Annotated in this window: 55 protein-coding genes, 1 tRNA gene and 1 pseudogene (1 of these 57 cut by a window edge); 26 read left to right on the plus strand and 31 right to left on the minus strand. The window is 59.0% G+C overall.

The window, feature by feature from the left end; all coding sequences use genetic code 11:
- Together EK369_RS22015 and msrQ are read right to left on the minus strand one after the other, a co-directional pair.
- Positions 1–207: hypothetical protein (locus tag EK369_RS22015; RefSeq protein ID WP_206198115.1), on the minus strand; the 207-nt coding region annotated here is incomplete at its 3' end.
- Positions 208–343: 136 nt separating this feature from the next.
- Positions 344–943, minus strand: a complete 600-nt coding sequence (gene msrQ, locus EK369_RS18015; protein ID WP_127115663.1) for a protein-methionine-sulfoxide reductase heme-binding subunit MsrQ — start codon at positions 941–943, stop codon at positions 344–346.
- 138 nt (positions 944–1081) lie between these two features.
- On the opposite strand from msrQ, the gene EK369_RS18020 reads away from it, so the two are divergent.
- The gene (locus EK369_RS18020) at positions 1082–1738 is read left to right on the plus strand and encodes a hypothetical protein (protein WP_127115664.1); all 657 of its coding nucleotides are present in this window, start codon (positions 1082–1084) and stop codon (positions 1736–1738) included.
- A gap of 10 nt (positions 1739–1748) precedes the next feature.
- Here EK369_RS18020 and EK369_RS22195 read toward each other — a convergent pair whose 3' ends face one another.
- The 3 genes from EK369_RS22195 to EK369_RS18035 form a co-directional block, all read right to left on the minus strand.
- Positions 1749–1955 carry a GDCCVxC domain-containing (seleno)protein gene (locus EK369_RS22195; protein WP_127115665.1) on the minus strand — a complete coding sequence of 69 codons (207 nt, stop codon included), beginning with the start codon at positions 1953–1955 and terminating at the stop codon, positions 1749–1751.
- Positions 1955–2860 carry a protein-methionine-sulfoxide reductase catalytic subunit MsrP gene (msrP, locus tag EK369_RS18030; RefSeq protein WP_127115666.1) on the minus strand — a complete coding sequence of 302 codons (906 nt, stop codon included), beginning with the start codon at positions 2858–2860 and terminating at the stop codon, positions 1955–1957. Before msrP ends, EK369_RS22195 begins: the two co-directional genes overlap by 1 nt.
- Before the next feature lie 69 nt (positions 2861–2929).
- Positions 2930–4423, minus strand: coding sequence for an FMN-binding glutamate synthase family protein (locus tag EK369_RS18035; protein ID WP_127115767.1), 1494 nt, complete (start codon positions 4421–4423; stop codon positions 2930–2932).
- 127 nt (positions 4424–4550) lie between these two features.
- Between EK369_RS18035 and EK369_RS18040 the strand changes: the two genes are divergently transcribed.
- The 3 genes from EK369_RS18040 to EK369_RS18050 all read left to right on the plus strand — a co-directional run bounded on the left by EK369_RS18040 (position 4551) and on the right by EK369_RS18050 (position 6762).
- The gene (locus EK369_RS18040; protein WP_127115667.1) at positions 4551–4994 is read left to right on the plus strand and encodes a DUF302 domain-containing protein; all 444 of its coding nucleotides are present in this window, start codon (positions 4551–4553) and stop codon (positions 4992–4994) included.
- 192 nt (positions 4995–5186) lie between these two features.
- Positions 5187–5573: a hypothetical protein gene (locus EK369_RS18045; protein ID WP_127115668.1), complete on the plus strand. Its 387-nt coding sequence runs from the start codon at positions 5187–5189 to the stop codon at positions 5571–5573.
- A 79-nt stretch (positions 5574–5652) separates the two neighbouring features.
- A complete protein-coding gene (locus EK369_RS18050; RefSeq protein WP_235871470.1) occupies positions 5653–6762 on the plus strand; it encodes an HlyD family secretion protein in 1110 nt (369 codons plus the stop codon).
- Positions 6763–6789: 27 nt separating this feature from the next.
- Here EK369_RS18050 and EK369_RS18055 read toward each other — a convergent pair whose 3' ends face one another.
- Both EK369_RS18055 and EK369_RS22200 read right to left on the minus strand, forming a co-directional pair.
- A complete protein-coding gene (locus tag EK369_RS18055; protein WP_164727038.1) occupies positions 6790–8691 on the minus strand; it encodes a phytanoyl-CoA dioxygenase family protein in 1902 nt (633 codons plus the stop codon).
- A 196-nt stretch (positions 8692–8887) separates the two neighbouring features.
- Positions 8888–9010: pseudogene (locus EK369_RS22200) on the minus strand (GMC oxidoreductase); the annotation flags it as partial.
- A 225-nt stretch (positions 9011–9235) separates the two neighbouring features.
- Between EK369_RS22200 and EK369_RS18065 the strand changes: the two are divergent.
- The 5 genes from EK369_RS18065 (at position 9236) to EK369_RS18085 (ending at position 16478) form a co-directional block, all read left to right on the plus strand.
- On the plus strand, positions 9236–9667 hold the full coding sequence (locus tag EK369_RS18065) for a MarR family winged helix-turn-helix transcriptional regulator (RefSeq protein ID WP_235871471.1): 432 nt from the start codon (positions 9236–9238) through the stop codon (positions 9665–9667).
- Positions 9668–9752: 85 nt separating this feature from the next.
- Positions 9753–10799: a TAXI family TRAP transporter solute-binding subunit gene (locus tag EK369_RS18070; protein ID WP_235871472.1), complete on the plus strand. Its 1047-nt coding sequence runs from the start codon at positions 9753–9755 to the stop codon at positions 10797–10799.
- Positions 10800–10877: 78 nt separating this feature from the next.
- Positions 10878–13214 carry a TRAP transporter permease gene (locus EK369_RS18075; protein WP_306461223.1) on the plus strand — a complete coding sequence of 779 codons (2337 nt, stop codon included), beginning with the start codon at positions 10878–10880 and terminating at the stop codon, positions 13212–13214.
- Between the two features lie 19 nt (positions 13215–13233).
- Positions 13234–14796 carry a sulfatase family protein gene (locus EK369_RS18080; protein ID WP_127115673.1) on the plus strand — a complete coding sequence of 521 codons (1563 nt, stop codon included), beginning with the start codon at positions 13234–13236 and terminating at the stop codon, positions 14794–14796.
- Between the two features lie 32 nt (positions 14797–14828).
- On the plus strand, positions 14829–16478 hold the full coding sequence (locus EK369_RS18085) for an amidohydrolase (protein ID WP_127115674.1): 1650 nt from the start codon (positions 14829–14831) through the stop codon (positions 16476–16478).
- 67 nt (positions 16479–16545) lie between these two features.
- On the opposite strand, the gene clpB is transcribed toward EK369_RS18085, so the two are convergent.
- Entirely contained in the window at positions 16546–19161 is a 2616-nt protein-coding gene (gene clpB, locus EK369_RS18090) for an ATP-dependent chaperone ClpB (RefSeq protein ID WP_127115675.1), read from the minus strand.
- Positions 19162–19360: 199 nt separating this feature from the next.
- On the opposite strand from clpB, the gene EK369_RS18095 reads away from it, so the two are divergent.
- The 3 genes from EK369_RS18095 to pyrF are packed head-to-tail and all read left to right on the plus strand — an operon-like array spanning position 19361 to position 21149.
- Entirely contained in the window at positions 19361–19639 is a 279-nt protein-coding gene (locus EK369_RS18095; protein WP_127115676.1) for a hypothetical protein, read from the plus strand.
- A gap of 40 nt (positions 19640–19679) precedes the next feature.
- Positions 19680–20411 carry a methyltransferase gene (locus tag EK369_RS18100; protein WP_127115677.1) on the plus strand — a complete coding sequence of 244 codons (732 nt, stop codon included), beginning with the start codon at positions 19680–19682 and terminating at the stop codon, positions 20409–20411.
- 39 nt (positions 20412–20450) lie between these two features.
- Positions 20451–21149 (plus strand): orotidine-5'-phosphate decarboxylase, encoded by a 699-nt coding sequence (gene pyrF, locus EK369_RS18105; RefSeq protein ID WP_127115678.1) that lies wholly within the window; start codon positions 20451–20453, stop codon positions 21147–21149.
- Between the two features lie 95 nt (positions 21150–21244).
- Here pyrF and EK369_RS18110 read toward each other — a convergent pair whose 3' ends face one another.
- Entirely contained in the window at positions 21245–21682 is a 438-nt protein-coding gene (locus EK369_RS18110) for an NUDIX domain-containing protein (protein ID WP_127115679.1), read from the minus strand.
- A 31-nt stretch (positions 21683–21713) separates the two neighbouring features.
- On the opposite strand from EK369_RS18110, the gene EK369_RS18115 reads away from it, so the two are divergent.
- Positions 21714–22967: a DNA polymerase IV gene (locus EK369_RS18115; protein ID WP_127115680.1), complete on the plus strand. Its 1254-nt coding sequence runs from the start codon at positions 21714–21716 to the stop codon at positions 22965–22967.
- Here EK369_RS18115 and EK369_RS18120 read toward each other — a convergent pair.
- Both EK369_RS18120 and EK369_RS18125 read right to left on the minus strand, forming a co-directional pair.
- Positions 22964–23779 (minus strand): alpha/beta fold hydrolase, encoded by an 816-nt coding sequence (locus EK369_RS18120; protein ID WP_127115681.1) that lies wholly within the window; start codon positions 23777–23779, stop codon positions 22964–22966. The two genes, EK369_RS18115 and EK369_RS18120, sit on opposite strands and share 4 nt — an antisense overlap.
- A complete protein-coding gene (locus EK369_RS18125) occupies positions 23780–24640 on the minus strand; it encodes an N-formylglutamate amidohydrolase (protein ID WP_127115682.1) in 861 nt (286 codons plus the stop codon). It lies immediately after the preceding gene.
- A 152-nt stretch (positions 24641–24792) separates the two neighbouring features.
- Here EK369_RS18125 and EK369_RS18130 point away from each other — a divergent pair.
- Together EK369_RS18130 and ykgO are read left to right on the plus strand one after the other, a co-directional pair.
- Positions 24793–24867: transfer RNA gene (locus tag EK369_RS18130), tRNA-Val, on the plus strand.
- A 73-nt stretch (positions 24868–24940) separates the two neighbouring features.
- Positions 24941–25066 (plus strand): type B 50S ribosomal protein L36, encoded by a 126-nt coding sequence (gene ykgO, locus EK369_RS18135; protein WP_008562923.1) that lies wholly within the window; start codon positions 24941–24943, stop codon positions 25064–25066.
- 92 nt (positions 25067–25158) lie between these two features.
- Here the strand turns inward: ykgO and EK369_RS18140 are convergent, their stop codons facing one another.
- Positions 25159–26433 (minus strand): NAD(P)/FAD-dependent oxidoreductase, encoded by a 1275-nt coding sequence (locus EK369_RS18140; protein ID WP_127115683.1) that lies wholly within the window; start codon positions 26431–26433, stop codon positions 25159–25161.
- A gap of 101 nt (positions 26434–26534) precedes the next feature.
- Between EK369_RS18140 and EK369_RS18145 the strand changes: the two genes are divergently transcribed.
- Positions 26535–27074: a hypothetical protein gene (locus tag EK369_RS18145; RefSeq protein ID WP_235871473.1), complete on the plus strand. Its 540-nt coding sequence runs from the start codon at positions 26535–26537 to the stop codon at positions 27072–27074.
- Positions 27075–27143: 69 nt separating this feature from the next.
- Here EK369_RS18145 and EK369_RS18150 read toward each other — a convergent pair whose 3' ends face one another.
- From EK369_RS18150 to EK369_RS18195, 10 genes are all read right to left on the minus strand, one after another.
- Positions 27144–28217, minus strand: a complete 1074-nt coding sequence (locus tag EK369_RS18150) for a PLP-dependent cysteine synthase family protein (RefSeq protein WP_127115685.1) — start codon at positions 28215–28217, stop codon at positions 27144–27146.
- 217 nt (positions 28218–28434) lie between these two features.
- Complete coding sequence (locus EK369_RS18155) at positions 28435–29919, minus strand: peptidoglycan-binding domain-containing protein (RefSeq protein ID WP_127115686.1); 1485 nt, start codon at positions 29917–29919, stop codon at positions 28435–28437.
- Between the two features lie 107 nt (positions 29920–30026).
- Complete coding sequence (locus EK369_RS18160) at positions 30027–31247, minus strand: phenylacetate--CoA ligase family protein (protein WP_127115687.1); 1221 nt, start codon at positions 31245–31247, stop codon at positions 30027–30029.
- A gap of 135 nt (positions 31248–31382) precedes the next feature.
- Positions 31383–32207, minus strand: coding sequence for an ABC transporter ATP-binding protein (locus EK369_RS18165; protein WP_127115688.1), 825 nt, complete (start codon positions 32205–32207; stop codon positions 31383–31385).
- Between the two features lie 71 nt (positions 32208–32278).
- Positions 32279–33559, minus strand: coding sequence for an ABC transporter substrate-binding protein (locus EK369_RS18170; RefSeq protein ID WP_127115689.1), 1281 nt, complete (start codon positions 33557–33559; stop codon positions 32279–32281).
- Positions 33560–33641: 82 nt separating this feature from the next.
- On the minus strand, positions 33642–34718 hold the full coding sequence (locus EK369_RS18175) for a branched-chain amino acid ABC transporter permease (protein WP_127115690.1): 1077 nt from the start codon (positions 34716–34718) through the stop codon (positions 33642–33644).
- Positions 34718–34972 (minus strand): hypothetical protein, encoded by a 255-nt coding sequence (locus EK369_RS18180; protein ID WP_127115691.1) that lies wholly within the window; start codon positions 34970–34972, stop codon positions 34718–34720. Before EK369_RS18180 ends, EK369_RS18175 begins: the two co-directional genes overlap by 1 nt.
- 2 nt (positions 34973–34974) lie before the next feature.
- Positions 34975–35979, minus strand: coding sequence for a branched-chain amino acid ABC transporter permease (locus tag EK369_RS18185; protein WP_127115692.1), 1005 nt, complete (start codon positions 35977–35979; stop codon positions 34975–34977).
- Positions 35980–36020: 41 nt separating this feature from the next.
- Complete coding sequence (locus EK369_RS18190; protein WP_127115693.1) at positions 36021–36836, minus strand: ABC transporter ATP-binding protein; 816 nt, start codon at positions 36834–36836, stop codon at positions 36021–36023.
- Positions 36833–38989 (minus strand): AMP-binding protein, encoded by a 2157-nt coding sequence (locus EK369_RS18195; protein ID WP_235871474.1) that lies wholly within the window; start codon positions 38987–38989, stop codon positions 36833–36835. Before EK369_RS18195 ends, EK369_RS18190 begins: the two co-directional genes overlap by 4 nt.
- A 197-nt stretch (positions 38990–39186) precedes the next feature.
- Here EK369_RS18195 and EK369_RS18200 point away from each other — a divergent pair, with 197 nt between their 5' ends.
- The 4 genes from EK369_RS18200 (at position 39187) to EK369_RS18215 (ending at position 42690) form a co-directional block, all read left to right on the plus strand.
- Entirely contained in the window at positions 39187–41100 is a 1914-nt protein-coding gene (locus tag EK369_RS18200) for a PAS-domain containing protein (protein ID WP_235871475.1), read from the plus strand.
- A 4-nt stretch (positions 41101–41104) separates the two neighbouring features.
- Positions 41105–41809, plus strand: a complete 705-nt coding sequence (locus tag EK369_RS18205) for a response regulator transcription factor (RefSeq protein WP_127115694.1) — start codon at positions 41105–41107, stop codon at positions 41807–41809.
- Positions 41810–41905: 96 nt separating this feature from the next.
- Positions 41906–42304, plus strand: a complete 399-nt coding sequence (locus tag EK369_RS18210) for an MAPEG family protein (protein WP_127115695.1) — start codon at positions 41906–41908, stop codon at positions 42302–42304.
- A gap of 158 nt (positions 42305–42462) precedes the next feature.
- Entirely contained in the window at positions 42463–42690 is a 228-nt protein-coding gene (locus EK369_RS18215) for a WGR domain-containing protein (protein WP_127115696.1), read from the plus strand.
- On the opposite strand, the gene EK369_RS18220 is transcribed toward EK369_RS18215, so the two are convergent.
- Positions 42687–43886: a hydantoinase/carbamoylase family amidase gene (locus tag EK369_RS18220; RefSeq protein WP_206198118.1), complete on the minus strand. Its 1200-nt coding sequence runs from the start codon at positions 43884–43886 to the stop codon at positions 42687–42689. The genes EK369_RS18215 and EK369_RS18220 overlap by 4 nt on opposite strands.
- Before the next feature lie 82 nt (positions 43887–43968).
- Positions 43969–46746 (minus strand): formate dehydrogenase subunit alpha, encoded by a 2778-nt coding sequence (gene fdhF / locus EK369_RS18225; RefSeq protein ID WP_127115698.1) that lies wholly within the window; start codon positions 46744–46746, stop codon positions 43969–43971.
- Positions 46747–46941: 195 nt separating this feature from the next.
- On the opposite strand from fdhF, the gene EK369_RS18230 reads away from it, so the two are divergent.
- On the plus strand, positions 46942–47595 hold the full coding sequence (locus tag EK369_RS18230; protein WP_127115699.1) for a histidine phosphatase family protein: 654 nt from the start codon (positions 46942–46944) through the stop codon (positions 47593–47595).
- 58 nt (positions 47596–47653) lie between these two features.
- Here the strand turns inward: EK369_RS18230 and EK369_RS18235 are convergent, their stop codons facing one another.
- A complete protein-coding gene (locus EK369_RS18235; RefSeq protein ID WP_127115700.1) occupies positions 47654–47830 on the minus strand; it encodes a zinc-finger domain-containing protein in 177 nt (58 codons plus the stop codon).
- A gap of 99 nt (positions 47831–47929) precedes the next feature.
- On the opposite strand from EK369_RS18235, the gene EK369_RS18240 reads away from it, so the two are divergent.
- Complete coding sequence (locus EK369_RS18240; protein ID WP_127115701.1) at positions 47930–48862, plus strand: ABC transporter ATP-binding protein; 933 nt, start codon at positions 47930–47932, stop codon at positions 48860–48862.
- Here the strand turns inward: EK369_RS18240 and EK369_RS18245 are convergent.
- Entirely contained in the window at positions 48854–49234 is a 381-nt protein-coding gene (locus EK369_RS18245) for a histidine triad nucleotide-binding protein (protein ID WP_127115702.1), read from the minus strand. The genes EK369_RS18240 and EK369_RS18245 overlap by 9 nt on opposite strands.
- Before the next feature lie 2 nt (positions 49235–49236).
- Entirely contained in the window at positions 49237–50814 is a 1578-nt protein-coding gene (locus EK369_RS18250) for a DUF5928 domain-containing protein (protein ID WP_127115703.1), read from the minus strand.
- 146 nt (positions 50815–50960) lie between these two features.
- Between EK369_RS18250 and EK369_RS18255 the strand changes: the two genes are divergently transcribed.
- Both EK369_RS18255 and EK369_RS18260 read left to right on the plus strand, forming a co-directional pair.
- Positions 50961–51779, plus strand: coding sequence for a sulfotransferase family protein (locus tag EK369_RS18255; protein WP_127115704.1), 819 nt, complete (start codon positions 50961–50963; stop codon positions 51777–51779).
- A 76-nt stretch (positions 51780–51855) separates the two neighbouring features.
- Positions 51856–52485 (plus strand): glutathione S-transferase family protein, encoded by a 630-nt coding sequence (locus tag EK369_RS18260; protein WP_127115705.1) that lies wholly within the window; start codon positions 51856–51858, stop codon positions 52483–52485.
- A 370-nt stretch (positions 52486–52855) separates the two neighbouring features.
- On the opposite strand, the gene EK369_RS18265 is transcribed toward EK369_RS18260, so the two are convergent.
- Positions 52856–53542: a response regulator transcription factor gene (locus EK369_RS18265; protein ID WP_127115772.1), complete on the minus strand. Its 687-nt coding sequence runs from the start codon at positions 53540–53542 to the stop codon at positions 52856–52858.
- A gap of 162 nt (positions 53543–53704) precedes the next feature.
- Between EK369_RS18265 and ribA the strand changes: the two genes are divergently transcribed.
- Positions 53705–54796 (plus strand): GTP cyclohydrolase II, encoded by a 1092-nt coding sequence (gene ribA / locus EK369_RS18270; protein ID WP_127115706.1) that lies wholly within the window; start codon positions 53705–53707, stop codon positions 54794–54796.
- The gene (locus EK369_RS18275) at positions 54793–55290 is read left to right on the plus strand and encodes a L,D-transpeptidase family protein (RefSeq protein ID WP_206198117.1); all 498 of its coding nucleotides are present in this window, start codon (positions 54793–54795) and stop codon (positions 55288–55290) included. The genes ribA and EK369_RS18275 overlap by 4 nt, the downstream gene beginning before the upstream one ends.
- A 74-nt stretch (positions 55291–55364) precedes the next feature.
- Here EK369_RS18275 and EK369_RS18280 read toward each other — a convergent pair whose 3' ends face one another.
- From EK369_RS18280 to EK369_RS18290, 3 genes are all read right to left on the minus strand, one after another.
- Positions 55365–55688 carry a YbhB/YbcL family Raf kinase inhibitor-like protein gene (locus EK369_RS18280; RefSeq protein ID WP_127115707.1) on the minus strand — a complete coding sequence of 108 codons (324 nt, stop codon included), beginning with the start codon at positions 55686–55688 and terminating at the stop codon, positions 55365–55367.
- 73 nt (positions 55689–55761) lie between these two features.
- Positions 55762–56415: a YggS family pyridoxal phosphate-dependent enzyme gene (locus tag EK369_RS18285; protein WP_127115708.1), complete on the minus strand. Its 654-nt coding sequence runs from the start codon at positions 56413–56415 to the stop codon at positions 55762–55764.
- Positions 56416–56526: 111 nt separating this feature from the next.
- A protein-coding gene (locus EK369_RS18290) for a porin (protein ID WP_127115709.1) crosses the window boundary here: on the minus strand, positions 56527–57079 show its 3' portion. It continues 428 nt past the right edge of the window; the window shows 553 of its 981 coding nt (coding positions 429–981); its start codon lies off the right edge, out of view; the stop codon is at positions 56527–56529.

A 57079-nucleotide genomic window follows, 5' to 3' on the forward strand; every position in this document is an offset into this window, starting at 1 on the left:
GTTGTGCGCCTCAGCGCCGCCGGTGAAGGGGGTTCTAAGGTTTACCCAACATAGCCGCAAGTGCTTTTTTTGAATTTTGTCATCTTTTTTTGAAAAACCTGATTTTTCCTTAAATTGTAGTAAGTTACCCCCGGTCGATTTCAAAAATGATGGCGCAAACGCAAGAAAATTGCGCGCATCATCCGCAAAGATATGCAGGTGCAGCATTTATCCACAGGATTCCCCACAGACGAGTAAGACTCGCGGATGAATCACACGAGATAGGGCAACAGAAACCCGACTCGGCTCGAGTCGGTTAAGGAACCGCGCGGTACGTCGGTCTCGCGTCGGTATGCCGTCTGTATTACGTCGGTGCCACGCGCCGACGCGGGCGCAGGCGTAAACCCAGCAGCAGAAGCACCACACCGAGGTACAGCAGCGGCTCGATCTGAAACCCTTTCGCCAGCATCACGAAGTGCACAGCCCCAAGGACGGCCACAACATAGGTCACCTTGTGCAGCTTCTGCCAACGACGGCCCAGACGGCGGACCGACAGATTGTTCGAGGTCACCGCCAGTGGCAGCATCAGGACAAAGCCAGCCATGCCGATGGTGATGTAAGGACGTTTCAGGATGTCGGCCCAGATCTGCGAGAGTATCTGAACATCCAGCACCAGCCAGACCAAAAGGTGCAAAAGGATATAGAAGAAGGTCAAAAGGCCGATGGCGCGGCGAAACTTGAGAAGGTTCAGCCCTGCGTGAAGACGCAGCGGCGTGATCGCCAAACCCACGATCAAGAGTTGCAGGCCCCGCTCGCCCAGCGCGTGCTCCATGACCTTGACCGGGTCAACCCCCAACCCCCCGCTCAGCCCCTGCCACAGCAGCCACGCCGGATAGAGCGCACCCACTGTATAGAGGGGCCAGATCGGAACGGTGCGGATGGTCCGGTTCAAAGTATCAATCATGGTTTGTTAACTCTTGCGGCATGCACGACTTTGACTCTCCCTTGATCAGCCCGAATTCCGCCCAAAAGGATCTGCAAGGTGATTGAGCGGGGACTCAGGTGTCTCCGTATTTGAAACGCTTGATCCGGATTTCCCGACATGACCTTTGAACACTCGCTTTTTCCTTTTCTGGCCTCGATCGGTGGCGCTGTATTGGTGACCTATGGCATTGCGCGTTGGCGCAGTTCAAAAAGTGCCACATCGGTGTTTGCTCAGGACAGCAGTCTTGAAGACGTTGGACTGAGCGCCCTGTCGTCCTTGTTCAGCGCAACTCCGACGGAGCTGGGCAATGGTCGCAAGGAACTGCGGCCGACCTGGGGCATTCGCCTGATTGCCCCAATGGTCGCGCTTGTCGTCCTGATTTTCACGGACCTGTCGCCGTTGTGGAACTCGTTGGGTATTCAGTCGGCAACCGCGCATCTGGCGCTGGTCTGCCTGTTTGGGCTGGTCTTGGGATATTCGTGGGCCATGCTGCTGTTCGTGCAGCGTGTCGTCTACGATGACCATTACATCATGAGCCATGGCGTCGACCTACGCAGGCAAACCAGACGACTGAGCGATCTGACAGGTATTCGCGTTCATGAAAGACGCCCTGCTTTGGTACTGACCTTTGCGGAACAGGCCCCTCTCTACATCCCAAAGTTCCTCTCGCATCGCGAGGTTCTCATTCAAAGACTGGAGGAGATCTCGGCCAATAATCTGAACAATGGCGCGGTTCCGCCGTTGCCGCGTTGGCGGGATCACGCAGGGGTCTGAAAGCCGGATGTCATCCACAGCACGACTCGCCCTGTTGGATGGGCGGGCAAGGCACCGTTCCATATGAACAGAACACACAGCAGTCGCCCGGTTGCGGTTTCAGAACCACGTGACAGGCGGGGCATTCCAGAAACCACTGACAGGAGTCGGTCGGCATCTCGAAGGTTTCGACATGGCTGCATTCGGGACAGGTGAGCGTGCTTTGGGTTTCTGTCATCAGTAGTTCCTTCTCAGATCCATGCCTTCATACAGGCTGGCCACATCGGATTCGTATCCGTTGAACATCAGGGTTGGCTGACGCTTGGCAAAGAGACCGCCGCCGATGGTGCGTTCCGTGGCTTGTGACCAGCGCGGGTGATCCACGGTTGGGTTCACGTTACTATAGAAACCATACTCGCTGCCAATCGCGGTGTTCCAGCTGGTGGGCGGCTCTTTGTCGGTGAGCGTGATGCGCACGATCGACTTGATCGACTTGAAGCCATACTTCCACGGCACCACCAGACGGATCGGTGCGCCGTTCTGGTTGGGGATGGGTTTGCCATAGATACCGGTGGCCATCAGGGTCAGGGGATGCATCGCCTCGTCCAGGCGCAGGCCCTCGACATAGGGCCACTTGAGAACCGGATACTGCTGGCCGATCATTTCCTCGGGGCGCACCAGGGTTTCAAAGGCCACATACTTAGCGCCCTCTTTAACGCCGGCCATTTGCAAAAGATCGGCAAGCTCGAAGCCGTTCCACGGCACAACCATCGACCATGCCTCGACACAGCGGAACCGATAGATGCGCTCTTCGATGGTCATTTTCGACAGGATGTCGCCCAGCGCATAGTCGCCCGGTTTCTCGACCATGCCGTCAATCCTGATGCTCCATGGATCGGTGGTCAGGCGATGCGCATGTTTCCTGGGGTCATCCTTGCCCGTGCCGAACTCGTAAAAGTTATTGTACGAGGTGATGGTTTCCCAATCGTTCGGCTTCAGATTGGACGCGGCCTGTGTAGAGGTTCCCAAAGCTGAAGCCAGCCCAGCCCCGGCCAGACCGCCGATAAGCTGGCGACGGTTCAGATATGCCCTGTGGGGGGTTACATCGGCATGGGTCAGGTCATTGGTCCAGCGTTTGGCCATCGGGCTCTCCTGTCTTGGGCGTTTTCTCCGATTTAACGACCAAGGTGGTTCAGGCCAAACCACGAAACCTCACGATGGCGTGGGGGAATTGTAACTTGGAAAGAGCTTGTCCATAGGCACCGAGCGCCCATTGGGCTGGACGAGGCGTACGTGGTGGCGCCGTAGCTGCCGTGGTTCGCTCACGCCAACCGAATGCGAGATGGTCTCGACCTCTTTCACAATGGCCTTGGCGTAGCGCGCCACACGTTTGTATTTGTGTTCGACCACCAGACCCTTTTGAAAGCGCGGATCATGGGTGGTGATCCCGGTGGGGCAGGTGTTCTTGTTACATTTGAGCGCCTGAATGCAGCCCAGCGAAAACATGAAACCGCGCGCCGAGACGACAAAGTCGGCACCCGCCGCCAGCGCCCATGCGATATCACCGGGATTGACCAGCTTGGCGCTGGAAATCAGGCGTATGCGATTCTGCAGGCCGAACTCTTCGCGCAGATCGACCACCAGCGGCAAAGCCTCGCGCACCGGCATGCCCACGAGATCGATCAGCGGCATCGGTGCAGCGCCGGTGCCGCCTTCGCCACCGTCGATGGTGATAAAGTCGGGCGCGCAGTCGGAACCGCGGCGCTTGATGGTTTCAAACAGCTCGCGCATGGCGGCCTCGGCCCCGACAACCGTCTTGATGCCGACGGGTTTGCCGGTGACCTCGCGGATATGCGCAATCATGTCGAGCAGGTGATCGAAGTTGTCGATCTCTTTATGACGGTTGGGAGAGATGCCGTCCTGGCCCACTTGAAGTCCGCGGATCTTGGCAATTTCTTTCGTCACCTTCTCACCGGGCAGAATGCCGCCTTTGCCGGGCTTGGCGCCCTGGGCCATCTTGATCTCGAACATGCGGATCTGCGGTTTGGCGGCCACGTCGCGCAGTTTTTCGTCGCTGAGATTGCCGGCGTCGTCCCGCACGCCGAACTTGGCGGTGCCGATCTGGTAGACAAGATCACATCCGCTCTCGAGGTGGAAAGGGGACACGCCCCCCTCGCCGGTGTTCAACCAGATGCCTGCTTCTTTTGCGCCGCGGGACAAGGCCTGAACCGCGGGTTTCGAAAGGGCCCCGTAGCTCATGCCGGAGATGTTGAAAATCGACGGCGCATCATATGGCGTCCGGGCTGTGGGGCCGATGGTCAGCGGTTGCGTTGACGAAAACTGATCATCCAGCGGCGGAAAGGGGTCGTTGACGAAGATTGGCGTGCCAACAACACTCAGGTTGCGGGTTGAGCCAAAAGCCACCGTGTTGCTCTTGCCTTCCGAAGCGCGGTTGACCCATTCCCTCTGCGCCCGGTTAAACGGCAACTCTTCGCGGTCCATGGCAAAGAAGTACTGACGAAAGAACTCGCCCAATTCGCTAAAGATATGGCGGAAGCGGCCGATCAGCGGATAGTTCCGCCGAATTGCATCGCCCGTCTGGGTGCGGTCGATCACAAAGAGAACAAGTGCCACAACCGCCACAACCAAAATGATCGCCACGAACAGGAGACTCAGGAACTCGACAACTCTTAGGGCGGAATCCATTGACATATTCATATATTATTGCCTTTCGTTGACTTGTATCAAAGCCGGACCTTGGTATGACCCTAGAGTGGCGCTTGTTGTTTCACGTCGCAAGTCACGATGCGGCCAAGTTTTCGGGAGGATTGATATGAAACGTTTCTTGTTGGCCGCAGGGCTGATCCTGAGCGCAACCCTGGCAGCTGCCGGCGACACGTCGGTGACCTATTCCGTGGATCAGGACTATGACGATGTCACCTTTGGCCTGGAAAGCGCCATCACCGACCGCGGGCTTGTGATCGACTCGGTCAGCCACGTAGGTGAAATGCTGGAACGCACCAAAGAGGATGTTGGCTCGGATGTGACGATTTTTGAGCGCGCCGAGGTCTATTCGTTCTGTTCAGCTGCCATCTCGCGCAAGGTGATGGAGGCAGACCCGATGAACCTGCAGTTTTGCCCCTATGGCATCTTCGTGATGCAGCTCCCGGGGAAAGCAGGAAAAACCACCATCGGGTATCGCATCATGCCCGAGGGCGTGATGAAAGAGGTCGAGATGATGCTGGACGAGATCGTCAAGGAAGCCATCGGCGAATAACCTGTCGTCGGGGCAAATTGGACATCACCCACGCGGCTGGTCCCCCCACTTCCACCCCTGCCTCTGTGGCGGGGGTTTCTGTTTCTCTCTGAGTCTTTATCAGGAATGGGTGGTGATTTGCAGGTCAATCCCCCATAAACTCGATAACACGGGCTTTGGCCCAAGCTTCTGTATGTCTAATCGGGTTTGAAAATGAGTATTGAACAGGAACAAGGGCACGCGGCCCCGAATTGGTTTACTGCGCCGGGGGAAAGCGATTTTTACGCCGTGGTTGCGATCGTATTTCTCATCGGCGCGCTTTACGCGGTTGTCTATCTGTATGCAACTTTTGATCGTTGGGCCGAACATCAGGCCCATGGCACGCCACTGGCCAAGACGATTCCAACCATGTTGGCCATTGCCCTGCTCTACGAAATCTTTCCGCTTGGGCACTTCAACATTCTGTTGCCGCTCAGCGCCATCCTGATTGCACTGATGGCGGATTGGTCCCGGTTCCATTTGAATATCAAAGCGGTTCCGGACGATCACGAACCGCTGGACACCAACGAACCAGAGGTGGAGAAACAGCAAAATGTTTGAGCTTCTGTTCACCTCTTTTCCGGCCCTCATCCGCTACTTTCAACTTAAGCGACGGGGTGAGGCAATCACCGTCTGGAACATGAAAACAGCGGTTTTTCTGTGGGCTGTTCTGGCCTTTGGCCTGTTTACGACGATCTTTTACTACCACCCTAAAACCTATGCCGGCATTCTGCCCTTCCCCACCGTTTCGGTGGTTGCACAAACCACCGGTCCTGTCACGGAAGTGGCCGTGGTCAACGGGCAGGACGTCAAGGCGGGCGATCTGCTGTTCCGGATTGAGAACAGCGCCCAAAAGGCCGCCCTGGCACAGGCAAAGGCTGAACTGGACCTGATTGCGGCCGCCGAAGCAAAGGCCAAGGATGCCGAGATTATTGCCCAGTCGGCGGTGGACGAAGCCAAGGCGCAGCTCGCCCAGCTGCGGGATGATCTTGTCGACGCCGAAACTCTGCTTCAGCGTGGCGCAGGCCGCGCCGATGACGTGTTGAATCTGCAAACCTCGGTTGCCGCCACCGAGGCCGAACTGCGGGCTGCAGAAGCCCAGCTGGACGTGGCCAGAATTGACATCAAGGACACAATTCCGGCCCAGCGCGCTGCCGCAGAGACAGCAATTGAATCGGCCGAAGTCGCGCTGAACTTCACCGAAGTGCACAGTCTGGTGGACGGGCATGTCACGCAGTTGTCGCTGAGTGTCGGCAGTCCGGCGACAACGCTGGTCCTGCGCCCGGCCATGATTATCATTCCCGAACGCCCAAAGGACTTGCCTGTGCGCATCACCGCCGGGTTTTCACAGGTGGCACGTGACACCATCTACGAAGGCATGCCGGCGGAAATCGCCTGTGAAAGCAACGCAAACCTGATGTTCCGGAACTCGGTCATGCCTGCGCATGTTCTGAGGGTGCAGCCCGCGATTGCCAAGGGGCAGGTTCAGCCGGACCCCAATCTGATAGACATGCAGGGTGCAGTGAACAGGGGAACCGTGCTGGTGTTTCTGGAACTGGTCCACAAAGAGCACGAGGATATGCTGCTGGACGGATCGGGCTGTATTGTTCAGACCTATACCAGCAACATTGACGGAACTGTTGGGCACATCATCGCGGCGACGGGTGTGATCAAGGCAGTTGGTCTGCGCGCAAAGGTCCTTGGCTCGATCCTCTCGGGCATCGGATTGTTGGGGGGCGGGGGGCACTAAACCCCTGCCCTGCAGGCCTTTTGGGATTTAGTGGATCGCCCAGGTCACAAGCTCGCGCACCTCGTCCGAGAGGGTGTCGCCCGAAGGATCACCCAAGCGCAACGGGGTCTGTTTCTTGAAGTTCTTGTGATCCACATACCAGGGACGCTGGTAGATGATCGCCAGGATCGGGCGGGTCTGGTCGCTTCGGTTGGCCAGGCCCTGGTGGAACAGCCGGGAATCCATCAGATAACAGGACCCGATATCGCAATGCGGGTCGAGGGTCGGGCACTCTTCGTAGTTTGAATAGTGCTTCTTGTGGCTGCCCGGCCAAAGTCGGGTGCTGCCGGTGTCGCGAGTCAGGGGGATCAGCGGCACGATTAGGGAAATCAAAAAATTCGGCACTGCGAGGTCTGGATCCTCGGGAAACAGCAGCGGATTGTCCCGGTGAATGCTTTGATCCTTGGCTCCGGGGGCTGAGGCGACCGAAGTTACGCTGCCTAAAATCACCTTGTCTGACAACAGCTTACGCATGATTGGCAGAATGAAGGGAGACGCCAGCAAGCCCGGATCGGCCAGCGCACCCTGCAGCGCAGGCGTGACCATGTAGCGGCGGTCTCCGACACGCAGCGCGGCGTCTTTGGAAATGTCCTGCTGGAAACCGGCGTAATCCTCGCTAAAGCGGGCATGACAGTCGCGGATGAGGGCAGGATCAAAAACATCGCGGATCACGAGGGTTCCGTGGTCGCGAAAGGCCAAGATCGCCTTGTCCAAGGTGTCCGGCGCCCAGGCCATGGCGGCCTTTTCCGAAGGGGTCGGGGTGATGTCAAAGGCTCTCGCCGCCTCGACCGAGAGGTCCGCGGCCCGCCATTGCGACAGGGCCTTGCGCGCACGTCGGTCCCGCCCTGTGGCGCGGTAGGCACGCGCCAGATCAGCGGCAAAGGCGCGATCCGTTGCGGCAATATCTCCGAACAAATCCAAGAGGTTAGAAAGCCTGCGGCGTACCATTTTCTTGATCGTGCTCTGCGAGGTTCGGCTGGTGATTCCATAGGGCGCAAAGGCCGAAATGTAGTGCATCACGCCAGCAATACAGCTGGCCTGGAGGCCGGGTTTCAAGGCATCCGGGGCGATGGGGCCATCTGCCAATGCAGTGACATAGGCATCAAGAACCCCGGCGTCGCGGGTGACCGAGCGGTTTTCGAATCCGTCGGTTGCCGAGAGGCCAAGAAACGCGCGGTGGGCACCGCGAAACTGGGCGTGCAGGGAAAAGCCGGGCGGGGCCCAGATGGCGTCGTCCCAGTCGAAAATCACCGGCGATCCGTCGTCGCGCAGGGCGACGTTCTTGGGGCGCAAATCGCAATGGTTGATGGTTGACGGCATGGTATCCGCCAGCTTGAAGAGGTTGGTGAGATGAGGCGTTAAAGCATTGAAAATGCTCAAGTATCCCTTTTGCGAATTGGTGCTGAAATAGGCAAAGGGATTGCCCGGATTGGCCTGAGAGCGGCCCTGCGACAAGGCCTCTTGGATCAGGGCGAGAAACCGCGTGAAGGTTCCGGCGCAGGTGACGTGCGGCAGGCTGGCGGCCAGATCGGCATGGCCAAAGGCACGTTGCTGCACTGTGCCATAGGCCGCCAGCACGCGTGCCTTGGCAGCATCGTCCAGCGCGTCGGAACAGGGTGGCACGGCAAAGTCCTGCATCAGGATAAGGGATTGATCTGTGTTTACTTTCAATACCTTAGGAACACTTCCCTCGGCCAGAGCGGAGAGGTAGAGATTGTGTACCCCGCCCTTGTGATGGCGGTTGAACGAGGCCTTGAGATAGCTGTGAGTCGCCCCGTCACTCAGGCGATAGGTTCGCGCCCAGGGGTGACGCGTGACAACATCATGCGTCGAAAACGTCAGGTGTTCTGCCGCCCATGCGAGCGCCTTGTCTTCGGAAAAACCGGACATTGATCTGCCTTTGACCTCATTGTTTTGGCCGGAATTTAGCGCGGGTATGTGGCCAAAGTATGGAGGGGCTTTTGACCATGTTGTACAACATTTTTCGGCACGACTCTCCATGTTGTACAACTTTTTTGGAGGTGACTCTCCATGTTGTACAACATTTTTCCGGGCACTTTCGCGGGGCTGGTGCACCGTTTTGAGGTCACTCCTGCGCGCTCAGGATAAAATCTGCGGCGCGGTCGGCAATCATCATCGTCGGTGCGTTGGTATTGCCGGACACCAGCGACGGCATCACGGAACAATCCGCGACCCGCAACCCGACAATCACATAATCGAAAGCAACTGTTTTCATGGCGTATGCGGTCCCGGTTTTGCTGGCCACGCTATGTATGTTGCGCTTGCCATATGTTGCATTTGCCAATATGGTAGTTAACAAGTCAAGAGAATCTATGGGAGAGATGCATTGCATGCGGCCCTGATACCGCCAGAGCAAATTGATGATTTCCTCATCCTCCGGGCCCGGAAGTACACCAGTTCGACCCGGCGCGCTTTGACTCGCGATGTTCTCCAGGCGGAAAACCTGCCGGTTCTCGAATGGCAGCTGTTGTTCTCGATTGCGCGCTTTGGCAGCTGTCACGTTGCCTTTGTGACCAAGCACACCTCGATCGACCCGGCCCATGGCAGCCGGGCGGCGACGGCATTAGAGCGCAAGGGGCTGATTTCGCGCTGCGAAGACCCAAGCAACAAGCGCCGCAAGCTGCTCTCGCTCACGCCCAAGGGCATCGAGACGGTGGAGCGGATCTGGCCCAAGGCCAAAGCGGTCACGGCGCAATTCACAAACCGGCTAAGCCCGAAGGACTTTGCCGAGTTGAAGCGGTTGCTGGATCTGGTCAATGGCGCGGCGCTGCCGCTGTTCAATGCGCAAGAGGCGCACGCCGAGGGCACAGAGATTGAAACGGAAGGAGTGACGGAGCAGGCATGACACTTGGTCAGGAGGAATGGACCAAACAGGCCTGCGCCCAAGCAAACGAAACGACCTAATGGGTTTCTCAATCAGGGAGGAAACGATGAAACCAATGAAATTGATTGCCGCAGCCGTTGCCACGATGGCGATGACGTCGAGCGCCATGGCGCAGACCAACCTGACGGCCGAAACGGCAAGCCCCGGCGGTGCAACACACCTGTCGCTGGCGCATATGACGGAAATTGCGGGCACCAAAGGTGTCGCAAACATCCAGCTGGCGGATGGTCAGACCCTGACCAACTCGATCCAGAACGTTGCCGAGGGCAAGACGGATATTGCAGGTACGCCCTATATTCTGCCGTTCCTGATGAGCCGGGGCGTTGGCCCCTATGGCTCGCTGGGCAAGGAAAAAGGGGCCGAGCTGGCCGGGAATCTGCGCGCGATCAACCCTTTCGTGTTGGGGATTTTCTTTCTGTTTGCCTATGACGCCAAGGGCGTTGGCGGCTGGGATGACCTGAAGGGTCGCAAGATCTACAATGGTCCGCCACGCGGCGGCGCTCTGACCAATGCGCGCAGCATGATCCAGATTGTTGCCGGGCTGAAGGACGGCGAAGATTATGAGGGCATGCAGGTCAACTGGGGTCAGGGTGCGACGCTGATCAGCAGTGGCGAGCCGGATGCGGTTGTTCTGCCAGAGCTGTTCCCCAGCCCTCGCCTGACAACCCCGAGTGCGGCGGGCAAGATGACCGGTTGGTCGATGCCGATCGAGGCCTATGAAAGCGATGCCATGCAGAAGTACATGAAGGCCCCCGGCAGCGCACCCTGGACGGGTGCTGTGGCGGACATTCAGGCCGTCATGGGTGACGAGTGGTCCTTTGTCTCGGAGGACGACACCTTCCGCGCCTTTGCAACAATTGGCGGCAACGTCGTGCACAAGGATATGGATGACCAGATGGTTTACGACCTGGTGTCGACCTATATCTCGACGCTTGATGATCTGAAGGCCAAGGCCCCCTATGGCAACACGGTCGGGTATGATTTCCCCATGCAGGGCATGTGTGGTGCGAACCCGATCCAGTACCACCCCGCAGCGGCCCGCGCCTGGCGCGAAGCTGGCTACGAGGTCGATGACTGCGCCGTCGCGCAGTAACCCGATCCGGGCATGACATCAGAGCGTCGCCAGCATTGGCGGCGCTCGGTTCACACATTCAGAGATCAGAGAAAAACCGTGGCTGACACTGAAAACCGAGACACGCGAAAACTGCTATTCCCCAACCAGGCCGTCTATGTTCTGGCGCTGGTCTTTGTCGCCATGGGCGTCATCAACAGCACGCCCGTCATTCCGGGCTGGACCGAGATGTGGCAGAGCCTGACCGGGATTGAGACCCTCAAGACACGCAGTTTTTCGACCGAATGGTTCTATCCTATCGTCTTTTTCGTCATGATGCTGGTCGTGGCGCTGAAGCATTCGATGTGGCGCGCCTGGCGGGGCACATCGTGGGCCTGGTTTGGGGCCTTTATGGATTTTGCACTGGTGATCGCGGCGGGCACAATCTCGCTGACCTACCTGGTCGAGATCGACAGTGTGTGCCTGATTGATGCGTTGAACGGTGACCGGGCGCGCATCATGGCAGAAACCCTGCAGGCGGAAATCGAGTTTGCCGAAACCATGGGCCTGCCGGCTCCGGACACGGTGGAAGACCCCAAGTGCGTCAACACCACGGGCGTTTGGCTGGTCGCCATCATGGGCGCCGCGATGCTGATTTTCCTGGGCTATAACATCAAGGTCTGGGGGCTGCCGCTGGTGGCCGTCGCAATCCTGATTGCGCTCTATACCATCGGGACGGTTCTGGTGTGGTATTTCCACGGGCCCGATGACATCAACAAGTACCTGATGACCAAGCTTGGTGGCGAGCCGCGCACATTTCTGGACGGGGTTCCCAATGTGCATGACGCTCTGGTCAACAATGCGTCGGGCATCCTTGGGCGGTTCATGCACGTGATCATGAACATGGTCTTTCCCTATATCATCCTGGGCGCGCTGTTCGGGCAATCCGCCGGGGGGCAGACCCTGATCAAACTGGCGTTCCGCTGGACCCGGCATTTGCGCGGCGGACCCGCACATGCGGCCATCGTCAGCTCAGCCATGTTCGGCACGATCTCAGGAGGACCGGTGGTCAATGTCCTGTCGACCGGTGTTCTGACCATTCCGATGATGATCAAGCGGGGCTTTTCCAAGGTCTTTGCGGGTGGCGTCGAGGCTGCGGCCTCGTCCGGGGGGTCGATCATGCCCCCGGTCATGGGGGTTGCTGCCTTTATCCTCGCCGCGATGACCGGTGTGCCCTATCGGGATGTGATCATCGCCGCGGCCCTGCCCGCGGTTGCCTATTTTGCCTGCCTGTTCCTCAGCGCGTCGTTCCAATCCCGCAAACAGGGGATCGAAGCCTTGGGGGAAATGACCGATGACATGCGGATTGACCGCGAAGACATCCTGCACCTGATGCAGATTTTCCTGCCCATTGTGATGATCCTGGTGTTGTTGCTGACGCCCAAGGACATGGTGGGCTGCGGCTTTGTCGCCTCGGCTCTGGGCGCCGAGGCAGTGTTTCAGAATGACCGCTGTGTCGTCTCGTCCATGCCGTGGATTCTGCAGATATTCCAGAATGCGGCGGGTGATGCCGGGGCGACGGGCTGGTGGGCTGCAGCTTTGGTCATGGTGCTGCTGTTCCTGGACAAGGAGTTTCGCGCAAGGCCCCGCAAGGTTCTGGATGCGCTTGCGGAATCCGGGATCACCATCTCAACACTGTATCTGATGTTGCTGGCGGTCACGGTGATTGATGTCTGCCTGAACTTTACCGGCCTGTCGAAATTCGTGGCCATTGACGTGCTGCGGCTGTTGCTGGCGCTGGATCTGGGTGGAGATGGTTCGGTGATGTTCCAGTTCATTGCCCTGGCCATCACGATGCTGCTGGCGGTGCTGTTGGGCATGGGGATGCCTGCGGTTCCGGCCTATATCAACGTCGCCCTTTTGATGGGGCCGTTGTTGGCAGGGCTCGGGATTGCCACCTTCACGGCGCATATGTTTATCTTTTACTTTGCCATCGCCTCGGCAATCACGCCACCTGTGGCCCTGGCGGCCTTTGCCGCCTCGACCATCACCAAGGCGGAACCTATGGCGACCGGCTTTAGCGCGGTGCGGTCGGGTATCGTGATGTTCGCGATCCCCTTTGTCTTTGCCTTCTATCCAGAGATATTGCTGGTGGATCAGGCCCTGATCGATCCGTCCAGCACCAACGGAGCCCCCCTGCCCGGCTATGAAAACGGCGTTCAGATGAGCGCGCTTTTGTGGCTGTTGGCGCGGCTTGCGCTGGCGCTTTACCTGGTTGCCAGTGCGTTGGCCGGACATGATGCGCGATCTCTCAGTATCGGGTGGATTGCCGTTCGTCTGGCCACCGCCGTGGCGATCCTGATGCGCCCAGAATTGATTCAGTTTGCAGCAATCGCTTTCGCGGCAGCGCTTTTGGCGTGGCACCACCTTGGCGCGCGACGGGCTGCGGCGGCGTAATGAAAAAGGCTGATCCAGCATGACCAAACGACCCAATTTCCTGTTTCTGATCACCGATCAGCAAAGGGCCGACTGGCTCGGATGTTATGGCCACCCAGTTCTGAAAACGCCGCATATCGATTCGATTGCTGCGCGTGGCACGCGGTTTGACAATTTTCACACCGCATCACCGGTCTGCATGCCCAACCGGGCCTCGCTTTTGACGGGGCGGTACCCCAGCCTGCATGGGCTGCGCTACAACGGCTGCGCGCTGCCGGAGAACGCCAACACCTTTGTCGATGTGCTGGCGGATGCCGGGTATCACACGGCCGCCATTGGCAAGAGCCACCTTCAGCCGTTCACGGGCATGCCTCCGATCGGGCGGTCGTTTGACGACATCGCCGATATGTCCGAGGCATGGAACGTCGACCGGGTGGATCACTATGAGGAAGAGCCGGCGCAGTATCAGGGTGAGGGTCGATACAGCATCAAGACGCCCTATTACGGCTATCAGCATGTCGACATGGTGACCTCGCATGGCGACCGGTGCGGTGGGCACTATCAGCAGTGGTTCCGTGAGACGGCCGAGGATTGGGAGGCGCTGCACGATCCGGCCAACGAGCTGCCGCACAACTATTCCTGCCCCCAGGCCTATCGGACACCGATTCCCGAAGATCTGTATCCGACCGGCTATATCCGCGACCGCGCGATTGACTATATCACCGCACGCGCCGGGCAGGACGCACCGTTCTTTGCCTTTGTCAGCTTTCCCGACCCGCATCATCCGTTTAATCCGCCGGGCAAGTACTGGGACATGTACAGCCCCGACGATTTTGACGTGCCGTTGCCATATGACGCTCATAAGAATCCGACGCCGCCCATGCGCTGGCTTCGGGATCAGCAAATGAACGACGGCGGGCAGGCGACGCCGCAAACCGCGATGATGCTTGACGATCAGCAGCTGAAAGAGGCCATGGCGCTTTCGGCGGGGATGATGGCGTTCATTGACGATGCGGTTGGCGACATTCTGGCGGCGCTGGAAGAGAGCGGCGAGATGGAGAACACGGTGATCTGCTACAATGCCGATCACGGGGATTACCTGGGGGATTTCAACATGCTCTTGAAGGGGGCCTTGCCCTTTAAGAGCATCACGCGCGTGCCGTTTTTGTGGTCGGACCCAGACCAGCGGACACAGGCCAGTTCCGATGCGCTGTGTTCCACCGTTGATCTGGCTGCGACCATTCTGGAGCGCGCGGGCCTCGCGCCGTTTAACGGCAATCAAGGGCAGAGTTTCCTGCCCGCCACCCAAGGGGCCGAGGGGCCGCGCCGCGAGGCGTTGATTGAGTACAATGATGGCGGCAATCGCTTGGGGTTTGAAACGCCCGCGCGCGTGCGGTCGCTGGTCACGCCCGAGTGGCGATATTCGGTCTATCGGGATCAGACATGGGGCGAGCTTTATGATTTGGTCAACGATCCGGATGAGACAGAGAACCTGTGGGACAGCGACGCGCATCAGCCCATTCGGGCGCAGCTGGCTGAACGGTTGGTGCACCATCTGATAGCGCAGATGGACGAAAGCCCGCAGGCAGATCGCATTGCCTGACCGGACCCGGAACCTGAACAAGCGAGACACAGATGACACACGCAGATGACGTCTGGACGGGGGGATCCGTGCTGACCATGGACCCGGCCCGTCCAATGGCCGAAGCCCTTGCAACCAAGGAGGGGCGGCTGATTGCCGTGGGCAGCACCCCGGACGTGCTGAACCTGGTGGGGCCCGGCACCAAGGTGCACGACCTGCATGGGCAATTCGTGATGCCCGGTCTTGTCGAGAGCCACAGCCATGCACTCTGGGGGGCCTGTCGCACGCTGTATGACATCTATGTCGGGTTTGACGCCAGCCTGTCCGATCTGCTGGAGGCCGTTCGGCAGCGGTGTCAGCAGAACAGCCCCGATCAGGTGGTCTATGGTGGCCCGTGGCGTCCGGTCATGCGTGCCGAGATGGGGGCCAATCCCCGCGCGCTGCTTGATGCCATTTCGACAGAGCACACGATCATCCTGCACGACGCCAGCCAGCATCTTTTGTGGTGCAATTCGCGCGCGCTGGAGCGGGCGGGGCTTGGGGATGACGTCGCCGATATTCCGGGCGGTGTCATCGAGCGTGATCCGGCCAGCGGTGCGCCCAATGGTGTTCTGGCAGAGGCCGCCACAGCCCCGGCGCGGGCGCTGGTCCAGCGCAGCGATGCGCAATTGGCCGAGGCGTTGCGCGAGGCCATGCGTTACTTCTGCAGTCTTGGCATCACGGCCTTCAAAGAGCCGATGGCCTTTGAAGAGGAGCTGCGCACCTATCAGGCTGCGGACCTGCGTGGTGACCTAACCATCCATATGGCGGCGCATATCGTGCATTCCAGCCCGCTTGGCGGTGATCTTGTGCCCTTTGACAGAATGGATGACCTCCGCCGCACCTATTCCAGCGCGAACCTGCGGCTGGACTTTGCCAAGCTGTTTCTGGATGGCGTCGCGCCAGGGTTCACCGCCTCGTTCATCGATCCTTATGTTGCCGAGAGCGGGTACGATGTGGCGTCGCACGATCCCGACGCAACCTTGTTGATTGCTCCGGCAGAGCTGAACCAAATGCTGATCGAGCTGGATCAGCGGGGATACACCGTCAAGATGCACGCCGTTGGTGACAATGCCATTCGCACAGGCCTGGATGCGATTGCTGCCGCGCGACAGGTCAACGGGCACAGTGGCCTGCGTCATGAAATCGCGCATTCGAACTATGTCTCGGACAGGGACCTGCCGCGGTTTCGGGCCTTGGGGGCGGTGGCAGAGCAATCTCCGAAAATGTGGTATCCGAACCCCGGCACGCCGGTTCAGATCGCCTTTTTGGGAGAGGAACGCGTCCAGAGGAACCACCGGATAGCAGATCTGCTGACCCATGAGGCCGAATTGATCTATGGGTCTGACTGGCCGGCTGCCGCTCCGGACGCCAACCCATGGACCGGCCTGTCAGGCATGCTGACGCGCCGCAACACGGACCCGGCCTATCCGGGTGTTCTGGCACCCGAGCAGGCTATCTCGCTTTCTCATGCCTTGCCGATCTTTACGCAGAACGGCGCGCGTTCGCTGGGCATGGAGCAGGAGACCGGGTCTTTGACGGTGGGGAAATGGGCCGACTTCATCGTTCTGGACAAGGCTTTGGCGGATGTTACGCCGGCTGAGCTGGCGGCCACCCAGCCGAGGGCAACGATTTGCAGGGGGCAGATCGTCCATCACGCGTAAAACTGCCGAAGACGGACAAAGAGAACCCCGGGAGTTACCCGGGGCTTTCTGGTTACTGGTCAGGCCATCAATGCACCACGGCATCGTCCGGTTTGGGGTTGTCGGATGACCCCACCCGGTCGCCGATGATCAACCCCTCGGCGCTGGCGGTGACGGGGACGATATCGCCGTCCTTGATGTCACCGGACAAAAGCGCCTCGGCCAATGGGTTTTGCAGGGCCCGTTGGATCACGCGTTTCAGCGGACGGGCACCAAAGACCGGATCATAGCCTTCGTCAGCGAGCCATTTCTTGGCGTCCTCGTCCAGCGTGATCTCAATCTTGCGACCAGCCAGACGTTTGCGCAGGCGGGCAAGCTGGATGTCGACGATGCCGTCCATATCCGCGCGGGCAAGACGGTCGAAGATGATCGTCTCATCAAGGCGGTTCAGGAACTCGGGCCGGAAATGGGCGCGCACGGCGTCCATGACATTGCGGCGGGCGTCCGAAGCATCCGCCCCTTCGGGCAGTTGGCTGAGCGCCTGAGACCCGAGGTTCGACGTCAGGATGATCAGCGTTTGCTTGAAGTCGACGGTGCGGCCCTGACCATCGGTCAGCACGCCATCGTCAAGCACCTGAAGGAGCACGTTGAAGACATCCGGATGTGCCTTTTCGACCTCGTCAAACAGCACCACCTGATAGGGGCGGCGGCGCACGGCTTCGGTCAGGACACCGCCTTCGTCATAGCCGACATAGCCCGGAGGCGCGCCGATCAGACGGGCGACGGCGTGTTTCTCCATGAACTCGGACATGTCGATGCGGACCATCGCGTTGTCGTCGTCAAAGAGGAACTCGGCCACGGCCTTGGTCAGTTCGGTTTTCCCCACACCCGTCGGCCCAAGGAAGAGGAACGAGCCTAGGGGGCGGTTCTCATCATTCAGGCCTGCGCGGGCGCGGCGCACGGCGTTCGACAGCGCAGTCACAGCCGAGTTCTGGCCGATGACGCGGGCGTGCAGGTCATCTTCCATCCGCAGGAGTTTCTCGCGTTCGCCTTCGAGCATTTTCGAGGTCGGGATGCCGGTCCAGCGCTCGACCACAAGGGCGATCTGTTCCGGGCGCACGGCCTCTTCGATGGTCAGTTCAGACCCGGCCTGTTCGGCCTCTTCCAGCTTTTTCTCGAGCTCGGGGATGACGCCGTAAGACAGCTCACCGGCCTTGGCGAGGTTGCCCTCGCGCTTGGCGATTTCCAGCTCGGCGCGGGCCTGATCGAGGGTCTCTTTCAGGTCACGGGCCGAGGCCAGCTTATCGCGGCCAGCCTGCCAGTTGGCGGTCATCTCGGACGACTTGTCCTGCAGGTCGGCGAGGTCTTTCTGGAGCGTTTCCAGACGGTCCTTGGAGGCCTGATCGTCCTCGAGCTTCAACGCCTCTTCCTCGATCTGCATTTGCAGGATCTGACGGTCGAGCGCGTCGAGTTCTTCGGGCTTGGAGTCGACCTCCATGCGCAGACGGGCCGCAGCTTCATCGACAAGGTCGATGGCCTTGTCCGGCAGGAATCGGTCGGTGATGTAGCGGTTCGACAAGGTCGAAGCGGCCACAAGCGCCGAGTCAGCGATACGGACCCCGTGGTGGAGTTCGTATTTCTCTTTGATCCCGCGCAGGATCGAGATGGTGTCTTCGACCGTGGGTTCCTCGATGATGACCGGCTGAAAGCGACGGGCCAGAGCCGCGTCTTTTTCCACGTATTTGCGGTACTCATCCAAGGTTGTGGCGCCAATACAGTGCAGTTCCCCGCGGGCAAGCGCCGGTTTGATGAGGTTGGCCGCGTCCATTGCGCCCTCGGATTTACCGGCGCCGACAAGGGTGTGCATCTCGTCAATGAAGAGGATGATTTCGCCTGCTGCTTCAGTGACTTCGGTGAGAACCGCCTTGAGGCGCTCTTCGAATTCGCCACGGTATTTGGCACCGGCAATCAGCGCGCCCATGTCGAGGGCGAGCAGTTTCTTGTTCTTGAGAGATTCAGGAACGTCGCCATTGACGATGCGCAGGGCCATGCCCTCGGCAATCGCGGTTTTACCGACGCCGGGTTCCCCGATCAGGACCGGGTTGTTCTTGGTCCGACGGCTGAGAACCTGCATGGCGCGGCGGATTTCATCGTCGCGACCAATAATGGGGTCAATCTTGCCCTCGGCCGCGGCATCGGTCAGGTCGCGCGCGTATTTCTTGAGGGCATCATAACCCTCTTCCGCGCTGGCCGAGTCGGCGGTGCGGCCCTTGCGGATGTCGTTGATCGCACCGTTCAGGGCCTGGGCATTCACAGCCCCGGATTCCAGGGCGTCTTTGGCCTTGGATTTGACCATCACCAGTGCCATCAGGATACGCTCGACCGGGACAAAGCTGTCACCGGCTTTCTTGGCGATCTTCTCGGCCTCGCCCAACACCTTGGCTGTGGCATTGTCGAGATAAGGCTGCCCGGTGTCACCGGAGACCTGGGGGATTTTGGTGATGGCGGTGTCGACGGCATCGCGCACGCGCTGGGGCGCGCCACCGGCACGTTTGATGAGGTTGGCGGCAAGCCCCTGCTCATCATCCATCAGTGCTTTCAACAGATGCTCGGGCACCAGTCGCTGGTGGTTTTCCCGCATGGCGATCGTCTGTGCTGCTTGAATGAAACCGCGCGACCGCTCGGTGAACTTGGATAAGTCCATCGTTTTCTCCTTTTATAAGCGCCCTGTTCAGATGGTGCCCGCTTGGCGGCACACCGGGGGTTGGGCCTCGAGCCAAATGTGGCAACTGGGGGCCGAGGGTTCAAGGATCTGGATCAAAAATGACCCCGGTTTTGAGCAAAAATTGACACAATGCGCCAGTAGATTGTCGGACACAGGATCGGCTTCTGATCCGTTATGAGTGGGTAAAAGTATGTATGTTGACGCGATAGAAATCACAGAGATTCCCGTGGTGGAAACACCGGAGCGTGCGCGCGCCAGTGTCGCCTTTATGTCGTATGAACGGCAGGTACAGGTGATGTGTGATCTGCGCGAGGCGCCTGAGGCTTCGTCGCTGAAGCGACGTGCCGCCCTGGTGCGTGAAGCTTTGCGGCAATTGCGCCGGATGCCCGAGTTCCGCGCCGGTCGCACAGCGTTGGAGTTCCGTACAGGCCTGATCCCCGACGAAGCGCAAGGCTGAAACACTGGACAGACCCCGCTGGTCGCACCAGAATGGGGTCATGTCACGATTGGCCGACATTCGCGCACGCTCGACCTGGCGCGACATTCTTGAAGGACAGCTGCAGCACGCCGCCATTGCGGTGCTGATGGTGGCCGGAGCCTGTGCGCTGATGCAGGCACCTGAGCCGGGGGCGCATCTGTTGTGGCTGAGTGCACCCCAATGGGCGGCGGTGTCGATCGCCCTGGCGGTGGTGCATCAGGTGATCGTGGCCATTGTGTTTCGCCTGCAATTGCACAGAAATCTGATATCGCGCCTGTTTGGTGACAAGGACATTCAACGCTGGAGCGCGCTGTTCATGCCATTTCTTGTAGCGCGCCCGATCACGGTGATTCTGACCGGTTGGGCTGACACGGTGCCGATTGGTCTGCCGCCCGTGGTCCAATGGGTGGTGGGGGCCATGTTGGTGGTGCTGGCGATTGTCACCATGCATTCGGTTCTGAAGCATTTCACCCTGCGGCGCGCCGTGGGCGGAGACCATTTCCGCGATGAGATCGCCGCCATGCCGATGGTGCGTCAGGGCATGTTCCGATACACCGACAATGCCATGTACGGGATTGTCTTTGGCGGGCTTTGGGGCATTGCGCTGTTGTTTGACAGCTGGAATGCGCTGGTACTGGCGCTGTTTCAACAGGCCTATATCTGGGTGCACATGTATTGCACCGAAAAACCCGACATGGAGTGGATCTATGGCAACCGCTCCAGGGTTGCCGCGCCGCGCGTTGACCGTTAGAACGCGGCAGATTTCCGCCTCAAACCTCGGGAGAACCCCATGACCGCAGATGACCGCCTGATCGTCGCCCTTGACGTGCCCAACGCCCTGGACGGGCTGAAGCTGGCCGAAACCCTTGGGGACAGCGTTTCGTTCTACAAGATCGGGCTGGGGATGCTGACCGGGGGTGGGCTGGCGCTGGCCAATGAGCTGAAGGGCGAACACGGCAAGCGCATCTTTCTGGACATGAAGCTGTTCGACATTGGCGCCACGGTCGAGGCGGCGGTACGCGGGCTGGCACAGTTCGATCTGGATTTCCTGACGGTGCATGGCGACCCTCACGTGGTGAAGGCCGCAAAAGAGGGCGCTACGGGCAAGGATCTGAAGATTCTGGCGGTGACCATCCTGACCTCGCTGGATCGGGCTGATCTGGACGGGGCGCTGATCAAACCCGGTGAGATCAAGGATCTGGTGCAGGAACGTGCGGGCAAGGCATTTGAAGCGGGTGCGGATGGGGTCATTGCCTCGCCGCAAGAGGCCGCTTTGATCCGGGCGCTGCCCGAAAGCGCAGGGCGGCTGATCGTGACGCCGGGCGTGCGGCCCACGGGTGCGGCGCTGGGGGATCAGAAACGCGTGGCCACCCCGGCCAGCGCAATATCGGACGGTGCCGACCACATTGTAGTGGGGCGCCCGGTCTGGCAGGCTGAGAACCCACGCACAGCTGCCGAGGCAATTGTGGCCGAGCTGGCGTCGATCTAGGGGCCTTGCCCCTCTGAGCCTGACGGCTCATTCACCCCAGAGTATTTTCGGCGACATGAAGCAAGGGACCCCTCTCTTCATTTCGCCATAAATACTCAAATCGACAGGTCGGTAAGGTAGTCGTTCAGCCGCTCCTGAAACTGCGGGATCGCCTTAGGGCGTGTGAGATAGGTGCGGGGTGCGATCAATTCATAGCGCTGACCTTCGGCTCCGAACTGGATGTCGGCGGCGGCTGAAGCGGGGATGTGGGCTGCAAAGAACCAAAAGGCGCGGTCCTTGCGCCGGTATAGGCGCCCCCAGGTCAGCACGGTTTCGGGCAGGATCAGGCCAATCTCTTCATGGGTTTCCCGCAAGGCGCATTGCGGGCCGGTTTCCTGTCCCTCGCGCCCGCCGCCGGGCAGGTCCCAATGTGCAGGCCATGGGATGTCGGGCCTGTCATCGCGCAGGATGGTGACAAGCATCCTCCCGACAAAAAGTGCCAGTTTGGCACCGTGAAAGTCGGTGTCGTCGTGGCGGTCAAATGATACACTCATACCCAAATCACCCTGATCCGAGGCCCCGTTCATGCCTGCGCTGTGCCGCGATTGCCTGACCCAGTTTGAAACGCAAGGGCGTTGCCCTACCTGCGGGTCGCTGCGCGTGTCGCGGCATGACGAGCTGTTCGACCTTAGCATCGCCCATATGGATTGCGACGCGTTTTATGCCAGTGTCGAAAAGCGCGACAACCCCGAGATCCGCGACAAGCCGGTGATCATAGGTGGCGGCCGGCGGGGTGTTGTCTCGACCGCCTGTTACGTGGCCCGCATTCGCGGCGTGCGTTCGGCGATGCCGATGTTCCAGGCGTTGAAGCTGTGCCCGGACGCAGTGGTGATCAAGCCGCGCATGAGTCTTTATGTCGAGATCAGCCGCGAGATACGGCAGATGATGGATGAGCTGACGCCGGACGTGGAGCCGTTGTCGCTGGACGAGGCGTTCATGGACCTGAGCGGTACAGCCAAGCTGCATGGGCGTCCGCCTGCGGTGATGCTTGCGCGGCTGGTGAAGCGGATGAAGGATGAGTTGGGGCTGACCGGATCCATTGGCCTGAGCCATAACAAGTTCCTGGCCAAGGTGGCCTCGGACCTCGAAAAGCCGCGTGGTTTTAGCGTGATTGGCAAAGCAGAAACCGCCGACTTTTTGCACGACAAACCGGTGCGGCTGATCTGGGGGATCGGACCCGTCGCACAAGACTCACTGGACAAGGCGGGGATTCATACGTTCTCGGACCTCTTGCGCTGGGAGCAGGACGACCTGTCGGCGCGGTTCGGGTCGATGGGCTATCGGCTGTGGCATCTCGCGCGGGGGCAGGACAAGCGCAAGGTGTCCGCCCATGCGCCGATCAAGTCGATCAGTAACGAGACCACGTTTTTCGAGGATACCGACAGTATCGACATTCTGGATGGCCACATCTGGCGGCTGTCAGAGAAGGTTTCGGACCGGGCCAAGGCGCGGGGTATGGCGGGGCGCGTGGTGACGCTCAAGCTGAAACGCGCCAATCACAGCCTGATTTCGCGCCGGGTGGCGCTGCGGGATGCGACGCAGATGGCGGACACGGTTTATCACACCGCGCGAGGACTGTTCGATCAGGTGGGAGATCAGGGGCCCTATCGGTTGCTGGGGGTGGGCCTTTCGGATTTGGTGGACGAGGAGATTGCCGATCTCAGCGGTGACCTTTTGGATCCACAAGCCACCCAGCGTCGCAAGGCCGAACGCGCAACGGACGCGATTCGTGAGAAATTTGGATCGGATGCGATCCTCAAGGGACGCGCGATGCGTTAAAGCTCGGCCTCCATCCGGTCGAGCCAATCGCGCACAAAACCCGCGAACAGTGCGCGGTTTTCCGGCGCTATGAAGTGGCCGCATCTATCCAGAACGGCAAAGCTCGCGCGCGGGTAATGCAGGAACACGGGCCAGGCATCTTCGAAACCCACCACAGTGTCCTGTCGCCCTGTCAGGATCAAAGAAGGCTTTTCAAACGGTGCCGTATCCAATGGAAAGCTGAAGGCGTAGTTGTCAGGTTCCCACAGAACATCATTTGCAGCGCGATCCAGAAGGGCAAGCGCCGGGGCCATGCAGGTGCGGCCCCAATCGGCAAGACCGGCTTTACGGACCGGCTCTGCCTGGCTCAGGAACTCGGTGCCGGGCCCGGCGAGGTCCCGAAACTCGGGTTCCTCATAAAATGTAACCGGATCGGGCCGCCTGCGCTTGTCAAAGTCGACCACCGTGGCCGGGGCATTCATCATCACGCCCAGCAGCCGCTTGGGGCATTGGGCGACCATTCCGCGCGCGAGATGCCCGCCGGCGGACATACCGGAGACAGCGAAAGGCACGTTGGGTGCCACCGCCTCCATGAAGCGCAACGTCACTTCAAGCATGGAGTCCAGCGAGGTCACGCCCGGCATCATCCCCGTGCGCCCATGGCCCGGCAGGTCGGGATAGATACGCTGCCAGCCAGAGCGGCCGTGAAAGCATGGCTCCATCTCGTCCATCATATGGCGATTATCAAGATAGCCGCCGTGCAGCATCAGGACCGGGCGGCCCGCGCCATGGCTTTCATAGTGAATCGTGTGTCCGTTGATCTCGATCTGCATCTATTCCGCCGCCAGCTGTTGCCGTGGGGTGCCGATGGCGATGATGTCGCGGATCACCCCTGCCAAGCGAGCGCGGAAGTCTTCGAAATCGGGGCGGGGTTCGATCAACGCTTCGTTCATATAGAGCGAGCGGTCGATCTCGATCTGGATGGCGTGCTGTTTGCGCGCGGGGCGGCCGTAGTGTTGCGTCACGTAGGCCCCGGCAAAGGGCGCGTTGCGCGAAACCGCGAAGCCTGCGGAGGCAAAGGCGGATTCAATTTCGTCCACGATGTCGGTCTCGGCGCTGGCTCCGAACCGGTCGCCCAGAACCACCTCGGGACGAGGGGCACCGCCGCGAACCAATGTGTCCAGCGCTTCGTGGGGCATGGAGTGGCAGTCGATCAGGATGGCGCGGCCAAAACTGGCGCGGGTGTCGTCCAGGAGGGTTTGCAAACGGGCGTGGTAGGGCCGCCAGTAGGAGTCGATTCGGCGGTTCGCTTCGTCCAGGGCCAGTTTACCGTGGTAGATCGGACGGCCATTGGCCACGACACGTGGGATCACGCCAAGCCCAGAGGCAACACGCGGGTTGTTCAAAGGGCGCCGTACGCCGCGAATCAGCGCGGGATCGAGTTCATCCGCCGCACGATTGAGGTCGAGAAACGCGCGCGGGGCTTCGGCCATCAGAAAGGGTGCGCCGTATTCCGGGGCTGAAGAGAAGAGCCTGTCGACATAGGCATCCTCGGATGACCGAATCGTCTGGGCATTGAGAAGAGAGCGGCGCAGAAACCATTCCGGGTAGTCGCAGCCGCTGTGCGGCGAGGCAAAAACGACGCTGGACGTCTGGCATTGGGGCCGTAAAAGGCTGTAGGCGCGTTTGGGCATCTCGACTCCTGTTCAGGGAGAAGTGTAGCGCAAAAAATAACCTTGTCGAAAGGTCTTGAACCCTGTTGCGACTCCTTTTATAGACGCCGCTACCGGCGCGGTCTTTCGCGCCCCCTTTTTGTTTGGGGGAGTGGGATCGGGCAGGCCAGAGTGGGCGATTAGCTCAGCGGTAGAGCACTTCGTTGACATCGAAGGGGTCACAAGTTCGATCCTTGTATCGCCCACCATGATATTCACTGCCCCGATCTTCGGGGCGCCCGTAACCCGGCGCTCGCGCGCCACGACCGAAAGGAGAGGACGATGAAAGTCAAGAACTCGCTCCGCTCGCTGAAGAACCGGCACCGTGATTGCCGCGTGGTACGTCGCAAAGGCCGCGTCTACGTGATCAACAAAACGCAACGCCGTTTCAAGGCACGTCAGGGCTAAACCCCGACGCATAGCGTTACGATGAAAGGCCGCCTTTGGGCGGCTTTTTGCTGTTTGAGGGTTTGCAAAAGATCAGGTGACCTAGCGCGCCCTCAAATCAGGCTTTTGAGCATCTGGTTAGCCGCAAAGGCAGTATGGTAAAAGCCGGTTTTCAGGGTACGGGCGCTGACCGGCTCCACGTCTGTGACAGGAACGGGAAGAGTCGCCTCATCTGCGCCGGTCATCAGGTCGGCCATCGCCTTGCCAAAGATGGTGCCGGTCGTGATGCCGCGCCCGTTGTAGCCGATGGGCGTATACAGGTTGTCGGCGAGGCGGTGCACGCGAAACAGGTGATCCGAAGTCATCGCAATCTGCCCGTGCCAAGCGTTTTCAAACGCGACGGTGCCAAGCTCGGGAAACATACGGCGCAGTTGTCGCGAGGCCCAGCGCCGGGAGAGACCCGAGGTGCCGCCGTGGAGCGCGCCCATGGATCCGATGATCAGGCGCCCAAAGTCATCCCGGCGCAAACCGAACATGACAGGCGCGGTATCCCATAGGCCCTGTTTGCCCGGCAGGATGTGCGCCGCGGCATCGCCCAGGGGTTCAGTTGAGAGCTGGAAGAAATGGATCATGGTATAGGTCTGTTTCAGGCCGGGCCAAAGGTCGTCGGTATAGGCGTTGGTGCCCAGGACGACGTGCTTTGCCGTGACGGTGCCACGGTTGGTCTGAACCTTCCACAGGCCCCCCGCGCGCGTCAGGGCCCGGGCCGTGACGCCGGTTGAGATCGTCGCCCCCGCCGCCAGTGCAGCACGGGCAAGGCCACGCACGTACCCCATGGGGTTGATGGTGCCCGCGCGCCGGTCCAGCAGGCCGCCATGGAACCGGTCTGTTCCGATCTTTTTCGCCGCGGTCTGCGCATCCAGCAACTCGACCGGCGCACCAAGGCGCTGCCATTCTTCCGCCCTGCGGGCGAGGTCTTCGTAGCCCTTCGGAGCATGGGCCGCGTGAATGGTGCCGTTGCGGTTGGCTTCGCAGCGCATCTGGTGCTTTTCAATCAGGTCAAAGACATAGGCCGGCGCATCGCCCATGATCTCGATCAGGCGGCTGCCGCGGGCTTCGCCAAGTTTGGCGCGCACGTCCTGGGGCGGGAGCCAAAGGCCGGCATTGACGTAGCCGACATTGCGACCTGAACCGCCATAGCCAATGGTCTCGGCCTCGAGCACATGGCAGTTCAGCCCCTTTTCAGCGCCATGCAGCGCGGTGGAAAGCCCGGTATAGCCGCCCCCGACGATCGCGACGTCACAGGTCACGTCCCCGTCGAGGGGATTGTCATAGATGTCTTCGGCCGCTGTTGCGTCCCAGAGCGAAATGGATGTGTCCACAGCCACGGCGTGCTCTCCTTCGTGTCGACGAACCCGGAGAGTACCTCACACCCAGATGTGGGGATTTGTCGAGAGGGTGTCTGAAAAATCTTTGCACGCGCTTCAGCTTGACCGCCGCCCGCGCCTTTGTCATCTGTCGCAGGAGAAGTGTCGAAAAGGGCGAACCGATGCCGGATGATGTGAGCATTGCACGCGCGCTGCATGTGCTGGGGGTTGTTCTGTGGATCGGCGGCGTCGCCTTTGTCACCATGGTGTTGCTGCCTGCGGTGCGACGGATGAAGACCCCCGAGGAGCGGGTGGCCTTTTTCGAAGACATCGAAGGGCGGTTTGCCGCAGTCGCACGCTGGGCCACCGTGTTGGTGGGGCTGAGCGGTCTCTATATCATATATGTCTGGGATATGTGGTACCGGTTCCTGGTGCCGTCAAATTTCTGGATGCATTTGATGGTGCTGGTCTGGGCGGTGTTCACGGTGATGTTGTTTATCGCCGAGCCGCTGTTCCTGCATCGCTGGTTTCAGGAGCGCGCCAAGACGCACCCCGAACAGACCTTTCGCATCATTCAAAGGATGCATTGGGTGCTGTTGAGCATCAGCCTGATCACCGTGGCCGCAGCAACCGCTGGAAGCCACGGCGGGTTTTCATTCTAGCACATATCCACCTGGATCATGGCCGGGTTGAGGTAACGCCCCACCCGGTCCCGTGAGTTGGCAAGGGCGTTAACCTTGCATCTGAAAGCCCGGAGTCGACTGTGAAATCTCAATCTCTTCGTCGCTCATGACTTCGGGGATGCCGTCGAACAAAGGCGTCGACAGGTAGCGTTCGCCGGTGTCGGGCAACATGACAAGAATGTTCGACCCTTCTGGTGCGTCGCTTGCAATCTCCATCGCCGCGGCAAAGCTGGCACCGGCAGAGATCCCGGTAAAAATGCCCTCTTCTGCGGCCAGACGGCGGGACCACGCGATGCCATCCGGGCCGGGCACCTTGATAAGACCGTCGGTAAACTCTTTGTCCAACGCCTCTTGCAAGACATACGGGATAAAGTCCGGGGTCCAACCCTGGATCGGGTGAGGTGCAAATGCGGGGTGGCTTTCGGTGGCCTGATTTTCGGCGTTCCGGGTGTTGACGTAGCCCGATGAAACCAGCGCGGCGTTGGCGGGTTCGGCAAGAATGATCTTGGTGTCCGGGCTTTCGGCGCGCAGCACGCGGCCCACACCTGCCACGGTCCCGCCCGTGCCGTAGCCGGTCACGAGGTAGTCAAGCTTTTCACCCGCAAAGTCGCCCAGAATCTCGCGCGCCGTCGTGGTTTCGTGGATGTCGGCGTTGTCAGCGGTTTCAAACTGGCTGGCGAGGAACCAGCCGTTTTTATCGGCCAGCTCCAGCGCCTTGGAGTACATGCCAAAGCCCTTTTGCTCTTTCGGGGTCAGCACCACCTTGGCGCCCAGGAACCGCATCAGGCGGCGGCGTTCGACGGAAAAGGCCTCGGACATGGTGATGACCAGCGGATAGCCCTTGGCGGCGCAGACCATGGCCAGACCGATGCCCGTGTTGCCCGAGGTGGCCTCGACCACGGTTTGACCGGGTTTGAGACGGCCATCACGTTCGGCCGCTTCGATGATGTTAAGCGCAAGGCGGTCTTTGACCGATCCGGCGGGGTTGAATGCTTCGAACTTCACGAAAACGTTCACATGGGCAGGCGCAATGCGGTTGATGCGAATGGTCGGGGTGTTGCCGACGGTGTCGAGCACGCTGTCATATCGCTGGCCGCGGCCAGTTGTGTGTCTGATGGTCATATCCATTTCCTTTTCGATCAACGCAACCGATCTGAGTCCGCCGCGTGTGTTCGCGTTTCTGTGCTCAAGAAACAATGATTTTCCGAAAATGGAAGAGGTGGGCCCAGAGACAAGAAGAAGATTTGAAATTATCCGCCAAACCGAGAACTTTGTCCCACGTGGTCATTCGACACCCTGCCCGCGTTCTTTGCGGGCAGAGCTGTTCAGGGCGCCATGCTCAGGGCAGCAGCGCGTTCAGAGTTTCGCTACCGACAAAGCCCGTTTGGGCGATGTCATTACGTTTCTGAAAAGCCTTGAGCGCGGCACGGGTCTGCTTGTCAAATGTTCCGTCGATATTGCCCACTCGGTACCCGAGGGAAGCAAGTCGCTGTTCGGCCAGGATACGTACAAACGGGTTGTTGAGCGCCCTTTGTTCGTGTTTGCGGGCCTCGGCAATCTGGTCTTCGGTGACCAGGCTGCCGCCCAGTTCGGTCAAACGTTGCACGGCCTTGTCGCGGAACTTCCCCTCTGGATAGGTCTCAAGATAGCTGCGATAGGCGGCCACGGTGTCGCGTCGCTTGGCCTCGCGCCAGATGCGGCGCTCTTCGGCGTCGCGTTCGGCCTTGTCGCGCTCTTCCTCATCGGCAATCTCGTCACGGCGGCGGTCGGCCTGACGCTGGAGAGCCACGATCTGAGAGGCGTCGAGGTAGCCGTGAGGCTCAAGACCTTGTCGCCGTTGCCAGTCGCTGATCGCGGCACGGCTGCCGCGCCCAAGGACACCATCCACCCCACGCGTGTCATAGCCAAGGAGGGTCAGATTTTCCTGCACGGCCCTGCGCTCGGCGCGTGTCAGGTTCAGTGCCCGTTCGGTATTCTCAGCATAGCGCCGGTCGGTATCTTCGATTTCAAAGATAAGGTCGCGGGCCTCGATGCTGTGGCGGCCCGACGGGTATCGGTCGAGATAGGCCTGAAGCGCGTCAGCCGTGCCTAGATCGCGGGCCAGCTGGAAATAGGCGTCATCACGCAGGGCCGTGATCGAGAGCGCCGGGGGAATGTCTGTACTGGTGCGCGAGAGGGTGAAACTGTCTGGCGTGAAACCGGAGAATTTGACGGTCGATGGCAGGGCGCTTCGCATCCGTTCAAGCGTATAGTCCGATGACAGCAGCATGCGCAGGACCCGCGTGCCGTTTTCGGGTGAAGTGCGGATGACCGTCACGCCCTGCGGCACCGCGAGGTGGGTGAGGTCGCTGCGCAGCCCGTCGGGTAGATCCAGGTCACTGTCATGCTCGGCAATAACCAGCACCGCGCGCCCGGGGTAATCCGCCAGCATGTCCAGCAGTGCATTGACCGAAATCGACTGTCGGGTGACGGAAAACAGGTCGGGTCCGCCGGCATTTGCCCCCATGAACCAGGTATTGCGCAGCGCCGAGATCGTGTGCCCCGACAGGTAGACAACAACGCGGTCAGTGTCTTCGGTCAGCATGGTTTTGAACCGGCGCGCTCCGCGCATCAACTCGGGCGCTGTGGCATTGCCCAGTTGCAACGTGTCAAACCCCTCGCGTTGCAGCAGGTTTTGCACTGTGCGCTGGGACAGGGGATCGGAGAGGTTGGGCAAGCCGTCAAAGACGGTGTTGCGAACAACAAGTGCCGCGTCGTCGGCCCATAGGGGTCCAGCCCCCAGGCTCGCCACTACAGCACATACGCGCATGATCCTTTTGAACATAGTTTCCCCCGTCTTAGCACCGCTGTCTGCGCCCCAGTGTTGCGCAGGTCCGGGTATTAGGAAAGGGGAAGAAACCGGCGGGTGGCTCAGATCCGCCGGTCGCGAAATCAGTCGTAGCTGCGCTGATCGTCGATGACGATACCATCCTTGGGCAGGCTGCCCGGAGCGGTGATCTCGATCTTGCCACGCAGTTTCAGGGTCTCGGAAACCGATTTGGCGTAGGCGTCTGCGTCGCCATTGGCGGCTTCGATCTGGACCGTCATGGCATCCATTTCGCCCTCGCGGGTGACGATGACGCGGGCTTTTGCGATCTCGGCGTGTTTGGCGACCAGATCGGCAACCTGCTCGGGGCGCACGAACATGCCCTTGATCTTGGCGGTCTGATCGGCGCGCCCCATCCACCCCTTGATGCGCATGTTGGTGCGGCCACAAGGCGAGGTGCCCTCCATCACGGCAGAAAGGTCGCCGGTGGCAAAGCGGATCAGCGGGTAGTCAGGGTTCAGCGAGGTCACGACCACTTCGCCCACCTCACCCGACGCAACGGGATTGCCGGTGCCGGGGGTAACGATTTCGATCAGCACACCTTCGTCAACGATCATGCCTTGCATGGCCTCGGATTCATACGCCACGTTGCCTAGATCCGCGGTGCCGTAGCCCTGAAGACATTGGATGCCACGGTCTGCGTATTCCTGACGCAAGCTGGGGAACAGCGCGCCGCCGCCAACATGGGCCTTGGTGATGTTGAGCTTCAGCCCCATCTCATCCGCCTTGTCGAGGATGATCTTGAGGTAATCGGGCGTGCCAACATAAGCCGTGACGCCAATGTCATGGGCAGCACGGGCCTGGAGTTCGGTCTGGCCGGTGCCTGCGGGCAGGACCTTGGCACCGATGGCGCGGGCACCGCATTCGAACATCATGCCAGCAGGGGTCAGGTGGTAGGAAAAGCAGTTCTGCACGATGTCATCGCTGCGGAACCCGGCGGCAAACATGCCGCGACCTGAACGCCACCAGTCACCCTCTTGTCCGCCGGGCTCGTAGATGGGGCCGGGGGACTGAAAGACGTGCACAATGCCGGGGCGTGTGAGATCGGCGAAACCGCCCAGCGGGGCGTTGCCGGATTGCGCCTTGCCAAGTTCGGATTTGCGCAGAACCGGGAGAGAGGCAAGGGCGGCGACCGACGTTATGGCCGCTGGATCGACGTCTGCGAGCGCTTCGGCATAGCCGGGCAGAGCCTTGGCGCGCGCAATCTGCATGGGCAGAGCCTGGGCAACATCGCTGGCGCGTTGCTCTGACGAGCGGGTCTCGAGGTCATCGTAAAACTGGCTCATCGGGCCGTCCTCTTTATCTTTTTGTGGTGCCTTTTGGCACATCTCCCTTGTGAACAGGGGGCGGACCTCCTGTTCGCGTGTTTTTCCGGGACCGCTTTGGTGTCCGGCCGTCCACTTGCGCCGGAGGGTGTGTTCTTAGCTCAGCCAACGCTTGCGGCGGCGATACGAGCGTACGTCGCGGAAGGATTTGCGCCCTTCATCCGAGACGCCGAGGTAGAATTCCTTAACATCCGGGTTTTCGCGCAGTTCTGCCGCGGGACCGTCCATCACGACGCGCCCGTTTTCCAGAATGTAGCCGTAGTGGGCAAAGCGCAGCGCCACGTTTGTGTTCTGTTCGGCAAGAAGGAAGGATACGCCCTCTTTCTCGTTCAGATCCTTGACGATGGTAAAGATCTCTTCGACCAGCTGCGGCGCGAGCCCCATGGAGGGTTCGTCCAAAAGGATGGTTTCCGGGCGGCTCATCAGCGCGCGGCCCATGGCAACCATCTGTTGTTCCCCGCCCGAGGTATAGCCCGCCTGACTTTTGCGGCGCTCTTTGAGGCGCGGAAAGTAGGTATAGACCTTTTCGAGATCGGCGTTGACGTTCGCCGAACCATCCGAGCGGGTGTAGGCCCCGGTCAGGAGGTTCTCTTCCACCGTGAGGTGTTCGAAGCAATGGCGGCCTTCCATAACCTGGATCACGCCCTGTCTCACGAGGTCAGCCGGGTCACGGCCATGCAAATTCTCGCCACGATATTCGATCGTGCCTTTGGTCACATCGCCCCGCTCGGATTGCAGCAGGCTGGAAATGGCCTTGAGCGTCGTGGTCTTGCCAGCACCGTTACCGCCCAGAAGTGCGGTGATACCGCCTTTGGGGACCGACAGGCTGACGCCCTTGAGAACGAGGATCACGTGATTGTAGATCACCTCGATGTTGTTGACCTCCAGGAGGGTCTCTTTGGTGGGACCAGCGTCGAGCATGAGATGTGTCTTTCCTGAATTCTTGGTTGATCCCCGGCCGGGAAGAGCCCGGCCGGGAAAAGATGACAGTCTTATTTACACTGTGCTTCGATGTTGTTTTCCGATGCGTAGGAACCCGAGTCGGCCTCGATCAACGCGCCGATCACTTCCATGTCGGTCGGTTTGAAGTCCGAAATCAGTGACCAGGTTTTCGAACCTGCGTCCCACTGGGTCACACCAACGAGGCCCGGGCCACCGTGGTTTTCACACGAAACAGAGAACGACGGACCAAAGTTCGGCATGCCGAGGGCGGCCATTTTCTCTTCGGTGATTTCCAGCGCTTCCATACCATCGCGCATCATCGCAGGGGTGATGTCGGCGGTGCCGTGGATACCTTGTGCGGTTTTGGCGGCCTCGGCTGCGAGCATCGCGGCATAGAGACCACGGTTGTAGAGCACGTTACCGATCTGGTCGCCAGCACCGGCGGCTTTGCCAGCGTCAACAACATACTTCTGGATGTCTTCGAAGACCGGGAAGTCACGACCCACGTTGTGGAAGGTCAGTGCCTTGTAGCCATTGGCCTTGTCGCCTGCGGACAGAACGTCATGTTCTGCACCTGACCACCAGATACCGATGAAGTTTTCCATCGGGAAGCGGATGTTTGCAGCTTCCTGAACGGCAACCTGGTTCATCACGCCCCAACCCCACATCAGGACATAGTCAGGCTTTTCACGGCGGATTTGCAGCCACTGCGATTTCTGTTCCTGACCGGGGTGGTCAACCGGCAGAAGGCTCAGCTCGTAGCCGTGCTTTTTCTGCAGTTCTTCTAGGGTACGGATTGGTTCTTTGCCGTAGGCCGAGTTGTGGTAGACCAGAGCGATTTTCTTGCCCTTGATGTCGCCACCGTTGGTTTCCAGCAGGTAGTTCACCGCGCCCGACGCACCATTCCAGTAAGTGCCCGGATAGTTGAAGGTGTGGCTGAACACGTTACCGTTTGCCGCCGAAGTCCGACCATAACCCATGGTGTGCATGGGGATGTCGTCCGCGGTGGTTTTGGGGATCAGCTGATAGGTGATACCTGTCGACAGCGGTTGATACACGAGGGCACCTTCGCCTTTGGTCGACTCGTAGCATTCAACGCCTTTTTCGGTGTTATAGCCGGTTTCGCATTCCAGCAGCTTGGTCATCACGCCGCCGATACCACCGTCACGCTCGTTCAGCAGGGTGAAGTAGTCAGCGTAGCCATCCGCGAAGGGGATGCCACCTGCGGCATAGGGGCCGGTGCGGTAGGACAGCGACGGGAAGACCAGGTCGGCCATCGCGGGCGCTGCGGCCATCAGGCCAGCCACTGCGGTTACAAAAATTTTCTTCATCGGGTTTTTCCTCCCTTGGTTATGTCCGATGTTTCGTACCGGGGCCTCCTCAGACCCCGAATGGTTTGGTCGTGGCCCCGCCTTAGTGCGGGAAGGGCCACAGCCTGAGTTTCTGCTTGGTCACGCGCCAAAGCTGGGCGAGTCCATGCGGTTCTAGGATCAGGAACATGACGATCATCCCCCCGACAATCACAAGCTGCAAGTGAGCAACCATGTCTGTGGGCCAGCCCAGCCAATCCACGCCGACAACTTTCAGCACGACGGGCAGCAAGACGAGGAAGGCGGCGCCGGCAAAAGAGCCAAAGATCGAGCCCAGGCCGCCAATGATGATCATGAAGAGCACCAGGAATGATTTGTTGATGCCAAAGGCCTCGCCCACTTCCACGGCACCGAGGTAGACCGAGAAAAACAGCGCACCAGAGATGCCGACAAAGAAGCCCGAGACCGCAAAGGCCGAGATTTTCGCCTTGAGCGGGTTCACCCCGATGATCTCGGCGGCAATGTCCATGTCACGGATCGCCATCCACTTACGACCAGCCATACCGCGGGTCATGTTGCGAGCGATCAGGGCACTGGCCACCAGGAAGACGAGGCAGAACAGGTAGGTCGCCCATGCTTCGGTATTGGGGCCGGTGACTTCGATGCCAAACACAGAGCGTTCCGGCGCGTTGATCTGACCCGAGGCCGAGTAGTTGTAGAACCACGGCACACGGTTGAAGAGCCACACGAGGAAGAACTGCGCCGCCAGCGTCGCCACGGCAAGGTAGAAGCCTTTGATCCGCAGACTTGGCAGGCCGAACAGAACACAGACCAGCCCGGTGATGCCGCCTGAAATGATGATGTGGAAGAAGATGTTCACTTCCGGCATCGAGGTCATCAGCTTGTAGCAGGCGTAGGCGCCCACCGCCATGAAACCACCGGTACCGAGTGACACCTGACCGCAATATCCGACGAGGATGTTCAGCCCCAACGCGGCAATCGCGTAGATCAGAAAGGGCAACAGGATCGCGTTGGCCCAGTAGTCGTTGATGATAAACGGGACCACCAGAAAGGCGATGACCAGTGCCGTGTAATAGCCCATCCGGTCGAACTTGATCGGGAAGGTCTGGTTGTCGGCGGCGTAGGATGTTTTGAAATCGCCCGCTTCACGATAGAACATCAGACAGTCTCCCCTTGGAATTCTTGTTCGAGATGGGACCGATCGGCCCGGTTCGGTTTCTTGGCGTAGCCGGTGCGCTCAGAGTGGCGCACGAGCTGGAAGTAGGCCCAGACACCGATGGCGGCGCCAAGAGCAGCGAGGATTGCGGCCGTGGTCATCTGACCCGTGGACGTTTCCGCGCTGAGGGCGAGGTAGCCAAAGGCCCAAAAGCCCGACCACGCAATCACGTTGAGAATGGCAATCAGCTTGGTCACTGTTACACCCTCTCGATGATTTTTTCGCCGAACAGACCCTGCGGACGGAACACGAGGAACACGAGCGCCAGAACGTAGGCGAACCAGTTCTCAGTTGCGCCGCCAACCAGCGGGCCGACCCAGAATTCGAACAGCTTCTCACCCACACCGATGATCAGGCCGCCGATGATGGCGCCGGGGATCGAGGTAAAGCCACCCAGCATCAGAACCGGCAGCGCCTTGAGCGCGATCAGCGACAGCGAGAACTGTACGCCCGACTTGGCGCCCCACATGATACCCGCGACCAGAGCCACGAAGCCTGCGACCGACCACACCAGAACCCAGATGAAGTTCAGCGAGATGCCAACCGACAGAGCCGCCTGGTGGTCGTCGGCCACGGCGCGCATGGCGCGGCCCTGCTTGGTGTACTGGCTAAAGGCCACAAGCGCGATCACGAGGATGATGGCAACGATGGTTGCAGTGATGTCGAGGTTATCGATGAAGAAACCATAGCCGAACCAGTTGTACGTGGCCTCATCAATGGCGAGGTTGATGCCCTGCGGCAGACATGTGGTGCCAGCCAGGCAGAACTCGAGCTTCTTGATTTCCGAGTTCCACATCAGGTCGGCAAACCCTTCGAGGAAATAGGCCAGACCGATGGTCGCCATGAACAGGATGATCGGTTCCTGCCCCACGAGGTGGCGGAATACGAACTTCTGAATGGCCACCGCCAGCAGAACCATCACACCGACGGTCAGGATCAGCGCCAGAACCGAGTGAATGTGCCAGCCGAAGTGGTGGATATGTGTGCCAAGAACAGCGTTGATGAGGTGCGCAAAGGGCACCTGGCCGTTCTGGATACCAACAAGGGTCATCGCCGCGAACAGCGCCATCACACCCTGGGCAAAGTTGAAGATTCCCGACGCTTTGTAGATCAGGACGAAGCCCAGTGCCACGAGGGCATAAAGCACGCCCGACATGAGGCCGTTGAGGAAAACCTCCATTGCAAATGCGAGTTGTTCAGGCATCGCTCAGGCCTCCGGTTTTTGCTTGGGTTTCAATGTGTTGATTAGTCATGTGCCACCCCCAGATAGGCGTCGATCACCGCCTGGTTCGAACGCACTTCGTCCGGCGTGCCATCGCCGATCTTTTTGCCGTAATCCATCACGACCACCCGGTCGCTCAGGTCCATCACAACACCCATGTCGTGTTCGATCAGGGCGATGGTGGTGCCAAACTCGTCATTCATGTCGAGGATAAAGCGGGACATGTCCTCTTTCTCTTCGACGTTCATGCCGGCCATGGGTTCGTCCAACAGCAGGATCGAGGGCTCCGCGGCCAGCGCGCGCGCCAGTTCGACCCGCTTTTTCAGACCATAGGGCAGTCGGCCCACGGGCGTCTTGCGGATTGCCTGAATTTCCAGAAAGTCGATGATCTTTTCCACGAACTCGCGGTTTTCGATCTCTTCTTTCTCGGCTTTGCCTTTCCAGATCGCCTGAGACAACAGCCCGGCTTTCATCTGGCGGATACGACCGGTCATGACGTTATCGAGAACGGTCATGCCTTCGAACAGCGCGATGTTCTGAAAGGTCCGGGCGATGCCCTGTTCGGCCACCTGATAGGGTTTCATCGGCGGGCGCTTTTTGCCCTTGTACCAAACCTCGCCCTCTTGCGGGACGTAGAAGCCCGAGATGACGTTCAGCATCGACGATTTCCCGGCACCGTTCGGTCCGATGATGGCGCGAATTTCGCCCTCGCGGATGTCGAACGAAATGTCGGTGATCGCCTTCACACCGCCAAAGCGCAGTGTGATGTTCTTCATTTCCATCACGGTCGGGCCGATGGTGCGGCCGTCTTCGGTGACGTAGCTTTCCTGCGTGCTCATTCTGCGGCTACCTTTGCTGCGGTTGAGACGACTGCGGCGTCGCGCAGTTCCAGCGTGGCGCTGATGCTGCCCTTGCGACCGTCTTCATAAGTAACTTCTGTGGTGGTCGAGACCTGGGTCGAACCGTCATAGAGCGCGTCCACGAGATCCTTGAACTTGTCGGCCACAACGACGCGGCGCACTTTGCGTGTCCGGGTCATCTCGCCGTCATCGGCGTCCAGTTCCTTGTGCAAGACGAGGAAGCGGTGGATCTGACACCCTGACAGCATCGGGTCTTGGGCCACGGATTTGTTCACCGTCTCCACATGTTCCTGGATGCTGTCCAGAACCTTGGGGTGACCGGCCAGTTCCTGATACGAGGCATAGGCGACGTTGTTACGCTCGGCCCAGTTGCCGACCGCCGTCAGGTCGATGTTGATAAAGGCAACGCAGCGATCCTTGCCATTGCCGAACAACACCGCCTCGAGGATGTCGGGGTAGAACTTGAGTTTGTTTTCGACATACTTCGGCGCGAACATGCTACCATCGGCCATTTTGCCAACGTCCTTGGCGCGGTCGATGATGCGCAGGTGACCCGACCCTTCTTCGAAGAAGCCCGCGTCGCCCGTGGCAACCCAGCCTTCGGCGTCCTTGGTCGACGCCGTGGATTCTGGGTTGTTGTAATATTCGACAAAGGTGCCCGGCGAGCGATAGAAAATCTCGCCGTTGTCGGCGATCTTGATTTCCACGTCCGGCGAAGGCACGCCCACGGTGTCGGCACGCACCTGGCCATCTGGCTGAGCGGTGATGAACACGGTGGCTTCGGTTTGGCCATAAAGCTGCTTCAGGTTGATGCCGAGCGAACGGTAGAAATCGAAGATTTCCGGTCCGATGGCTTCACCCGCCGTGTAGCCAACACGTACGCGGCCAAAACCCAGCGTGTCCTTGAGCGGACCATAGACCAGCACAGCACCCATGCGATATTTGAAATAGTCGCGCAGCTTGCCACCGTAGAGGTTCAGGAGGATCGGATCCTTGGCCTTGAAGTTCTCGCGGGTTTTCTTGCCATGACGCAACTTGGCAAAGAACAGGCGAATGCTGTTCTCGATGATGGTTTCGGCGGCAAATCCGATGCCCATCGCGTAGCGCCACGCGTTCTTGATGCGGCGCTTCATGTCCGGCTTGGCCAGGCTGCGCTTGGGCATGCCAAACTGTTCGCCGGTGGTTTTCGCAAACTCCATGAAGTGATGGAAGATCGCGTATTTCAGATCACCGCTGTCTTCCATGCGGATCATCACGTTGGTCAGCTGCGTTTCAAAGATACGCGGCGGCGCAAAGTAATAGGTCGGCCCGATTTCGCGCAGGTCGGTCATCATGGTGTCGGCGCTTTCCGGGCAGTTCACGCAGAAACCACACCAGTAGGCCTGACCGATTGAGAAGATAAAGTCACCCACCCAGGCCATGGGCAGATACGAGAGGATTTCTTCGTCGGCACCCAGACCGTCAAACTCGGACGAGTTCTTGGCGGATTCGATCACGTTGCGGTTCGACAGGACCACGCCCTTGGGCTTGCCCGTCGTACCCGAGGTGTAGAGCATCACGCAGGTGCTGTCATAAGTCAGCTTTTCGCGGCGCGTCTTTAGCTCGGCGATAAACTCATCATAGGCGGCACGGCCCTGGTTCTGCACGTGGCTGAACTCGTGCAGCGCGCGGTGATCGTACTTACGAAGTCCGCGCGGATCGATGTAGATCATATGTTCGAACTGGTGCAGGTGTTCCTGGATCTCGATGATCTTGTCGACCTGCTCCTGGTCTTCGACGATGGCAAAACGCGCACCACAGTGACCCAGGATATACTCCATCTCTTCCGCGGCGCTGTCGTTATAGACCGGCACCGGCACGGCACCCACCGACTGAGCGGCAGCCATGGCGAAATAGAAATACGGACGGTTGCGGCCGATGATGGCGATAAAGTCGCCTTCGTTCACGCCCAGATTGATCAGGCCAAGGGCCAAAGCCTCAACCTCTTTCTCGGTCTCTGCCCAAGTCCAGGTCTGCCAGATCCCGAATTCTTTTTCCCGATAGGCGGCTTTTTCCGCATACAGAACGGCGTTCCGCTGCAAAAGCGCCGGAATGGACGCCAGTCCACCGGTCGCCTGTGACGACTGTGCCAAAATATCTTCCTCCCTTGCGCCCGCGCCTTCGCAGGCAAAACCGTCGAAACGATTCCCTCACCAATTAAGGTGCGGGTTTCACACTGGGCGTCAACTTTTTCCTGAACATTTCCCAATCCTTACGAATTGTAACAGGCTGCAATTGATCCTTTTCGACCCGTCCTTGCGGTGCTAGCCATGAAACAGGAGGACCCCAAATGGAGGCCTATTCCGCCACATCTCAGGCGATGACCATTGCCGGTCTGAACCTTATTAAACAGGCCCTGTCGATCTATGACAGTGACCTGAAACTGGTCGTGGCGAATGCGCGCTTCCATGAAATGTTCTCGATCCCGGATGGGCTGATGCGGCCCGGGGCAAGCTTTGCCGAGACTATTCGATTTCTGATTGCCAACGGCGAATACGGCGAGATGGCCAAGGATGAAATCGACGCATTCGTCCAGGACCGGGTGGATCGGGCGTTGGCGTTTGAGGCGCATTACTTTGAACGGCAACGGGCGGACGGGCGATGGATCAGCGTCGAGGGCTCCCCGCTGCCTGAGGGCGGCTGGGTTGCGGTTTACACCGACATTACCAGCGTCAAGCGCCAAGAGGCGCTGCTGCGCAGCCGGTCCGAGGAACTGTCGGATCAGCTGCTGCAATACTCAGAAGAGTTGGCGGCAACGAACCGGGCTCTCGAGTCAACGGTCACAGCGCTGGAAGAAACCAAACGCCAGCTGATCGCTTCGGAAGCGCGTACACGGCTGACAGCCGAGATGATGCCGGCCCATATCGCCCATGTCGGGCCAGACCGGCATTACACCTATTCCAACCGTCGGTTGTCGTCTGTGATGCCGGGGCGACCCTCGAACATCGTTGGCAAGCATATTCGCGAAACCCTGGGCGAACAGGCGTTTCTGGCGATCAAGCCTCATCTTGAGGGCGCGTTCACGGGCAAACCTTCGGTTTTTGAGTTCACGGACCACGCCAGCACGCGGCGTATTCGTGTGGCCTTTACCCCCGACGGAGAAAAGGGCGCGCGGCGTGGTGTTTACATCCTGTCGATGGATATCACCGAGGAAACCCAGACGCGCGTTGCCCTGCAACATACCCGACGCCGTGAGATTGCTGCGCAGATGACCAGTGGGCTGGCGCATGATTTCTCGAACCTCCTGACCATCATTCTGGGCATGCAAAGCAAGTTGCAGAAGATGCCCCTGGCCGATGAGGCATCAGAGCTTGTCAAAGCGACGTTGGGCGCGGCCAACCGGGGCGGCACGCTGCTCAATCGGATTGCCGACATGACCGGTCATCGCGCACCGGAGATGCAAGCGACGCACATGGGGCCGTTTCTGGCGGATCTGCAGACGCTGGCAAATCCAACCTTGCCGGATGACATCATACTGAGCGTCGACAATGCCATTCCCGAGGCGCCCTTGCTGGTCGATCCTGGCATGCTCCAGGATTCGCTGGTGAACCTGATTCTGAACGCCCGCGACGCCTGTTCGGGCGCAGGTGCAATCATGGTCGAAGCGCGACTGGTCAAGGATACTTGGCTGCAAATCAAGGTCTGCGATACGGGCACCGGGTTTTCTGACGAGGCGCTGACCCGCGCCCTGGATCCGTTCTTTACCACCAAGGGCGGCGAAGGTTCCGGGCTGGGGCTGGCCATGGTCTATGACATGACCAAGCTGGCAGGCGGCGAAGTGCGGATCGAAAACACCGACATCGGCGGCTGCGTCACCCTGCGTCTGCCGCTGAGATTTGCCGGGCTCGACGACAAACCGGGCCTCGTCCTGCTGGTCGAGGACAGCCCCGACCTGCGTGGGCTGATCCGTGACATGCTGACCGACATGGGGCATTCGGTGATCGAGGCCACGGGTGTCGACGAGGCACGCACCCTGCTGAACGAGGTCCCCGGAATATCCCTGTTGCTCTCTGACATTTCCCTGGAAGGCGATGACACCGGGGTTGACCTGATCCGGGGGTTACCTGCCGAAGCTGTGCCGTCATTCCTGATGACATCACTGCCACAAACACACCCTCTCTATATCGAAGGCGCGGCCCGTGCGCCGGTTCTTTCGAAACCCTTTGGCGCCGAACAGCTCGACGCTTTCCTGCACGCGAGGTGAGGCCATGACTGCGCCACTTGTGACCATTCTGGATGATGAGCCTGAGATCCGATCCATGCTGGCGGATGCGCTACAAGATGCGGGCTTTCGCACCATGGGATTTGGCCGTGCCACTGAATTCGAGGCCGCGCTGAAATCGACCACGCCGGATGTCTGCCTTGTAGACCTTGGCCTGCCAGACAAGGACGGGCTGACATTGGTGCATCGTCTGGCGTTGGAACAGGGTGCGGCGGTGATCATCATTTCTGGTCGGGCCCAGGTTCAGGACAGGGTCACCGGGCTTGAGCTGGGGGCAGATGACTACATTATCAAACCCTTTGATCCGGCCGAGGTTGTCGCGCGCGTCAAAGTCAGGCTGCGCAAGGAACGCCCCGCCGCAAACAGCGCCAGCAATACCGCGCAGTTCAATGGCTGGACGGCCTATTTTGATCGCTACGTGCTTGAGGATACCGAAGGTCAGGAAACCACGTTCAGCCACGCAGAAGGCGAAGTTTTGCGCCTGTTTCTGGAAAGCCCCAAGCGGCTGATCAGCCGGGCTCATATGCAAGAGATGTTGGGCGGCGCGGCCGGTGAAAGCTTTGACAGGGCGATGGATGTGCGTATCTCGCGGCTGCGCACGAAACTGCGCGAAGACCCGAAAAACCCCCGTCTTATCAAAACGATATACGGTGCAGGCTACATCTTTCTCGGAGATGTGAGCTGGGTGTAGTTCACCCAAGTATCGTACCCGCTACGGCCTGAAACACAAAATATAGCAAAAATTCCCATATTGTGTTATCCTCTCAGAAAATGAGGGAGGACACAGATGAGTAACCTCGAGCAGTACACAGCCCTCAGCGCGCTTTGGATCGCGCTCGCCTGGCTGCCTTATATTCTCGACAGAATACTGGTGCGCGGCTTGATCGGCGCCCTTGCGAATTACGACGCAAACGCGACCCCCCAATCGGCATGGGCCCAACGCGCGATGCGGGCACATACGGTTTCTGTTGAGGCCTTTGTCGCCTTTGCACCACTTGCCGTGATCGCGATGATCAAACGACCAGACGATGCCTATCCCGGCACGCTGGCAATGGTCTTTTTCTTCGGGATCGTGGCGCATTACATCATCTACGTACTCGGCATCCCTGTTCTGAGAACGCTGGCCTTTGCGATGGCCGCTTTTTCAACACTTGGGTTGGCGTTGCGTGTTCTGGGCGTGATCTGACATTTCCTCCCAGATGGGTTCACTCCCGCTGCCCCCGCAGACCAAAAGACCGGCTGTGGGGGCCTTTTTTGCCTCTGTCACACTGGGGTGTTTAGGACGGATTAGGCTCTTATTCAGAGCCTGTTGCACCCGGATTCGCGCTGGCTTAGACTCGGGCCATGGCTGTCTGCATTCTCTACCGTCGCGCCCAGAAACGGCGCCCGCGCTATTACCGCGTCGAGATCGCCTATAACCTGTTCAACGAGATTTCCGTGCTGCGGGAGTGGGGCGTTTCGGGCGGTAAAGGGCGAGCGCTGATAAGCATCTATGGCAATCTTCGCGAGGCTTCGACCGCTGCCGACAGCTTTCGCAACCGCGCGATGAAACGGGGGTACGCGCGCGGCTAATTGGTCAGCCGCGCAACCGCTCCGGCCAACACTTCCAGCCCCTTGACCAGATCACCCTCATCCGTGTCTTCGCCAAAGGCGTGGCTGATGCCGTTGATCGAGGGCACAAACACCATGGCCACCGGCATATGCACCGCAACATTGGTGGCATCATGCAACGCGCCCGAGGGCATTTCGCGCCACCGATCCGGCACATGGGTCGCGGCACTGTCCGCCAGCGCACCGCGCAAGCGGGTGTCCATAGCCACGGGCTCGAGCCCCAGAAGCGGGCCAAACTCTAGCTGAAGGTCCCGCGCCTCTGCCACCGTCTGGGCGGCCTCTCGAATGATCCCTTCCATCCGGTTCAGCCGGTCGGCATCCCCATCCCGCCATTGCATCGAGAACGTGACTTTGCCCGGCACGATGGACGAGGCATTGGGATGCAGGGACACATGCCCGATGGTCCAGACCGTCGAAGGGGTAACCACATCGGCAAAAGTGCTATTGATATGCGTCGCAAAATCGTTCAGCCCCTGAAACGCATCCCGCCGCAGATGCATCGGCGTGGTGCCCGCGTGATTTTGCTCACCTGTAAACGTGATGCGCATGTCGCGGATGCCGACGATGTCGGTCACAACGCCAATCGCTTCGCCGGATTTATCCAGCCATGGGCCCTGTTCGATATGCATTTCGATGAACCCGGTGAACTGCGCCGGATCGACAAAATCCCCTGCCAGATGCGCCATGCGGGCGCGCGCCTCGGCAAAGGTCACACCGGCCTTGTCCGTCAGCTTGTCAGCGTCTTCCAAGGGCAGCTTGCCGGACCAGACCGTACTGCCGGTGGTGACGCCAAAGCGTCCCTCTTCATCCTGAAACGAAACCACCGACACCGCCGGACCGCCGCTTTCCTGCGCCGCGCGGGCAATCTCCAACGCTGCCATCACGCCCAGCGCCCCGTCAAGCCACCCACCCTCGGGCTGGCTGTCACTGTGCGACCCAAGCAGTAAAGATGGCCCTTCGGCCAAACCCCAAACTGAGCCGACCGGATCAACGTGCACAGACAGGCCTGCGTCATGCATCTGCGCCATCAGCCATTCACGCGCCGCGATATCTTCATCTGAATAGGCCGGGCGCACCACGCCCTTACCCACACCAGACGCCCCAAATTGGCGCAATTCATGCAGGCTTTTCAAAAAGCGGTCAGGGTTCACCATGATATGACTCCGGGCATCTTCGTATTGCCCGAAATACTCCCGCCGGAGGCAACAGACCTCAAGCCCAAAAGCGACCGGTGCGGCGTTACTCCGCCGCCACCTGGCTTTCGATCTTCTCAACGCGTACAGCCGAGAACTTGAACTCGGGGATCTTGCCATAGGGGTCGATCGCCGGGTTGGTCAGAATATTGGCCGCTGCCTCGACATAGGCAAAGGGCACAAACACCATATCCTCGGAAATTGCGCGGTCGGCACGGGCCATGATCTCGATCGAGCCACGGCGGGTGGTCAGACGCACCATCTCGCCTGGCTCAACTCCCATCAGCTTGAGCGTGCGGGGGTTCAGAGAACAATTGGCCTCGGGCTCAACCGCGTCCAGGACCAGCGACCGGCGGGTCATCGACCCGGTGTGCCAATGCTCCAGCTGACGCCCAGTGGTCATGATCATCGGATAGTCCGCATCCGGCGCCTCATCCGGCGGGATGACGCTGGCCGGGGTAAACCGCGCGCGGCCTTCGGGGCGAGGGAATCCGTCGCCGAACACGATGGCCTGACCGGGGTCTGTCGGGGTCAGCGACGGATAGGTGATGCTTTCCGTCTTGAGGCGATCCCAGGTAATATTGTCCAGCGATTTCATGGTCTTCTTCATCTCGTCAAAGACCTGAGACACGTCCGTGTACTCCCAGTTCAGACCAATGCGCTGACCCAGTTCCACAGTGACTTTCCAATCCTCGCGCGCGTCCCCCGGAGGGGCGACGGCGGGGCGCACGCGCTGCACTTGGCGGTTGGTGTTTGATACGGTGCCGTTCTTTTCATACAACGTCGAAGCCGGCAGGATGATGTCGGCAAAGTTCGCGGTCTCAGTCAGGAAGATGTCCTGCACGATCAAGAGTTCCAGCTTGGCAAAAGCTTCACGCGCATGTTCGGCATCGGGGTCGGACATCGCCGGGTTTTCACCCTGAATGTACATGCCCTTGATGTTGCCTGCGTAGACCTGATCGACGATCTCGGTCACGGTCAGACCCTTTTCATCGCTGAAGTCATCCGAATCCCAAACATCAGTGAATTTTTCGCGGATCGCGTCATCCGTCACCGATTGATAATCCGGCAGGAACATCGGGATCAGGCCCGCATCCGAGGCCCCTTGTACGTTGTTCTGACCGCGCAGAGGGTGCAGACCCGCACCGGGTTTACCCACGTTGCCAGTCATCAGCGCCAACGAGATCAGACAACGCGAGTTATCGGTGCCGTGAATGTGCTGGCTGACGCCCATGCCCCAGAAGATCAGACCCGCTTTGCCGCCCGCAAAGGTGCGCGCCACGCGGCGCAGCTGTTCAGGGCTGACACCACAAATCTCGCTCATCGCCTCGGGCGTGAATTGCGCGAGGTGCTGCTTTTCGGCTTCCCAATTCTCGGTGTATTGGTCGATATAGGCTTGGTCGTACAGCCCCTCTTCGACAATCACATTCATGATTGCGTTCAGCATCGAGACATCCGCACCAGGGCGGAACTGCACCATTTCATCGGCAAAACGGCGCAGACCCACGCCGCGCGGGTCACAGACGATCAACTTGCCGCCACGCTTGGTGAATTGCTTGAAATAGGTTGCCGCAACGGGGTGGTTTTCAATCGGGTTCGAGCCGATGACAATCGCCACATCGGCATTTTCGATCTCGTTAAAGGTCGCGGTCACAGCACCCGAGCCGACGTTTTCGATCAGCGCCGAGACCGACGACGCGTGGCACAGGCGCGTGCAGTGGTCGACGTTGTTGTGCTTGAACCCCTGGCGGATAAACTTTTGGAAAAGATAGGCCTCTTCGTTGGTGCATTTGGCCGAGCCGAAACCAGCAACAGACCGGCCCCCATGGGTGTCGCGCAGATCAACCAGCCCCCCGGCGGCCAGTGACATGGCCTCTTCCCAGGTGGCTTCGCGGAAGTGTGTCGACAGATCACCGGGATCGACGTTCAGCCCTTTGGCCGGTGCATCCTCGCGGCGGATCAGCGGCTTGGTCAGGCGGTGCGGGTGGTGGATATAGTCGAACCCAAAGCGCCCTTTGACACACAGACGATTCTCGTTGGCCGGGCCGTTCAGGCCCTCAACGTATTTTACCTTGCCGTCTTTCACTTTCAGCGACACCTTGCAACCGACGCCGCAGAACGGGCAGACAGTTTCGGTTTCACTGTCATAGTCGGCGCTGTCGCCAACCTGATCTGCATCGACCACGGTTGCGGGCATCAATGCGCCTGTGGGGCAGGCCTGAACACATTCACCACAAGCCACACAGGTTGAGGCCCCCATCGGGTCGGCAATGTCAAAGGTCGGATAAGCATCGTGCCCACGACCGGCCATGCCAATCACGTCATTCACCTGTACTTCGCGGCAGGCACGCACGCAAAGGCCACAGGAGATACAGGCGTCCAGGTTCACGCTCATCGCGACGTGAGAATCGTCCAACAGCGGAATGCGCCCCTCGTCCACCTTGGGAAAGCGGCTTTCCGTGGCGCCGGTCAGATCCACCATGTCCCACAGATGCGAGGATTTGTCGTGCGCCACATCGCGCTCGGGCTGATCTGTGACCAGCATTTCGACAACCATCTTGCGCGCGGTTTCAGCGCGGGCATTGTTGGTGGTGACCACCATGCCTTCGGCGGGTTCCCGGATACAGGATGCCGCAAGTGTCCGCTCGCCTTCGATCTCAACCATACAAGCGCGGCAGTTGCCGTCAGGGCGATAGCCCGGCGCAGGCTTGTGGCAGAGGTGCGGGATTACAAGGCCACGGCCATTGGCAACCTCCCAGATGCTCTCTCCTGGGTTGGCGGTGACGGTCTCGCCGTCCAGCGTGAAAGTAATCTTGTCGGACATCAGAGTCTCCCTGTTCGCGGGCAGTTTACCCCGAGAGTTGGAATACGCGAGTCGGCTATTCCGACAGGGCATGGACGATTTACGCCAAGCCTCTTGCCAGAGCGACGTGGTGTTTCGATGTGTCCCGTGTGATTTGCCCTTTTCGATGGCCTTTGGCTGGCTTAGGAAACGGTGTCTAAGACTAAGGATTGATCGATGCCGCATATCACTCTGGTTCGCCACGGACAGGCCAACAGCGAAGCCCGGGACGAAGAAAGCTATGACAAATTGTCAGAGCTTGGGCATCAGCAGGCGCGTTGGCTGGGCGCTCATTTCTCGCAAACGCGCGATCAGTTTCAACGGGTCTACACCGGGACGATGGTGCGCCATATCGAAACCGCAAATGGTGTGGGTCTTGATCTGCCACCTGTTCGGGACGCACGGCTGAACGAGATCGCCTATTTCGAGTTATCACAGTTGATGCAAGAACAGCATGGCCTGGTCATTCCGACGGAGCGCGAAGGGTTTGTTGAGCATCTTCCGAGGGTCCTGCAAGCGTGGCAGGAGGGCAGGATCGACGGGGCCTCAGAGAGCTTTGAAGACTTTCATGCGCGGGTCAGCGACGTCATGAACGAGATCGCAGCGGGTAATGGACGTGCCCTTGTGGTGACATCAGGCGGCCTGATCGGGATGGTGCTGCGCCAGACCCTGGATTTGGACGTGCTGGGCTGGGCCAAGATGTGTCTGGCGATCATGAACACATCCGTTCACCGCTGGCAGATGGTTCTGGATCAACCGCTGCTGGTGCAGTTTAACAATGTCGCGCACTTGGAGGCGCCAGAACGGCATTTTGCACAGACGCATCTGTGAGGCCGCAAAACCTTCTAGAAGGTTTTGCCCCGGGGAAATTCTTCTAGAAGAATTTCAATCAAGCAGCCTTGTCGGCGTGATCCTTGTGCACGAACTTGCAATCGCAATAGGGGCATTCGACCCAGCCGTGCTCCATCGGCATTTGTAGCCAAACGCGCGGATGCCCGCCCTCGCCGCCATCACAGGCAATCTTGTAGCTGTCCACGATCTTGGTTTCAGGCGCTTCGATTGTCATAGCCTTTTGTCCTTTGTGCCGATCCTCCCGGTTGTTGTCCGGGGCGTGTTTCGCTATGCGCGAATATGAGCGATCCAAAGCCTGGGGGCAAGTGCGACCATGACGCAGAATGCGATTGAAATCAGGGGCCTTAAAAAGACCTATCGTGGCAGTCGAGGCGCACCCGAAAAGCAAGCCTTGAAAGGGATCGAACTGGACATTCCCGCCGGGTCGATCTTTGGCCTTCTGGGGCCGAACGGCGCGGGCAAGTCGACGATGATCAATATCATGGCCGGACTGGTCACCAAGACCGCCGGATCGGTAAACATCTGGGGGTTTGATCAGGATGAAAATCCGCGTCAAAGCCGCGCTGCGATCGGCGTGATGCCACAGGAATTGAACCTTGATCCCTTTTTCAGCCCACGCGGAGCGCTCGAGGTGCAGGCAGGGCTGTACGGCGTACCCAAATCCCAGCGGAAGAGCGACGAAATTCTTGAAATGGTTGGTCTTTCTGACAAGGCTGAAGCCTATGCCCGCACGCTGTCCGGGGGGATGCGGCGCAGGCTCTTGCTGGGCAAAGCACTGGTGCATCACCCGCAGATTCTGGTGCTGGACGAACCCACAGCGGGCGTGGATATCGAGCTGCGTCAGATGCTTTGGGCCAACATCCGCAAGCTCAACGAAGACCGTGGCATGACGATCATCCTGACCACGCACTACCTGGAAGAAGCCGAAGAAATGTGCGACGAGATTGCCATCATCAACCAGGGTGAGCTGATCGCGCGTGACAGCACCGCGAATCTGCTCGGGCAACTGGATAGCAAAACCCTTGTGATCGACCCTGTGTCGCCCCCCACCCGTCTGCCCGAAGGAACCGGGATCGAAGTTTCGGAACGCTCTGACGGGGCATTGGTCCTAAGTTATCACGCCGCTGAAACCACGGCCGAACAGGTCCTGGCCGCAGTGCGCGACGCAGGCATTGCCATTCGGGACGTCAAGACAGAACAGGCCGATCTTGAGGACGTGTTCCTCGCGCTGACATCGTCAAAGTAGATCGCTCTGATCGCGCAGCATGCGGCCCAGAGGCCTTCCAGCGAGAACATGTACATGCAGGTGCGGCACGTCCTGAATCGCATTGGGTCCGGTGTTGGCAACCATGCGAAATCCGTCAGGCTGCACCCCAACGTGGGCACAAACCTCGCCGACCAAGCGCGTCAGGCCAATAATCTCAGCATCCGACGCCTGCTGTGCAAAGTGGTCATAGCTGACATAGGCGCCCTTGGGGATCACCAGGACATGATCAGGAGCCTGTGGGGCGATATCGCGAAACGCCAGCGCGTGGTCATTTTCCAGCACTTTGTCGCATGGAATCTCACCACGCAGTATTTTTGCAAAGATATTCTGATCGTCGTATTCAAACGCCATGGTCAACCTGCAAACAAGTGATCTGTTTTGGCGATCTTCTCTGCCTTGCTTTCTTCAATCGAAAGAAAATCAACCAAGGCGGCAACGTGCGATTTGAGATCATCCCCCTGCTTCATGCGTTGGTGATTCTCAAAGTTGGCATCACGGATACGGTCGCTTTCCAGCACGATGTCCTGACGGATCGTTGGTAATAGCCTCTCAAGTGTTTCCTGTGGCGTCTGAGAACCAGCGAGCCCAATCCGCGTAGCATGCCCGATCAGGTAATCGTCCGGGAAAGCACATTGCACCTCTAACAGTCGCGTGCCTGAACGGTCGCTAAAGAAGTCATGCAGCAATTCCAGATTGGATGGGTCAAGGCAAATTACCAGCCGGTTGGTGTCATAATAGTCAAACAGCATACGCATGAGCGCGCGGCGATGCCGGGTGCGTTTACCCAAAGTCGATTGAATGCCACCCAGATCAGGCAGCGGCGTGCTTTCCTCATTGAACAGATAGGCAATCGACGGCAAACCGGTTTCTCGCTGGATGCTTTCCAAGAGGCGTTTGGCAACGTGCCATTTCTTGCACACGATGATCATCAACTCACGGTCCCGGCCCAGAGTTGATTCGGTTTCCCAGAAGCGGCTGGCAAAGCGCCGCCCGATACGCCCGCGACCTGTCAGAAACTTGAACAGGCTCGGGCCCTCTGCCGAAATCTGAAACGGAACACTTTTTTCCGCAAAAAGGTTCCCCAGACGCTCTTTCAGCTCCAGCGCCTCGGGGCTGACCTTGCGAGCGAACAGGTAATCCTGGCTCAGCAATAGATCGTAGTGGTCGTTGTAAAAGGTCAGAGGCATCCCGTAATCGGTGAACATCAGGAATGTCAGCGTCCGGGTCCGAATCTCACTCTCGGGGATCAGGTGGCGGACAAGTGTCTGGAAAAAGGTTTCGTCCGGAATCCACGTGGTTCGGAAAAACTGCATCACATCCTTGCGTTCGCGGGTGAAGTCCAGAATCTCCTCAATCGTGCGGCGGCGCAGGCACCACCACTGTGACCCAATCTGGATTTGCAGATCGGCGGGTATCTCGCGAGTGAGGCCAAGCCGTTTCTGAAATTCGAAAGCCGTATAGAACCGGCGCTTTTGCGTGCGCTCGTTAAAGAAATGACGGTAGATCAGCCGCTCTTCTTTCATTCCTGTTTTGATCCAGTCACTCTCAAAGTAGTCGAAGCTCTCGATGAAATCACAATCGTTGTTGTCGAGATATTCGTGGATAAAGTCAGCCGTTTTGATGGGCTGACAGTCACCGGACAACATATAAAAATGGGTGGCCCGCGGAAATTTGTCGACCGCGCTCTGGACCGCATTGAGCGTTGCCTGGACCAGGGACCACTCGCCCCACCCGCACTTGATGCGTTTCACCGCAAATGCAACGTTGGGATTGTCGTGAAATACTTTTTCGATCGCCGCGAAATGCTCTGGATTCGCGCTCGCGTCGAAATGGATCGCGACGTAATCGCCCACGGCCGTCAGCCGTTCAACCTGTTGTATAATAGCCTCGGGGTCCTTGTGGCATAGCAGAATGAATGCGATTTTTGCCATTTTGGAAACCAGAACCCCTAATTCACATTGATTGTTTACCTAGATAATGGTGAACGGGCGTTGAATAAACAGACTTTCTTTGCTTTTTTGGGGACAAATCAAACTGTGACCCAAAAGCTGGTCTCAGAAAATTTGGAGGCAGTTTCATGGGCTTTCCCGGCACTTGGATGACCGAGAGCGAAAGTGTGGTTTATCGGGTGGTCCCGAAATGTGCCTGCTCGACAATCGGGCAGATCATGTTCTACTCGGATCACGGTAAGTTTTTCGATGGCGACATCCACGACGCGACCAGTGGCATGCATAAATGGGCCATCGAGGACAGTCAGGAAGCGATCACCAGAAATGTGACCAATCACAGCTCTTATGCATTCACCTGCGTACGCAATCCCTATACCCGCATTCTCTCATCCTTCTTTGACAAGATCTGCGGTATTCAGCGCAATGGGCGGCGCTATCGCGGCAACCTTGTGCCGATGCTGATCCAGAAATACGGGATCGAGGTAGGGGGAGACGACGGCAAGGAAGAATTTGACCAGATCAAAAGCTTCCGGCGGTTCCTGTTGTTCGCCCGCGACACGATCCGTTGGCGCAGGCCTATGGATCCTGACATTCACTGGTCCGCAATGTCGGGTCATGTGTCGACCTTTATCGTCAACGGCGGCACATACGATAAGATCTTTTTTACCGAAAAATTCAACGAGGGGATGCAAGAGGTACTGGACGGCATCGAAACCGAACATGCCGTGAATCTGGCCCAAATCCCGCGCTTCAATGAATCCGAGGGGCATGGGCCAAAACGCGCACATCCGGTCGAAGACTATTTCGATGATCTGTCGATGCATCTGGTCTATGAAATTTTCAAGCGAGACTTTGACCTGTTCAAGTATGACTTTGAAGATCCGTCGAACAAGTTCCCGATTGGCGAGATCGACCTAGACGAGGTGCATGCCAAACTCGGCGATTAGAGCGCCGTAACGGAACACTCGACAATTCCGGGATCGCGCCCAACACTGAACGCCAGTTGTCTGATGAGGTTTCCGCATGATTTTCTATGATTGCTCCACCGCGCCCAGCCCGCGGCGTGCCCGCATGTTTCTTGCCGAAAAGGGGATCGAGGTCGATCTTCGCGAAGTGTCGATCCTCGAGGGTGAGCAGCTCAAACCCGAGTTTCTGTCGGTAAACCCGGATGCCACAGTGCCCGTTCTGGTCACGGATGACGGCGAGATATTGACCGAAAACCTCGGCATCGCAGCCTATCTCGAGGCGCTGAAACCTGAACCCGCCCTGATCGGCACCACCCCCATCGAAAGCGGTGAGATCATGTCGTGGAACGCCAAGGCCGAACAGCAATGCGGCATGGCCATGGCCGAAGCGCTGCGCAACGGTAATCCATTCATGAAGAATCGCGCCATTCCGGGGCCGAACAATTTCGACCAGATCCCGGAACTGGCGGAACGTGGCCTGCGCCGCCTTGGCCTGTTCTTTGACAAGCTGGACAAACACCTTGAGGGTCGTGACTTTGTCGCCACGAACCAGTTCACGATGGCCGACATCACCTGCTTTGTCTTTGTGGATTGCTGCCGCGTTGTGAAGGTACGCGTCACGGACGGTCACCCCAACCTGAAACGCTGGTACAACAGCATCGGCGCCCGAGACTCTGCCAAGGCCTGAAGCTTTATAAGCCGGAGGAACGCCGTAGCGCCCTCCAGCCGACTAACGACGCCGTACTGATACTTTGAAAGCGCGAAACATCGTTTGCGCCGCAGTGTTTTGCCACTTAGCCTGCGCTTGACCAAATCACACCACGTGAATTGCCTGTTATTTTCGTGAACGGATGGCCCACAGTTCACGTTGCGCAAAAAAAGGCCCGGAACATGTCCGGGCCGAGTCCAACAGGGAGGTGCATATCAAACCCGGACATGCGCGGGATGTCTTGAATCTCACTCTAAAGGTACGGTTGAGATACTTCTTTGATCCACATCAATAATGTCGTTGCCTTGTTACAGGACTGTTGCAAAACTGTTTCAATTCCTTTCCACGTTTATGCAACGAGGCGGTAGCCGCCCGACTCGGTGATCAACAACCGCGCATTCGAGGGATCTGGTTCGATCTTTTGCCGCAGGCGATAGATGTGGGTTTCCAGGGTGTGTGTGGTGACACCGGCATTGTACCCCCACACCTCATGCAACAACACATCCCGCGCCACGACGCCGTCGGTTGAACGGTAGAGGAACTTCAGAATGTTGGTTTCCTTTTCCGTCAGGCGAATTTTGCGCTCTTCTTCGGTGATAAGCATCTTCATCGACGGCTTGAAGGTGTACGGCCCAAGCTGGAACACGGCGTCTTCAGACTGCTCATGTTGCCGCAGCTGCGCACGAATTCGAGCCAAGAGAACCGGAAACTTGAACGGCTTGGTGACATAGTCATTTGCCCCGGCATCAAGACCCAGGATCGTATCGGCATCGCTGTCATGGCCGGTCAGCATCAAAACAGGGCATTTTACGCCCTGCTTGCGCATCAGGCGGCAAAGCTCACGACCATCGGTATCGGGCAGACCCACGTCCAGGATCATCAGATCGTACAGACCCTCTTTGGCCTTGACCATTGCCTCGGCACCATTGGCTGCTTCGAAAACATCAAAATCCTCTGTCATGAGGAGCTGTTCCGAAAGCGCCTCGCGCAGATCGTCGTCATCGTCCACCAAGAGGATTTTCTTCAACTGAGCCATCATGGCCTCCTGTTTCGTGTATCTGAACAGCATGTGGCGTGGCATCACAGTCTGGACAAGAATTGCTGCAAATCTCTCACGCGGTCGTGTAATCAGCACGGCAAATGTTTCATATTGCGACAAAGGGGGCTACATCTGGCCTTTCAGCCCCAAGGGATTCCGATGAGCTTTGCACCCGACATCATAGAGCGACTGGCGCGTGCGCGATCCGATCTGCGCATGGGCGTGCCCATCCTGATCACCGGCTCAGGCGAGGCGGTTTTGGCTCTTGCGGTCGAAACGCTGGATTCTGTGCGGCTAAAGGACGTTCTGGATTTGGGCGCCGAACCCGTGTTGACGATCACCAGCCGGCGGGCAGAGACTCTGAAGGCGCGCGCCTATGATGGCGATCTGGCACGTATCAGGCTGCCTCAGGATGCCGACCTCGCCTGGGTGCGCGGCATTGCCGATCCGGCTGACGATCTGAGCAAGCCCATGAAAGGCCCGCTCAGCACCCAGCGCGACGGTGGCGCCGACTTGCATCGCGCCGCAATCCGCATTGTGAAATCGGCGCGCTTGCTCCCGGCGGCCTTGTTGGTGTCCCTGAAGAATGCCGCAAGCTTTGCTCTGGAAAATGGGCTGACGGTAATCCCGGCTGATCTTGCCGCGCCGCATTTGTCGTCCACCAGCCCTTTGCATCCCGTGGTCCATGCCCGCCTGCCGATGAGCGCTGCCGAGGCCGGGCGGCTACACATTTTCCGCCCAGAGGACGGCGGCGAAGAGCACTATGCCATCGAAATCGGACGCCCGCCACGAGACAAACCTGTCTTGGCTCGATTGCATTCCGCCTGCTTCACAGGCGATGTCTTGGGCAGTTTGAAATGCGATTGTGGACCGCAGCTTCGGGGGGCACTGGCGCAAATGGGGTCCGAGGGTGCCGGGGTTCTTTTGTACCTCAACCAGGAAGGGCGCGGCATTGGGCTTGCCAACAAGATGCGCGCATATTTCCTGCAGGATCAGGGGTTTGACACGGTCGAGGCCAACCACCGCCTGGGGTTTGAAGACGACGAACGCGACTTCAGAATCGGCTCCAAGATACTGAAGGAAATGGGGTTTTCTTCGGTTCGCCTGATGACGAACAACCCACGAAAGATCTCGATGATGGAGAACGCCGGGGTCAAGGTCAGCGAGCGTGTGCCTTTGAAAGTGGGCGAAAATGCTCATAACTCAGCCTATCTGGCCACCAAAGCCACCAAGTCTGGGCACCTTTTGTGAGTGTCTTTGACCTGTGCCTGACCCCAACGGGGCTACGGTTTTGGGGCCGCAAGTTTCCCTGCACCATTGGCCGGGGCGGTGTTGTTCGGGACAAACGCGAAGGTGATGGTGGCACCCCGGTTGGGCTGCATCACATTGTCGGCCTGCTCTATCGCCCCGATCGAATGGCTTGCCCAACGCCCTGGGCACAGCCTATTGGCAAGGACGATCTGTGGTCCGATTTCAGCGACGATGCGCACTACAATCAGATGGTGCGCGCGCCCTACCCGCACAGCCATGAACACCTGCGCCGCGCTGATCCGCTGTATGATCTGGTCTTGGTGACAGACTGGAACTGGCCGGTGGCCAAACCCGGCAGGGGATCAGCCATTTTCCTGCATCAATACCGACGCAAGGGATACCCGACAGAAGGCTGCATTGCCTTGCGACGCGACCACATGCGCTGGATCGCCGAACGCGCCGCACCCGGCACGCGGCTGATCGTGCGACGCTAAACCCGTTACTTGGGATACTTTCGGCTGGCGGTCGCCTTGGCCAGCACCTTGCCGCCCTTACGCGCAGTTGCAGTCTACTGATAGGTGTGCGATCCGCTTGGCGGACAGGGGCTCTTGTACTTGAAAGTTCCGGATTTCACCTTGCCATCCTTGGTGATTTTAAGCTTTTTGCTGCCCCCGTGATTGTAGTTCGGCACATCCAGATCTTTCAGTTTAAACTGGATCGTCGTGGTGCCTTCGGGAACACCCCTGAGGGTGAAACCTGGGTTGCCGACGGTGTTGGGATTGCCGGTGGTGCACAGCGGGATGTTACCCCAGTCGTCAAAAGACACCCGGAATTCAGCCAAAGCCGGGGTGGCAAAGGTCAGGTCAATAACCGCGGTGAAAACTCGGGGCATGGACACACTCCAAAACGTCTGACGTGTCCGAGTGTTACAGAAAACAGGGATTCAAGGAACTGTGTTGTGGTGTTTACCCGTAATCCCGGGCGCCAAAGATAGCCGAGCCAACCCTCACATGGGTTGCGCCCAACGCAATGGCACGTTCAAAATCGCTACTCATGCCCATCGACAAACCCGTCAGCCCATTGCGTTCTGCAATTTTAGCCAAGAGTGCGAAATGCAATGAAGGTTCTTCCTCGACCGGAGGAATGCACATCAAACCCTGCACCGGCAAATCCAGATTTCGGCATTCTTGGATAAAGGCATCCGCATCCTTAGGGAGCACGCCTGCCTTTTGGGTTTCTTCACCGGTATTGATCTGGATGAAAACCTCTGGGCATTGACCCATCTCTTGCGCAAGGCGCGCAAGTGTGTTGGCCAGCTTGGGACGATCGACGGAATGGATCGCGTCGAACAACTGCATGGCCTGCCGCGCCTTGTTTGTTTGCAAGGGGCCGATCAGGTGAACTTCGATGTCGCCAAATTCCTCGCGGAAGTCAGGCCATTTGCCAGCGGCTTCCTGAACTTTGTTTTCCCCAAAAAGACGGTGACCCTGCTGCAACACAGCCGCGACGCGTTCATTGGGCTGCACCTTGGAGACTGCAATCAGCCGTGTCGAACCAACTTCGCGACCGGCAGCTTGTTCTGCCTTGTGCATACGCGCTGTGATTTCGGCAAGCGACATTGGGGGCTCCTTGAATAGATCAATCCTTGGCGCACTTGAACATGAGATTTAGGCAAAAGAAAAGGGCAGGTCCGAAGACCTGCCCTCTATTAGGTTGCTTCTTGTTCTAAATTAGAACGAGAAACGCAGACCCAGGTCGGCGCGGGTTGTGCCAGCCAGATCAGCGATACCACCTTCGAGGAAGGTGCCGCCGCCGAGACGGTGGTGAACACCGATACCGATGTATTCATCCGAAACCGACTCATCGTGGTTCAGGTAACCACGGATGAAGGTCGAAGCGGTTGCTTGGTAGTTGAACGCAGCACCGTACTTCAGGCCGCCGGCGTTGTCCGCGATGTTGAATGCAACATCCCAGTTACCGAAGTTTGTGCCCGAGGTCAGAACCCACTCGGTGTCGCCTGTGCCACCGTCTTGGTAGCCAGCGCCGAGGGTCCAGTTGCCGAATGCGTACGAAACGGCCAGGCCGGTACGGTCAAAGCCGCGACCTGCGTTGCCTTGGTCATCCCACGAGTGCGACAAGTGTACGCCCCAGGCGCCACCCGACCAGATTACGTCGATACCTTGCGAACCCGAACCGCCCGACGAATATGCGTCAGCCGCCCAGGGGTTTGCGCCGCTGTTGTATACAACGTTGCCGTAACCCAGACCGGTCAGACCGATCGAA

The organism is Shimia sediminis (genome assembly GCF_003990645.1).
Lineage (GTDB): Bacteria > Pseudomonadota > Alphaproteobacteria > Rhodobacterales > Rhodobacteraceae > Shimia > Shimia sediminis.

Bases quoted from the DNA above. Each gene is read 5' to 3' on its own strand.
- EK369_RS18080 (WP_127115673.1), top strand. From the start codon at position 13,234: ATGACCAAACGACCCAATTTCCTGTTTCTGATCACCGATCAGCAAAGG.
- EK369_RS18230 (WP_127115699.1), top strand. From the start codon at position 46,942: ATGCCGCATATCACTCTGGTTCGCCACGGACAGGCCAACAGCGAAGCC.
- EK369_RS18255 (WP_127115704.1), top strand. From the start codon at position 50,961: ATGGGCTTTCCCGGCACTTGGATGACCGAGAGCGAAAGTGTGGTTTAT.
- EK369_RS18020 (WP_127115664.1), top strand. From the start codon at position 1,082: ATGACCTTTGAACACTCGCTTTTTCCTTTTCTGGCCTCGATCGGTGGC.
- fdhF (WP_127115698.1), bottom strand. From the start codon at position 46,746: ATGTCCGACAAGATTACTTTCACGCTGGACGGCGAGACCGTCACCGCC.
- EK369_RS18185 (WP_127115692.1), bottom strand. From the start codon at position 35,979: ATGCCTGAACAACTCGCATTTGCAATGGAGGTTTTCCTCAACGGCCTC.
- EK369_RS18210 (WP_127115695.1), top strand. From the start codon at position 41,906: ATGAGTAACCTCGAGCAGTACACAGCCCTCAGCGCGCTTTGGATCGCG.
- EK369_RS18170 (WP_127115689.1), bottom strand. From the start codon at position 33,559: ATGAAGAAAATTTTTGTAACCGCAGTGGCTGGCCTGATGGCCGCAGCG.
- EK369_RS18205 (WP_127115694.1), top strand. From the start codon at position 41,105: ATGACTGCGCCACTTGTGACCATTCTGGATGATGAGCCTGAGATCCGA.
- EK369_RS18035 (WP_127115767.1), bottom strand. From the start codon at position 4,423: ATGGATTCCGCCCTAAGAGTTGTCGAGTTCCTGAGTCTCCTGTTCGTG.
- EK369_RS18245 (WP_127115702.1), bottom strand. From the start codon at position 49,234: ATGGCGTTTGAATACGACGATCAGAATATCTTTGCAAAAATACTGCGT.
- EK369_RS18240 (WP_127115701.1), top strand. From the start codon at position 47,930: ATGACGCAGAATGCGATTGAAATCAGGGGCCTTAAAAAGACCTATCGT.
- msrP (WP_127115666.1), bottom strand. From the start codon at position 2,860: ATGGCCAAACGCTGGACCAATGACCTGACCCATGCCGATGTAACCCCC.
- EK369_RS18155 (WP_127115686.1), bottom strand. From the start codon at position 29,919: ATGTTCAAAAGGATCATGCGCGTATGTGCTGTAGTGGCGAGCCTGGGG.
- EK369_RS18045 (WP_127115668.1), top strand. From the start codon at position 5,187: ATGAGTATTGAACAGGAACAAGGGCACGCGGCCCCGAATTGGTTTACT.
- EK369_RS18125 (WP_127115682.1), bottom strand. From the start codon at position 24,640: ATGCCCAAACGCGCCTACAGCCTTTTACGGCCCCAATGCCAGACGTCC.
- EK369_RS18165 (WP_127115688.1), bottom strand. From the start codon at position 32,207: ATGCTCGACGCTGGTCCCACCAAAGAGACCCTCCTGGAGGTCAACAAC.
- msrQ (WP_127115663.1), bottom strand. From the start codon at position 943: ATGATTGATACTTTGAACCGGACCATCCGCACCGTTCCGATCTGGCCC.
- EK369_RS18120 (WP_127115681.1), bottom strand. From the start codon at position 23,779: ATGCAGATCGAGATCAACGGACACACGATTCACTATGAAAGCCATGGC.
- ykgO (WP_008562923.1), top strand. From the start codon at position 24,941: ATGAAAGTCAAGAACTCGCTCCGCTCGCTGAAGAACCGGCACCGTGAT.
- EK369_RS18235 (WP_127115700.1), bottom strand. From the start codon at position 47,830: ATGACAATCGAAGCGCCTGAAACCAAGATCGTGGACAGCTACAAGATT.
- EK369_RS18110 (WP_127115679.1), bottom strand. From the start codon at position 21,682: ATGAGTGTATCATTTGACCGCCACGACGACACCGACTTTCACGGTGCC.
- EK369_RS18150 (WP_127115685.1), bottom strand. From the start codon at position 28,217: ATGACCATCAGACACACAACTGGCCGCGGCCAGCGATATGACAGCGTG.
- EK369_RS18280 (WP_127115707.1), bottom strand. From the start codon at position 55,688: ATGCCCCGAGTTTTCACCGCGGTTATTGACCTGACCTTTGCCACCCCG.
- EK369_RS18250 (WP_127115703.1), bottom strand. From the start codon at position 50,814: ATGGCAAAAATCGCATTCATTCTGCTATGCCACAAGGACCCCGAGGCT.
- EK369_RS18070 (WP_235871472.1), top strand. From the start codon at position 9,753: ATGAAACCAATGAAATTGATTGCCGCAGCCGTTGCCACGATGGCGATG.
- EK369_RS18260 (WP_127115705.1), top strand. From the start codon at position 51,856: ATGATTTTCTATGATTGCTCCACCGCGCCCAGCCCGCGGCGTGCCCGC.
- EK369_RS18040 (WP_127115667.1), top strand. From the start codon at position 4,551: ATGAAACGTTTCTTGTTGGCCGCAGGGCTGATCCTGAGCGCAACCCTG.
- EK369_RS18160 (WP_127115687.1), bottom strand. From the start codon at position 31,247: ATGAGCCAGTTTTACGATGACCTCGAGACCCGCTCGTCAGAGCAACGC.
- EK369_RS18085 (WP_127115674.1), top strand. From the start codon at position 14,829: ATGACACACGCAGATGACGTCTGGACGGGGGGATCCGTGCTGACCATG.
- EK369_RS18215 (WP_127115696.1), top strand. From the start codon at position 42,463: ATGGCTGTCTGCATTCTCTACCGTCGCGCCCAGAAACGGCGCCCGCGC.
- EK369_RS18175 (WP_127115690.1), bottom strand. From the start codon at position 34,718: ATGTTCTATCGTGAAGCGGGCGATTTCAAAACATCCTACGCCGCCGAC.
- clpB (WP_127115675.1), bottom strand. From the start codon at position 19,161: ATGGACTTATCCAAGTTCACCGAGCGGTCGCGCGGTTTCATTCAAGCA.
- EK369_RS18265 (WP_127115772.1), bottom strand. From the start codon at position 53,542: ATGGCTCAGTTGAAGAAAATCCTCTTGGTGGACGATGACGACGATCTG.
- EK369_RS18200 (WP_235871475.1), top strand. From the start codon at position 39,187: ATGGAGGCCTATTCCGCCACATCTCAGGCGATGACCATTGCCGGTCTG.
- ribA (WP_127115706.1), top strand. From the start codon at position 53,705: ATGAGCTTTGCACCCGACATCATAGAGCGACTGGCGCGTGCGCGATCC.
- EK369_RS18190 (WP_127115693.1), bottom strand. From the start codon at position 36,836: ATGAGCACGCAGGAAAGCTACGTCACCGAAGACGGCCGCACCATCGGC.
- pyrF (WP_127115678.1), top strand. From the start codon at position 20,451: ATGACCGCAGATGACCGCCTGATCGTCGCCCTTGACGTGCCCAACGCC.
- EK369_RS18285 (WP_127115708.1), bottom strand. From the start codon at position 56,415: ATGTCGCTTGCCGAAATCACAGCGCGTATGCACAAGGCAGAACAAGCT.
- EK369_RS18055 (WP_164727038.1), bottom strand. From the start codon at position 8,691: ATGTCCGGTTTTTCCGAAGACAAGGCGCTCGCATGGGCGGCAGAACAC.
- EK369_RS22195 (WP_127115665.1), bottom strand. From the start codon at position 1,955: ATGACAGAAACCCAAAGCACGCTCACCTGTCCCGAATGCAGCCATGTC.
- EK369_RS18100 (WP_127115677.1), top strand. From the start codon at position 19,680: ATGTCACGATTGGCCGACATTCGCGCACGCTCGACCTGGCGCGACATT.
- EK369_RS18050 (WP_235871470.1), top strand. From the start codon at position 5,653: ATGAAAACAGCGGTTTTTCTGTGGGCTGTTCTGGCCTTTGGCCTGTTT.
- EK369_RS18115 (WP_127115680.1), top strand. From the start codon at position 21,714: ATGCCTGCGCTGTGCCGCGATTGCCTGACCCAGTTTGAAACGCAAGGG.